The organism is Angustibacter luteus (assembly GCF_039541115.1).
GTDB lineage: Bacteria > Actinomycetota > Actinomycetes > Actinomycetales > Angustibacteraceae > Angustibacter > Angustibacter luteus.
Genome location: NZ_BAABFP010000005.1, coordinates 341,621 through 399,291 on the forward strand (window position 1 = coordinate 341,621; position 57,671 = coordinate 399,291).

55 protein-coding genes (1 of these 55 cut by a window edge) are annotated in these 57,671 nt (G+C 72.2%); 47 read left to right on the forward strand and 8 right to left on the reverse strand.

The window, feature by feature from the left end; all coding sequences use genetic code 11:
• The 3 genes in view from ABEB17_RS10745 to ABEB17_RS10755 are tightly spaced (at most 38 nt apart) and all read right to left on the reverse strand, a layout consistent with a single transcriptional unit that may run on beyond the window.
• Positions 1-1,533 carry the 5' portion of an MMPL family transporter gene (locus tag ABEB17_RS10745; protein ID WP_345716689.1) on the reverse strand. It extends 678 nt beyond the left edge of the window, so only the first 1,533 of its 2,211 coding nucleotides appear in the window; it begins with the start codon at positions 1,531-1,533; the stop codon falls past the left edge of the window.
• A 38-nt stretch (positions 1,534-1,571) separates the two neighbouring features.
• Positions 1,572-3,053: an ATP-binding protein gene (locus ABEB17_RS10750; RefSeq protein WP_345716690.1), complete on the reverse strand. Its 1,482-nt coding sequence runs from the start codon at positions 3,051-3,053 to the stop codon at positions 1,572-1,574.
• 1 nt (position 3,054) lies between these two features.
• A complete protein-coding gene (locus ABEB17_RS10755; protein ID WP_345716691.1) occupies positions 3,055-4,737 on the reverse strand; it encodes an NAD(P)/FAD-dependent oxidoreductase in 1,683 nt (560 codons plus the stop codon).
• 180 nt (positions 4,738-4,917) lie between these two features.
• Between ABEB17_RS10755 and ABEB17_RS10760 the strand changes: the two genes are divergently transcribed.
• The gene (locus tag ABEB17_RS10760) at positions 4,918-6,249 is read left to right on the forward strand and encodes a replication-associated recombination protein A (RefSeq protein ID WP_345716692.1); all 1,332 of its coding nucleotides are present in this window, start codon (positions 4,918-4,920) and stop codon (positions 6,247-6,249) included.
• Here ABEB17_RS10760 and ABEB17_RS10765 read toward each other — a convergent pair.
• A complete protein-coding gene (locus tag ABEB17_RS10765; RefSeq protein ID WP_345716693.1) occupies positions 6,208-7,059 on the reverse strand; it encodes a hypothetical protein in 852 nt (283 codons plus the stop codon). The two genes, ABEB17_RS10760 and ABEB17_RS10765, sit on opposite strands and share 42 nt — an antisense overlap.
• Positions 7,060-7,163: 104 nt before the next feature.
• Here ABEB17_RS10765 and rpsD point away from each other — a divergent pair, with 104 nt between their 5' ends.
• From rpsD to ABEB17_RS10900, 27 genes are all read left to right on the forward strand, one after another.
• A complete protein-coding gene (gene rpsD / locus ABEB17_RS10770; RefSeq protein ID WP_345716694.1) occupies positions 7,164-7,787 on the forward strand; it encodes a 30S ribosomal protein S4 in 624 nt (207 codons plus the stop codon).
• 122 nt (positions 7,788-7,909) lie between these two features.
• Complete coding sequence (locus tag ABEB17_RS10775) at positions 7,910-8,293, forward strand: DUF948 domain-containing protein (protein WP_345716695.1); 384 nt, start codon at positions 7,910-7,912, stop codon at positions 8,291-8,293.
• A 5-nt stretch (positions 8,294-8,298) separates the two neighbouring features.
• Complete coding sequence (locus tag ABEB17_RS10780) at positions 8,299-8,640, forward strand: hypothetical protein (protein ID WP_345716696.1); 342 nt, start codon at positions 8,299-8,301, stop codon at positions 8,638-8,640.
• A gap of 63 nt (positions 8,641-8,703) precedes the next feature.
• Positions 8,704-11,379, forward strand: coding sequence for an alanine--tRNA ligase (gene alaS, locus ABEB17_RS10785; RefSeq protein WP_345716697.1), 2,676 nt, complete (start codon positions 8,704-8,706; stop codon positions 11,377-11,379).
• A 28-nt stretch (positions 11,380-11,407) separates the two neighbouring features.
• Complete coding sequence (gene ruvX / locus ABEB17_RS10790; RefSeq protein WP_345716698.1) at positions 11,408-11,986, forward strand: Holliday junction resolvase RuvX; 579 nt, start codon at positions 11,408-11,410, stop codon at positions 11,984-11,986.
• Positions 11,986-13,170, forward strand: a complete 1,185-nt coding sequence (gene mltG, locus ABEB17_RS10795) for an endolytic transglycosylase MltG (RefSeq protein ID WP_345716699.1) — start codon at positions 11,986-11,988, stop codon at positions 13,168-13,170. The genes ruvX and mltG overlap by 1 nt, the downstream gene beginning before the upstream one ends.
• A gap of 10 nt (positions 13,171-13,180) precedes the next feature.
• Positions 13,181-14,047 carry a shikimate dehydrogenase gene (locus ABEB17_RS10800; RefSeq protein ID WP_345716700.1) on the forward strand — a complete coding sequence of 289 codons (867 nt, stop codon included), beginning with the start codon at positions 13,181-13,183 and terminating at the stop codon, positions 14,045-14,047.
• A 110-nt stretch (positions 14,048-14,157) separates the two neighbouring features.
• Entirely contained in the window at positions 14,158-15,822 is a 1,665-nt protein-coding gene (locus ABEB17_RS10805; protein WP_345716701.1) for a GspE/PulE family protein, read from the forward strand.
• 109 nt (positions 15,823-15,931) lie between these two features.
• Positions 15,932-17,236, forward strand: coding sequence for a type IV pilus twitching motility protein PilT (locus ABEB17_RS10810; protein WP_345716702.1), 1,305 nt, complete (start codon positions 15,932-15,934; stop codon positions 17,234-17,236).
• An 11-nt stretch (positions 17,237-17,247) separates the two neighbouring features.
• A complete protein-coding gene (locus ABEB17_RS10815) occupies positions 17,248-18,468 on the forward strand; it encodes a type II secretion system F family protein (RefSeq protein ID WP_345716703.1) in 1,221 nt (406 codons plus the stop codon).
• Positions 18,469-18,630: 162 nt separating this feature from the next.
• Positions 18,631-19,062, forward strand: a complete 432-nt coding sequence (locus ABEB17_RS10820; RefSeq protein ID WP_345716704.1) for a type II secretion system protein — start codon at positions 18,631-18,633, stop codon at positions 19,060-19,062.
• 177 nt (positions 19,063-19,239) lie between these two features.
• Positions 19,240-19,674, forward strand: a complete 435-nt coding sequence (locus tag ABEB17_RS10825) for a type II secretion system protein (RefSeq protein WP_345716705.1) — start codon at positions 19,240-19,242, stop codon at positions 19,672-19,674.
• A gap of 181 nt (positions 19,675-19,855) precedes the next feature.
• Positions 19,856-20,317 (forward strand): prepilin-type N-terminal cleavage/methylation domain-containing protein, encoded by a 462-nt coding sequence (locus ABEB17_RS10830; RefSeq protein ID WP_345716706.1) that lies wholly within the window; start codon positions 19,856-19,858, stop codon positions 20,315-20,317.
• Between the two features lie 188 nt (positions 20,318-20,505).
• Positions 20,506-21,828: a type IV pilus modification PilV family protein gene (locus tag ABEB17_RS10835; protein WP_345716707.1), complete on the forward strand. Its 1,323-nt coding sequence runs from the start codon at positions 20,506-20,508 to the stop codon at positions 21,826-21,828.
• Between the two features lies 1 nt (position 21,829).
• On the forward strand, positions 21,830-22,552 hold the full coding sequence (locus ABEB17_RS10840) for a PulJ/GspJ family protein (RefSeq protein ID WP_345716708.1): 723 nt from the start codon (positions 21,830-21,832) through the stop codon (positions 22,550-22,552).
• 14 nt (positions 22,553-22,566) lie between these two features.
• Positions 22,567-24,687: a hypothetical protein gene (locus tag ABEB17_RS10845; protein WP_345716709.1), complete on the forward strand. Its 2,121-nt coding sequence runs from the start codon at positions 22,567-22,569 to the stop codon at positions 24,685-24,687.
• A gap of 63 nt (positions 24,688-24,750) precedes the next feature.
• Positions 24,751-25,533, forward strand: a complete 783-nt coding sequence (locus tag ABEB17_RS10850; protein WP_345716710.1) for a prepilin peptidase — start codon at positions 24,751-24,753, stop codon at positions 25,531-25,533.
• Between the two features lie 95 nt (positions 25,534-25,628).
• Positions 25,629-26,687, forward strand: coding sequence for a type IV pilus assembly protein PilM (gene pilM, locus ABEB17_RS10855; RefSeq protein ID WP_345716711.1), 1,059 nt, complete (start codon positions 25,629-25,631; stop codon positions 26,685-26,687).
• Complete coding sequence (locus ABEB17_RS10860; RefSeq protein WP_345716712.1) at positions 26,684-27,403, forward strand: PilN domain-containing protein; 720 nt, start codon at positions 26,684-26,686, stop codon at positions 27,401-27,403. Before pilM ends, ABEB17_RS10860 begins: the two co-directional genes overlap by 4 nt.
• 1 nt (position 27,404) lies before the next feature.
• Positions 27,405-28,055, forward strand: coding sequence for a type 4a pilus biogenesis protein PilO (locus ABEB17_RS10865; RefSeq protein WP_345716713.1), 651 nt, complete (start codon positions 27,405-27,407; stop codon positions 28,053-28,055).
• Between the two features lie 11 nt (positions 28,056-28,066).
• On the forward strand, positions 28,067-28,672 hold the full coding sequence (locus ABEB17_RS10870) for a hypothetical protein (protein WP_345716714.1): 606 nt from the start codon (positions 28,067-28,069) through the stop codon (positions 28,670-28,672).
• Between the two features lie 94 nt (positions 28,673-28,766).
• On the forward strand, positions 28,767-29,990 hold the full coding sequence (gene aroC, locus ABEB17_RS10875; RefSeq protein WP_345716715.1) for a chorismate synthase: 1,224 nt from the start codon (positions 28,767-28,769) through the stop codon (positions 29,988-29,990).
• Positions 29,987-30,511, forward strand: a complete 525-nt coding sequence (locus ABEB17_RS10880; protein ID WP_345716716.1) for a shikimate kinase — start codon at positions 29,987-29,989, stop codon at positions 30,509-30,511. The genes aroC and ABEB17_RS10880 overlap by 4 nt, the downstream gene beginning before the upstream one ends.
• A complete protein-coding gene (gene aroB, locus ABEB17_RS10885; RefSeq protein WP_345716717.1) occupies positions 30,508-31,599 on the forward strand; it encodes a 3-dehydroquinate synthase in 1,092 nt (363 codons plus the stop codon). The genes ABEB17_RS10880 and aroB overlap by 4 nt, the downstream gene beginning before the upstream one ends.
• A gap of 81 nt (positions 31,600-31,680) precedes the next feature.
• Entirely contained in the window at positions 31,681-32,241 is a 561-nt protein-coding gene (efp, locus tag ABEB17_RS10890; protein WP_345716718.1) for an elongation factor P, read from the forward strand.
• Between the two features lie 6 nt (positions 32,242-32,247).
• Complete coding sequence (nusB, locus tag ABEB17_RS10895; RefSeq protein WP_345716719.1) at positions 32,248-32,658, forward strand: transcription antitermination factor NusB; 411 nt, start codon at positions 32,248-32,250, stop codon at positions 32,656-32,658.
• Positions 32,659-32,681: 23 nt separating this feature from the next.
• A complete protein-coding gene (locus ABEB17_RS10900; RefSeq protein ID WP_345716720.1) occupies positions 32,682-34,148 on the forward strand; it encodes a pyridoxal phosphate-dependent decarboxylase family protein in 1,467 nt (488 codons plus the stop codon).
• A gap of 116 nt (positions 34,149-34,264) precedes the next feature.
• On the opposite strand, the gene bldD is transcribed toward ABEB17_RS10900, so the two are convergent.
• Positions 34,265-34,771 (reverse strand): transcriptional regulator BldD, encoded by a 507-nt coding sequence (gene bldD / locus ABEB17_RS10905; RefSeq protein WP_345716721.1) that lies wholly within the window; start codon positions 34,769-34,771, stop codon positions 34,265-34,267.
• A 232-nt stretch (positions 34,772-35,003) separates the two neighbouring features.
• Here bldD and pyrR point away from each other — a divergent pair, with 232 nt between their 5' ends.
• The 14 genes from pyrR (at position 35,004) to metK (ending at position 49,369) form a co-directional block, all read left to right on the forward strand.
• Positions 35,004-35,579 carry a bifunctional pyr operon transcriptional regulator/uracil phosphoribosyltransferase PyrR gene (gene pyrR / locus ABEB17_RS10910; RefSeq protein WP_345716722.1) on the forward strand — a complete coding sequence of 192 codons (576 nt, stop codon included), beginning with the start codon at positions 35,004-35,006 and terminating at the stop codon, positions 35,577-35,579.
• Entirely contained in the window at positions 35,576-36,547 is a 972-nt protein-coding gene (locus tag ABEB17_RS10915; RefSeq protein WP_345716723.1) for an aspartate carbamoyltransferase catalytic subunit, read from the forward strand. Before pyrR ends, ABEB17_RS10915 begins: the two co-directional genes overlap by 4 nt.
• On the forward strand, positions 36,544-37,857 hold the full coding sequence (locus ABEB17_RS10920; RefSeq protein WP_345716724.1) for a dihydroorotase: 1,314 nt from the start codon (positions 36,544-36,546) through the stop codon (positions 37,855-37,857). Before ABEB17_RS10915 ends, ABEB17_RS10920 begins: the two co-directional genes overlap by 4 nt.
• Positions 37,854-38,369, forward strand: a complete 516-nt coding sequence (locus ABEB17_RS10925; protein ID WP_345716725.1) for a PH-like domain-containing protein — start codon at positions 37,854-37,856, stop codon at positions 38,367-38,369. Before ABEB17_RS10920 ends, ABEB17_RS10925 begins: the two co-directional genes overlap by 4 nt.
• Positions 38,366-39,499: a glutamine-hydrolyzing carbamoyl-phosphate synthase small subunit gene (gene carA, locus ABEB17_RS10930; protein ID WP_345716726.1), complete on the forward strand. Its 1,134-nt coding sequence runs from the start codon at positions 38,366-38,368 to the stop codon at positions 39,497-39,499. Before ABEB17_RS10925 ends, carA begins: the two co-directional genes overlap by 4 nt.
• Positions 39,499-42,786, forward strand: coding sequence for a carbamoyl-phosphate synthase large subunit (gene carB / locus ABEB17_RS10935; protein WP_345716727.1), 3,288 nt, complete (start codon positions 39,499-39,501; stop codon positions 42,784-42,786). The genes carA and carB overlap by 1 nt, the downstream gene beginning before the upstream one ends.
• A complete protein-coding gene (locus ABEB17_RS10940; RefSeq protein WP_345716728.1) occupies positions 42,783-43,679 on the forward strand; it encodes a dihydroorotate dehydrogenase electron transfer subunit in 897 nt (298 codons plus the stop codon). Before carB ends, ABEB17_RS10940 begins: the two co-directional genes overlap by 4 nt.
• Positions 43,679-44,659: a dihydroorotate dehydrogenase gene (locus ABEB17_RS10945; RefSeq protein WP_345716729.1), complete on the forward strand. Its 981-nt coding sequence runs from the start codon at positions 43,679-43,681 to the stop codon at positions 44,657-44,659. The genes ABEB17_RS10940 and ABEB17_RS10945 overlap by 1 nt, the downstream gene beginning before the upstream one ends.
• Positions 44,656-45,507 (forward strand): orotidine-5'-phosphate decarboxylase, encoded by an 852-nt coding sequence (pyrF, locus tag ABEB17_RS10950; protein ID WP_345716730.1) that lies wholly within the window; start codon positions 44,656-44,658, stop codon positions 45,505-45,507. The genes ABEB17_RS10945 and pyrF overlap by 4 nt, the downstream gene beginning before the upstream one ends.
• A gap of 130 nt (positions 45,508-45,637) precedes the next feature.
• On the forward strand, positions 45,638-45,958 hold the full coding sequence (gene mihF / locus ABEB17_RS10955) for an integration host factor, actinobacterial type (RefSeq protein ID WP_345716731.1): 321 nt from the start codon (positions 45,638-45,640) through the stop codon (positions 45,956-45,958).
• A complete protein-coding gene (gene gmk, locus ABEB17_RS10960; RefSeq protein WP_345716732.1) occupies positions 45,955-46,524 on the forward strand; it encodes a guanylate kinase in 570 nt (189 codons plus the stop codon). The genes mihF and gmk overlap by 4 nt, the downstream gene beginning before the upstream one ends.
• A 48-nt stretch (positions 46,525-46,572) precedes the next feature.
• Complete coding sequence (gene rpoZ / locus ABEB17_RS10965; protein WP_345716733.1) at positions 46,573-46,836, forward strand: DNA-directed RNA polymerase subunit omega; 264 nt, start codon at positions 46,573-46,575, stop codon at positions 46,834-46,836.
• Between the two features lie 31 nt (positions 46,837-46,867).
• A complete protein-coding gene (gene coaBC / locus ABEB17_RS10970) occupies positions 46,868-48,094 on the forward strand; it encodes a bifunctional phosphopantothenoylcysteine decarboxylase/phosphopantothenate--cysteine ligase CoaBC (protein WP_345716734.1) in 1,227 nt (408 codons plus the stop codon).
• A 24-nt stretch (positions 48,095-48,118) separates the two neighbouring features.
• Complete coding sequence (gene metK / locus ABEB17_RS10975) at positions 48,119-49,369, forward strand: methionine adenosyltransferase (protein ID WP_378226940.1); 1,251 nt, start codon at positions 48,119-48,121, stop codon at positions 49,367-49,369.
• 18 nt (positions 49,370-49,387) lie between these two features.
• Here the strand turns inward: metK and ABEB17_RS10980 are convergent, their stop codons facing one another.
• Positions 49,388-49,762 (reverse strand): VOC family protein, encoded by a 375-nt coding sequence (locus ABEB17_RS10980; protein WP_345717330.1) that lies wholly within the window; start codon positions 49,760-49,762, stop codon positions 49,388-49,390.
• 130 nt (positions 49,763-49,892) lie between these two features.
• Here ABEB17_RS10980 and ABEB17_RS10985 point away from each other — a divergent pair, with 130 nt between their 5' ends.
• Positions 49,893-50,846, forward strand: coding sequence for a helix-turn-helix transcriptional regulator (locus ABEB17_RS10985; protein WP_345716736.1), 954 nt, complete (start codon positions 49,893-49,895; stop codon positions 50,844-50,846).
• Between the two features lie 25 nt (positions 50,847-50,871).
• On the forward strand, positions 50,872-52,992 hold the full coding sequence (locus ABEB17_RS10990; protein ID WP_345716737.1) for a primosomal protein N': 2,121 nt from the start codon (positions 50,872-50,874) through the stop codon (positions 52,990-52,992).
• A 39-nt stretch (positions 52,993-53,031) separates the two neighbouring features.
• Here ABEB17_RS10990 and ABEB17_RS10995 read toward each other — a convergent pair whose 3' ends face one another.
• Positions 53,032-53,253 (reverse strand): recombinase zinc ribbon domain-containing protein, encoded by a 222-nt coding sequence (locus tag ABEB17_RS10995; protein WP_345716738.1) that lies wholly within the window; start codon positions 53,251-53,253, stop codon positions 53,032-53,034.
• 137 nt (positions 53,254-53,390) lie between these two features.
• Here ABEB17_RS10995 and def point away from each other — a divergent pair, with 137 nt between their 5' ends.
• From def to ABEB17_RS11010, 3 genes are read left to right on the forward strand one after another with little or no spacing between them, the layout of a single operon-like run.
• The gene (gene def / locus ABEB17_RS11000; protein WP_345716739.1) at positions 53,391-53,936 is read left to right on the forward strand and encodes a peptide deformylase; all 546 of its coding nucleotides are present in this window, start codon (positions 53,391-53,393) and stop codon (positions 53,934-53,936) included.
• A 4-nt stretch (positions 53,937-53,940) separates the two neighbouring features.
• Complete coding sequence (fmt, locus tag ABEB17_RS11005; protein WP_345716740.1) at positions 53,941-54,888, forward strand: methionyl-tRNA formyltransferase; 948 nt, start codon at positions 53,941-53,943, stop codon at positions 54,886-54,888.
• Complete coding sequence (locus ABEB17_RS11010; protein WP_345716741.1) at positions 54,885-56,312, forward strand: RsmB/NOP family class I SAM-dependent RNA methyltransferase; 1,428 nt, start codon at positions 54,885-54,887, stop codon at positions 56,310-56,312. Before fmt ends, ABEB17_RS11010 begins: the two co-directional genes overlap by 4 nt.
• Here the strand turns inward: ABEB17_RS11010 and ABEB17_RS11015 are convergent.
• Positions 56,223-57,575 carry an MFS transporter gene (locus ABEB17_RS11015; RefSeq protein ID WP_345716742.1) on the reverse strand — a complete coding sequence of 451 codons (1,353 nt, stop codon included), beginning with the start codon at positions 57,573-57,575 and terminating at the stop codon, positions 56,223-56,225. The genes ABEB17_RS11010 and ABEB17_RS11015 overlap by 90 nt on opposite strands.
• Positions 57,576-57,671 lie beyond the last annotated feature (96 nt).

Genomic DNA, 57,671 nt, shown 5'->3' on the forward strand with positions numbered 1-57,671 from the left:
GTCGCCGGCGGTCTGGCCGCCGGGGTCGTGCCCGTCCACCCGCACCCCCAGGGTGACGACGGCACCCTCCTGCTGCGGCGGGTCGACGGCCTGCACCCCGTCCACCGTGGCGACGTCCGTCGCCCAGGCCCGGACGTCGGCGATCGGCGCCCGCGCGACGACGGTGAGGTCGGGCCCGGCCAGGGCCGGGTAGCGCTCGGCGATCCGGTCGAACCCGTCGCGCTGGGACGAGCCGACGGGCATCAGCTCGGTGCCGGACGAGCGCAGGTGCAGCCCGAAGGCCGGGACGGCGAGCAGCACGAGCAGGGCGGTCACCCCGAGCGCGATGGGCCAGGGGTGCCGCTGCACCCGGCGGGCCAGCCGGGAGAACACGCCCTCGGCGGGGGCGACGTCCCCGAACCGTGCCAGCAGGCCGCGCAGCAACGGCACGCGGCTGAGCAGTCCGGGGCGCACCAGCCGCGGCCCGGCCAGCGACAGCAGGGCGGGCACGAAGGTCAGCGCCACCAGCAGCGCCACCACCACGACACTGACCCCGGCCGCGCCGAGCGCTCGCAGGATCTGCGCCTGGAAGAGCATCAGGCCGGACAGGCTGATGGCCACGATGAGCCCGGAGAACAGCACCGTGCGACCGGCGACGGCCACGGTGCGCCCGACGGCGGCTATGACCTGCTCGCGGTCCGGTTCGCCGTGCGGCCAGGGCACGGCGCGCAGCTCCTCGCGGAACCGGCTGACGACGAGCAACCCGTAGTCGATGCACAGGCCCAGGCCGAGGATCGTCACGACGTTGACGACGGTGGCGTCCAGGTCGATCACGCCGGAGAACACCCACAGCGAGGCCAGTCCACCCGCGATCGAGGCGATCGCCCCGGCCAGCGGGATCCCGGCGGCCAGGAAGCCGCCGAAGACCAGCACCATGACCAGCAGGCTCACGGGCAGCGCGATCCCCTCACCTCGGCGCAGGTCCAGCTCGACCTGGTGGGTGATCTCGTCGACCAGCTGGGGCAGGCTCGTCGTGCGCGCCTGGACGCCGGGCAGCTGACCGGCCGCCTCGTCGACCGCAGCCTCGATGGCGTCCGTGTGCTCGGTGGACACGTCCCGGGGCAGGTCGGCCGCCAGCCGCGCGGTGACCGCGATCCCCTGCCCGTCCGCGGCGAGCAGGGTCCGGCCGGCGGCACCGCTCAGCCCGCCCGGCACGTCGTACGGCGAGGTGACCTTCGAGACGTCGGGGATCTCGCCGAGGGTCCGGGTGAGGTCCTGGACCGTGCTGCGCGCCTGCGCGGACGACGGGTCGACGCCGTCCAGCGTGATGACCACGGCCGGGCCGTCGGCGTGCTGGTCGGCGAGCAGGTCGCGGCCGACCCGGGACTCGCCGGGCACCACGGGCTCGCCGCTGGTCAGCCGGTTGAACAGCGACGCGCTGCCGAAGACACCGAGCGCCAGGCCGAAGGCGACGACCACGGCCGCCAGCCAGCCCAGCGCCACCAGCCTCGCGTGACGGGCCTCGAAGCGGCCGAGTCGTTCGAGGAAGGTCACGCGGCCCAGGATCCCAGGCCATCCGCGGCGTCCCGACGTCAGGTCTGGTCGGCCTGCAGAACGTCCGTCAGGGTGGGCTCGACGAGCGGCAGCCGGACCTCGAACCGGGTGTCGCCCGGCTTCGAGACGACCTGGATGTCGCCGCCGTGCTTGCCGGTGACGACCCGGTAGGAGATGTCCAGGCCGAGGCCCGTGCCGGCGCCGACCGGCTTGGTGGTGAAGAACGGCTCGAAGATGCGGCTGCGCAGCTCCGGCGGCACCCCCGGACCGTCGTCCCCGACGCTCACCAGCACGTGGTCGTCCTGGACCTCGGTGTGCAGCCGGATCGTGCCGCCCGGCCCGGTGGCCTGGGCTGCGTTGTCGATGAGGTTGGTCCAGACCTGGTTGAGCTCGGCTGGGTATCCCGGCACCAGCGGCAGGTCGTCGCAGTAGTCCTTCACCACGGTGACCCCCTTCAGCTTGGCGCTCAGCATCACCAGGGTCGAGTCCAGCCCCTCGTGCAGGTCGGTCTGCTGGAACGGCGCCCGGTCGAGCTGGGAGTAGTTCTTGGCCGCCCCGACGAGCTGGCTGATCCGGTTCACCGAGTCGGTGATCTCGCGCATCAGGGAGTCGGTCTCCAGCGAGTAGGCCACCCACGCGAAGCCCGTCTGCCGGTCGTCCGCGTGCAACGTCCGGTAGACCTTCTCGGCCCAGGACACGTCGAGCCCGGCCGTGACGTAGATCCCGGCCAGGTCGAAGCCTCGCTGGATCTCGTGCTCCTCGAGCCAGTCGCCCAGCTCGTCCTCGGCGTCGCTGCGCTCCATGGCACTGCGCCGGGGTGCCGTCTCGGACAGGGCCAGCGCCTCGTTCTGCAGGTTCACCAGCTCGTGCAGGACGTCGGCCGGGATGTGCCCGTCGGCCAGGTAGTCCAGCTTGCTGCGCATGTGCTCGACTCGCGTGCGGAGCTGGTCGACCGCGCGCTCGGCCGCGGACGCCGGGTTGTTCAGCTCGTGGGTCAGGCCGGCCGACAGCGCACCGAGCGCCTGCAGCCGCTGCTGGTCGCCGACCCGCTCCTGGGTGCGGCGCATGCCGGCCGCGATGCCGTCCAGCAGGTGCACGGCGATCGGGAAGTGCTCGTGCATGAACGCGGCGAACTCCTCGGCCGGCACCGCCAGGAACGTGGCGTCGGTGCCGGCGCGCACGCTGGCGACGTACGTCGAGGGCCGGTCGGCCTGCTTGATCCACGAGGCGGTCGCACCGCCGTAGGCGCCGCGGAAGTCGGTGCGGGTGACCTCGACCTCGACCGCGCCGACCTGCCGGGTCATCACCATCGTGCCGGTCAACAGCTGGTAGAAGCACTCGGCCGGCTCACCTTCGTGGGTCAGGTACTCGCCGGCCCGGATGCTGGTGCGCCGTCCGTTCTCCACGAACCACGCGAGCTGCTCGTCCGTCAGGCTCTCCAGCAGGAAGAGCGTGCGCAGCTCCTCGGCGGAGACCCGGTCGTCGGGGGTGGTGGCGCTGGTGGCGTCGGTGGTGGTCATCTCACAACCTCTCCAGGTACTGGTGCACGAGCGTCACGGCGAGTGCACCCTCGCCCACGGCCGAGGCGACCCGCTTGACCGAGGTCGAGCGGACGTCGCCGGCCGCGAAGATCCCCGGGACCGACGTCTCCAGCGGCCAGGGGTCGCGCTTGGGCTCCCAGCCGTCCGGCCGTCGGCCCTCGTGCATCAGGTCGGCACCGGCCAGCACGAAGCCGCGCTCGTCCCGGCTCAGCACGCCGTCCATCCACTCGGTCAGCGGCTGCGCTCCGATGAACACGAACAGGTGCGAGGCCGGGGACTCGGTCAGCTCGCCCGAGTCCAGGTTGCGCAAGGTCACCCGCTCCAGGTGGCCGTCGCCGCCCGCGCCGCTGACCGCCGTCCGGGTGCGCACCTCGATGGTGTCGATCCCGGCGATCTGCTCGATCAGGTAGTGCGACATCGACGAGACCAGGGACTCGGCGCGCACGACCAGCACGACGCGGGCCGCGAAGCGCGAAAGGTAGACGGCGGCCTGGCCGGCGGAGTTGGCGCCGCCGACGACGTAGACGACCTCGCCGCTGCAGTCCGCGGCCTCGGTGAGCGCCGCGCCGTAGTACACGCCGTTGCCGACGAACTGCTCGACGCCGTCCGCGCCCAGCAGCCGGTACTGCACGCCGGTGGCCAGCACCAGGCAGTGCGCCTGCAGGCACGACCCGTCGGCGAACCGCACGCCGCGCCGGGCGCCCACCACCTCGAGGCCGACGACCTCGCGGGTCGTCACGATTTCGGCGCCGAACCGCACGGCCTGACGTCGGGCCCGGTCGGTGAGCGCGGCCCCGGACACGCCGTCCGGGAAGCCCAGGTAGTTCTCGATCCGCGAGCTCTGGCCGGCCTGACCGCCGGTGGCCTGCCGCTCGACGATGACCGTGCGCAGCCCCTCGGAGGCGGCGTAGACCGCCGCGCCCAGACCGGCGGGCCCACCGCCGACGATGACCACGTCGTAGAAGTCGGTCGCCGGGTTCGTCGGCAGGCCGACCCGGTCGGCCAGCTCGGTGACGGACGGCGAGACCATCGGCTCCCCACCCGGCGTCAGGACCACCGGGACGTCGGTCGCCGCCGCGCCGCAGGCCTCGAGCAGCCGCGCACCATCCGGGTCGTCCGCGCCGATCCACTGGTACGGCACGCCGTTGCGGGCCAGGAACTCGCGCACCTCGTGCGAGCGGGCGGACCACCGGTGCCCGATGACCCGGATGATGTCCACCGGTGCGTCACCGGAGGCGCGCCAGGTGGCGAGCAGCTCCTCCACCACCGGGTAGAGCAGCTCCTCGGGCGGGCTCCACGGCTTGAGCAGGTAGTGGTCGAGATCGACCGTGTTGATCGCGGTGATGGCGGCGTCGGTGTCCGCGTACGCGGTGAGCAGGACGCGGCGGGCGCGCGGGAACAGGTCCATGGCCTGCTCGAGGAACTCCACGCCGCTCATCCCCGGCATCCGCTGGTCCGCGAGCAGGACGGCCACGCTCTCGCCGCGGGAGGCCAGCTCCCGCAACGCCTCCAGCGCCTCCGACCCGGACTCGGCGCGCACCACCCGGTAGTCCTCGCCGTACTGCCGGCGCAGGTCGCGGGCGATCGCCCGGGAGACCCCGGGGTCGTCGTCCACGGTGAGGAGGACGGGTCGGCGGGGTGCGTCGGACGGCGCGCTCGTCATGTGCGTACTCAACCACCCGGGACCGTCGATCCATACCCCGTTCCCCCGCGCACCCCCGCCCGACCCCGCGGTGATCATGCACGTTCACCCCGGCGTCCCGAGGGTGAACGTGCATGATCACCGCGGGGTGGGGGGAGTGGGCGGGAGTCGAGGTCGGCGCTCGCGGGTAGGTTCGGCGGCGTGGACGACCTGTTCAGCGTGGACGACGCTCCCGACCGCCCGTCGGCTCCGCTGGCGGTGCGGATGCGGCCACGCACCCTGGACGACGTCGTCGGGCAGGGGCACCTGCTCGAGCCGGGCTCCCCGCTGCGCCGGCTGGTGGACCCGACGGCGGGGCCGGCGGGTCCGGCGTCCGTGGTTCTGTGGGGTCCACCGGGCACCGGCAAGACGACGCTGGCGCACGTGGTCGCGGGTGGCACGGGCGGGGCGTTCGTCGAGCTCTCGGCCATCACCGCCGGGGTCAAGGACGTGCGGGCGGTGATGGACCGGGCCCGTGACGAGCTCGCGCTGCACCGGCGCGGCACGGTCCTGTTCCTGGACGAGATCCACCGCTTCACGAAGGCCCAGCAGGACGCCCTGCTGCCCGGTGTCGAGAACCGCTGGGTGGTGCTGGTCGCGGCGACCACCGAGAACCCGTCCTTCTCGGTGGTCGCGCCGCTGCTGTCCCGATCGCTGGTGCTGACGCTGCGGCCGCTGGACGACGAGGCGGTGCGGGTGCTCATCGAGCGGGCCGTGCTGGAGCCCCGCGGCCTGGCCGGGCAGGTCGAGCTGCAGCCGGACGCCCTGGAGCACCTGGTGCGGCTCGCCTCCGGCGACGCCCGCCGGGCGCTCACCGCACTGGAGGCGGCGGCCGGCGCCACGCTGTCCGCGGGGGAGCGCGAGGTCACCACCGAGCACGCCGAGCGCGCCATCGACGCGGCCGTGCTGCGCTACGACCGCGAGGGCGACCAGCACTACGACGTGGCCAGCGCCTTCATCAAGTCGATGCGCGGCTCGGACGTCGACGCGTCGCTGCACTACCTGGCCAGGATGCTGGAGGCGGGGGAGGACGCCCGGTTCATCGCCCGGCGGATCGTCATCGCGGCGTCCGAGGACGTCGGGATGGCCGATCCCACGGCGCTGCAGACCGCGGTCGCCGCAGCCCAGGCCGTCCAGCTGATCGGCATGCCCGAGGCGCGGATCGTGCTGGCCCAGGCGGTCGTGCACCTGGCGACGGCACCCAAGTCCAACGCGTCCTACCTCGGCATCGACGCCGCGATCGCCGACGTCCGGGCGGGCCGGGCCGGCACCGTGCCGGCGCACCTGCGCGACGCGCACTACCCCGGCGCCGCCAAGCTGGGCCACGGCCAGGGGTACCGGTACGCGCACGACGAGCCGCACGGGGTGGCCGAGCAGCAGTACCTGCCGGACTCGCTGGTCGGCCGGGAGTACTACACCCCGACCGACCGCGGGGCCGAGCGCGAGATCACCTCACGGCTCAATCGGCTGCGGCGCATCCTGCGCGGTCGCTGAGCCACGGCACGACGTGCGGCAGCCGGCCTGCGAGACGATCTCGGTGCTGATGGCCGCCCAGGCGTCCTCGTCGGCGTCGATCGGCCGGCCGAACGGCAGCCGCAGCAGGTGCCGGCGCTCCTGGTTGTCCCGGCACTGCACGGTGAGGCCGTACCGGTCGACGCCGACCGGCCGAGCCTCCACGGTCCGCTCGAGCGGCACCCCGCGGCCGTCCGGCAGCGGCAGCCGACCCAGCCCGTGCACCAGCTCGAGCAGCCGGGGCGAGAGCAGCGCACGGACCCGGTCGAGCAGATCGGCCTCGTCCAGCCAGAGCGGGTCGGGCTCCGCCGCCCGGACGTCGTCGCCTTCGATCGTCACGCACCCACCGACCCAGTGCAGCTCGCCCTCGGCGACCTCGACCAGCAGCAGGTCGTAACCGTCCACCCCGTCCAACGGCCAGGCCCGGCGCAGCGCCTCGAGCGCCCCGGCCCCGTCCGCGGGACCCGCCAGCCGGGCCCAGCCGAGCAGCTCGAGGTGGGCGCGCGGGACCGTCAGGTCAGCCAGCGCGGCCTCGGCCCGGATGCACACCGAGATCGCCCAGTCGTCGCCGGCGGACGGCGCGCCGGGCACGGGGGTGGACAGAGCCGACCGCGAGCGCGGGTCGTGCGGCACGGCCAGTACCAGCTCGCCGCCGGGAAGCGCGGCGTGCAGCGCGGGCACGGCGTTGGCGTCGCCGAGCGGACCCGACACGGTCGCCGCGCCGATGCCCTCCAGCAGGGTGCGGGCGACCTCGGCGGAGGAGGGGAGCTGTCGCGGGTGGACCATCGTCACGGGTTCCTCCGGGGGGCGGCTGGGTGCTGCGGCGTGGTGCCGCGGGGGTGTTCGGTGAGATAAGGTTAGCCTTACCTTACATCGATCACCACCGAAGGAGCACGATGGTTGCCCACGCCTCGCGACGCGTCGTCCGGCGCTCGCGCGCCCTCGGCCTCGCGCTGACCCCGAAGGCCGTGAAGTACTTCGAGAAGCGGCCGTACCCGCCGGGCGAGCACGGGCGGGCCCGCCGTCCCAACAAGAGCGACTACTCGTCCCAGCTGCTCGAGAAGCAGCGGCTGCGGGCGCAGTACGGGATCCGTGAGGCGCAGCTGCGTCGGGCGTTCGAGGAGGCGCACCGCCGGTCCGGACGGACGGGCGAGGTGCTGGTCGAGCTGCTCGAGACGCGGCTGGACGCCGTGGTGCTGCGAGCCGGGATCGCGCGCACTATCGCGCAGGCCCGCCAGTCGGTCGTGCACCGGCACATCGAGGTCGACGGCCGGCTGGTCGACAAGCCGTCGTACCGGGTGCGCCCGGGCCAGGTCGTCGCGGTACGTGAGCGCAGCCGGCCCATGACGCCCTTCGTGGTGGCCGCCGCGAACGGTCACCGCGACGTCCTGCCCACCGTGCCCGGCTACCTGGCGCTCGGCTCGGACGGCCTGTCCGTCCGGTTGGAGCGCGAGCCCCGCCGGGCTGAGGTCCCGGTGACCTGCGACGTCGCCCTGGTCGTGGAGTTCTACGCGCGCTGACCTCCAGCCGGATTCGGCTGGGACGGGCCGGACCGGCTCGGGTAGGGTCGGTGCGCTGCCGTCGCCCCGGTCAGCGCCCGGCGCCGCCGGGTGGTCACGGGGCCCGGGGAGGGATGCGTCGGATGTCGGCTGGAGACATCGCGGGACTCATCGCCGCCGTCGCCTTCGTGGCGCTGGTGGCGTTCTTGGCCGTGCCGATCCTGAAGCTCGGCAAGCTGATCGATGACACCCGCGGCACCGTGCAGGGCGTCACGCAGGAGACGATCCCGCTGCTGCACGAGGTCACCACGACGGTGACCACCACCAACGGCGAGCTCGAGCGCGTCTCGGCCATCACCACCAACGTCCAGCAGGTGACGACGAACGTGTCGGCGCTGACCGCGCTCTTCGCGGCCACCCTGGGCTCGCCGGTGATCAAGGTCGCCGCGTTCACCTACGGCGTGCGGCAGGCACTGAGTGGTCGGGAGCCGTCGTCCGGTGGGCGCCGGCGTCGGCGGAAGGGCTGATCGGCGTGCGACGGATCTTCTGGGCGGTGCTCGGCGCCGTCGTCGGTGTGCTCGTCGTCCGCAAGGTGACGAAGACAGCGCAGGCGTACACCCCCGAGGGGGTGGCCCGTGGCCTGTCCGGGGTAGGCGAGGGGCTCCGCGAGATGGCCCAGGTCGTCCGCGAGTCCATGGCGGAGCGGGACGCGGAGCTGCGGCTCGCGCTGGGCGTGGACGAGGGGGTCATCGACCCGCGCCAGGCCTCCGCGCTGATCGAGCGACCCATGGCCGACCACTCCGCCGACCGGGCGGCTGAGGCCGACTTCGACCGCCCGACGAACCCGGCACACCGGCGCACGCGAGCTTCCTAGGGGCCCTGTGCCCCCGCTCCGCGCCCCGTACCTTCTTCCTAGCCCCACGACAGGATGATCCCCATGGAGACGGCCGAGATCCGGCGTCGGTGGTTGACGTACTTCGGGGACAACGGTCACACCGTCGTCCCGAGCAGCCCGCTTCCCTTCGAGGACCCGAACCTGCTGTTCGTGGCCGCGGGCATGGTGCCGTTCGTGAAGTACTTCGTCGGCCAGGAGTCGGCGCCCTACCAGCGGGCGACGAGCGTGCAGAAGTGCGTGCGCACCCTCGACATCGAGGAGGTGGGGCGCACCACCCGGCACGGCACGTTCTTCCAGATGAACGGCAACTTCAGCTTCGGCGACTACTTCAAGGAAGGCGCGATCCAGCTCGCGTGGGAGCTCGTCACGCGTCCGCAGTCCGATGGCGGCTTCGGCCTTCCTGAGAAGGACCTGCTCGTCACGATCTACCAGGACGACGACGAGAGCTACCGGCTCTGGCAGCGGATCGCCGGCCTGCCCGACGAGAAGATCGTCCGGCTCGGCAAGAAGGACAACTACTGGCACATGGGAATCCCCGGCCCGGCCGGCCCGTGCTCGGAGATCCTGATCGACCGTGGCCCCGAGTTCGGCCCCGAGGGCGACGTCGAGAAGGCCGGCGATCGCTACCTGGAGTTCTGGAACCTGGTCTTCATGCAGGAGGAGCTCAGCGCGGTCCGCAGCAAGGCGGACTTCGACATCCGCGGCCCGCTGCCGAAGAAGAACATCGACACCGGCATGGGCCTGGAGCGGATGGCGTTCCTGCTGCAGGGGGTCGACAACATCTACGAGATCGACGAGGTCTACCCGGTCATCGAGGTGGCCGCCGACCTGGCCGGCAAGCGGTACGGCGCGAACCACGAGGACGACGTGCGGCTCCGGGTGGTCGCCGACCACGTGCGCAGCGCGCTGATGATCATCTCGGACGGCGTGCTGCCCGGTAACGAGGGACGCGGCTACGTCCTGCGCCGGCTCATCCGGCGCGCGGTGCGCTCGATGCGGCTGCTCGGCGTCGACGCGCCCACGATGCCCGAGCTGCTGCCAGCCAGCCGGGACCGGATGAAGACCAGCTACCCCGAGGTCGAGCGCGACTTCGGCCGGATCAGCTCCGCCGCGTACGGCGAGGAGGAGGCGTTCCGCCGCACCCTGGCCGCCGGCACCACGATCCTGGACACCGCCGTGCGGGACGTGAAGTCCAGCGGCCGCACCACCCTCGGCGGCGACAAGGCCTTCCAGCTGCACGACACCTTCGGCTTCCCGATCGACCTGACGCTGGAGATGGCGGCCGAGCAGGGCGTGGACGTCGACGAGGTCGGCTTCCGCCAGCTGATGACGGCGCAGCGCGACCGCGCCAAGGCCGACGCCCGGGCGAAGAAGACCGGTCTCGTGGACACCTCCGCGTACCGCTCCCTGGCCGACGGACTGGGCCGCGACGTCGAGTTCACCGGCTACGACGAGGTCACCAGCGAGGCGCGGGTCAGCGGCCTGCTGGTCGACGGCCACCCGGCGAGCTCGGCGCGCGAGGGCGACGAGATCGAGCTGGTGCTGGACCGCACCCCGTTCTACGCCGAGGGCGGTGGGCAGCTGGCCGACGCCGGCCGGATCGAGCTGGACGGCGCGGTCATCGAGGTCTCCGACGTGCAGAAGCCACTCGGCTCGCTCATCGTGCACCGCGCGAAGGTGCTCAGCGGCGAGGTCGAGGTCGGCGCGTCCGGTCAGGCGCTGGTGGACGTGCAGCGCCGCCGCGCCATCAGCCGCGCGCACACGGCGACGCACATGGTGCACAAGGCGATCCGCGAGGCGCTCGGTGAGACCGCCACCCAGGCGGGCTCGGAGAACGCGCCGGGCCGGTTCCGGTTCGACTTCAGTGCCAACGCCGCGCTCCCGCCATCCGTGCTGCACGACGTCGAGGCGCGGGTGAACTCGCTGCTCGCCGAGGACCTCGAGGTGCACGCCGAGGTGATGACCCAGGCGCAGGCCGTCGAGGTCGGCGCCATGGCGCTGTTCGGTGAGAAGTACGGCGACGAGGTACGCGTCGTCTCGGTCGGGGAGTGGGCCCGCGAGCTGTGCGGCGGCACCCACGCGCAGCGCTCCGGCCAGCTCGGCCTGGTGTCCCTGCTCGGCGAGGCGTCGATCGGCTCCGGGGTCCGGCGGGTCGAGGCCCTGGTCGGCACCGACGCCTACGAGTACCTGGCCCGCGAGCACGCGCTGGTCGGCCAGCTGACCGAGGCACTCAAGGTGCGACCGGAGGAGCTGCCCGACCGGGTCGGGTCGATCCTGACCCGGCTGCGCGAGGCCGAGAAGCAGATCGCCGCGATGCGCCAGCAGCAGGTGCTGGCCGCGGCGGCGGGCCTCGCCTCGTCTGCCCGGGACGTCTACGGGGTGTCCTTCGTCGGGCACGACGCGGGGGAGGACGTCGACGCCGACGGCCTGCGCACGCTGCTGCTCGACGTGCGCGGCCGGATCACCGGCCGGCCCGTCGTGGTCGCCGGCACCGCCGTGGCCAAGGGTCGTCCGGTCGTCGTCGTGGCGACCAACGACGAGGCGCGCCGGTGGGGCGTCAAGGCCGGCGAGCTCGTCCGCGAGGCCGCCAAGATCCTCGGGGGCGGTGGCGGCGGCAAGGACGACGTCGCGCAGGGCGGCGGTACCGACGCCGCTCGCACCGGCGAGGCGCTCGCCCGGATCGAGCACGTCGTCGGCGAGCGGGTGACCGCCCGCTGATGGACGGGCTGCCGATGACGGTGCTGCGATGGCCGGCCTGACCCGGCGCGGGGTGCGGCTCGGTGTCGACGTCGGCGCCGTGCGGGTCGGCCTGGCGGTCAGCGACCTGCACGGGATGCTGGCGACGCCGGTCGAGACCCTGCGGCGGGACCAGGGAGCGGGCTCGGACCTGCAGCGGATCGTGGCCGAGGTCGTGGAGCGCGAGGCGATCGAGGTGGTCGTCGGGCTGCCCCGGTCGCTGTCCGGCCGCGAGGGACCGGCCGCGGCCGCCGCGCGGGCCTACGCGGTCGACCTGGCGGGGCGGCTGGGCGCCGCCGCACTGCCCGTCGGCGTGCGGCTGATCGACGAGCGCCTGTCCACGGTGGCGGCGCACCGCTCGCTGCGCGAGTCGGGGGTCGCCGGGCGCAAGCAGCGGGCCGTGGTCGACCAGGTGGCCGCCGTCGTGCTCCTGCAGCAGGCGCTGGACGGTGAACGCGCCAGCGGCGTTGCCCCGGGGGAGCTGCTGGAACCTGTATCCTTGTCTGCTGGCGGGGGCACGACGGCCGACCCGGCCGCCGAAGACGACCCGAAGGCTGTCCCACCTGATGAGCGAGCCGAACGAGCCTGATGCCTGACCGCCACGAGGACCACCCCCTGGGTGCCGTGATCGCCGACGCGCACGAGCACCCGGCCGACGACGCCTACGCCAGCCGCTCCGCGCGGCGGCAGGCGCACGCCCACCACGCCCGCCGACGCCGCCGCAAGGGCCGCCGCAGCGTGGTCATCCTGGTGGCGTTGCTGGTGGTCGCCCTCGGTGGGTACGGCGCGTTCGCCGCGCTGAAGCCGCTGGTCACCCAGTTCACGGCGAGCGACGACTACGCGGGGCAGGGCAGCGGCGAGGTCACCATCACCGTCCCCGAGGGAGCCAGCGGCCGGGCCATCGGACGGGTGCTGCAGGAGGCCGGTGTCGTCAAGACGTCGAAGGCCTTCGTCGAAGCCGCCCAGGACAACGAGAAGTCCGGGTCGATCCAGCCGGGCCAGTACACGCTGCACCGGCAGATGTCGGGGGCGAGTGCCGTCACCATGCTGCTCGACCCGTCGGCCCGCAGCGCCGACAAGGTGACCGTCCGCGAGGGGCTGCGGGTCAACGAGATCCTGCCGCTGCTCGCCAAGGCCACCGGCCAGCCGCTCGCCGACTACAAGGCCGCGCTGAAGGACCCCGAGTCCCTCGGCATCCCGGCCTCCGCGAAGGGCAAGGCGGAGGGCTGGCTGTTCCCGGACACGTACGAGTTCGGCAGCGAGCTGACCGCCGAGCAGCAACTGTCCACGATGGTCGCCCGCACCCACGAGGTGCTCGACGGGCTGGGCGTCAGTGACCAGGAGGCGCAGCGCCTCCTGACGGTGGCCAGCATCGCCGAGGTCGAGGCCGGGTCGAAGACCGACTACGCCAAGGTCGCCCAGGTCATCGACAACCGGCTCGCGAACAAGCTCGGCAACGGCGGCAAGCTGCAGCTCGACTCCACGGTCAGCTACGCGGTGGGCAAGCGGACCCTGACCACCACTGCGGCCGAGCGCGCCGTCGACTCGCCCTACAACACCTACCGGTACCCCGGGCTGCCGGCCGGTCCGATCTCGAACCCCGGCAAGGCCTCGATCCAGGGTGCGCTCAAACCGACCCCGGGCCCGTGGCTGTACTGGACGACGGTCAACCCCTCGACGGGTGAGACCCGGTTCGCGGTGACCTGGGCCGAGCACCAGCAGAACGTGAAGCTGTTCCAGGCCTGGTGCCAAGCACATCCGGGCAAGTGCTGACCGTGCGGTCATGAGCGGCGCGCACCGGGCGGCCGTGCTCGGCTCACCGGTCGCGCACTCGCTGTCCCCGGTGCTGCACCGCGCCGCCTACCTCAGCCTCGGCCTGCCGGACTGGCAGTACGACGCCATCGAGATCGACGCGCCCGACGACCTGCGCCGCTTCGTGACGACCCGGGACGTCTCCTGGGCCGGGCTGTCGCTGACCATGCCGCTGAAGCGCTGGGTGCAGCCGGTGCTGGGCCAGGTGTCCGAGCTGGCTGCGGCGACCGGCTCGGTGAACACGGTCCTGTTCCACGCCGGACGGGCCCCCAGCGGCCACAACACGGACGTCCACGGGGTCCGGGCCGCGCTGCTGGAGGGCGGCCTGACCTCGTGCGCGCGCGGCGTCGTGCTCGGCGGCGGTGCCACCGCCGCCTCGGCCGTGGCCGCGCTGGGCCGGCTGGGCTGCGCCCGCCCGCAGGTCGTCGTCCGGTCGCCGGAACGGGCCGTGGACGTCGTCGCCGCGGGTCGGGCGCTCGGTGTGGGCGTCGACCTGGTGGCCTGGTCGCACGCGCCGGCGCTGCTCGAGCGGGCCGACGTGGTGGTCAGCTCGGTGCCGTCGGACGCCCACGAGGAGGTCCGGGCGGTCCTGCCGGCCGCCGTGCACGGACTGCTGCTCGACGTCAGCTACCACCCGTGGCCGAGCGAGGTCGCGACGGCCTGGCGGGAGCGGGGCGGTCAGGCGGTCAGCGGCTTCGCCATGCTGCTGCACCAGGCGGTCGCTCAGGTCGCCCTGATGACGGGCAGCGACCCCGACGTCGCCGCGATGCGCGCCGCGGGGGAGGCGGCGCTGCGTTCGGTCACCGAGCGCGACGCAAACGACCCCAACCGGGGCTGAACGGGTTCCTTCCCCTCAACCGGGCGGCGTCGTCGCTCAAGGTGACCACCGTCACGGTCGATGTCACGTCTTGTCACCGGACCACGGCCACAGGGGAGCGTGCTCGACTCATGCAGCTTGCCGAGATCCTGCTCGCGGACGGGCTCGTCAGCGAGGGGCAGCTCTCTGCTGCCTTCGAGGAGCACCAGCGGGCCGGTCGCAGCCTCGGCCGCGTGCTGGTCGAGCAGGGCGTGCTGTCCGAGACGCAGCTGGTCAGCGCGCTCGCGCAGCAGATCGGCCTGCCCTTCGTCGACCTGACCGAGTACCCCGTGGACGCCGCCGCCACCGCGCGCATCTCCGGTGCCGTCGTCCGCCGGCACAACGCGCTGCCCATCGGCTACACCGACGACGGCAAGCTGCTGGTCGCGATGGCCGACCCCGGCAACGTCTTCGCGCTCGACGACATCCGTTCGATGACCGGGCTGGACGTGCGTCCCGCGGTCGCGACCCGGGCGGACGTCCTCGGGGCGATCGATCGCTACTACCGCGCGGACGCCGACCTCGACGACATCACCAACGCCCTGGACCTCGTCGAGGACGACGAGGACCTGTCCAAGGTGAAGGAGATCACCGAGGACGCGCCGATCGTCAAGTACGTCAACCTGTTGATCACCCAGGCGATCCAGGACCGGGCCTCCGACATCCACCTCGAGCCGGGGGAGCACGACCTGCGGGTGCGGTACCGCATCGACGGCGTGCTGCACGAGATCATGCGTTCGCCCAAGGCGATCCAGAGCGGCGTCATCTCGCGGCTGAAGATCATGGCGGACATCAACATCGCCGAGCGCCGCATCCCGCAGGACGGTCGCCTCTCCGTCACCACCAACGGCAAGAAGATCGACCTCCGCGTCGCCACCCTGCCGACGGTGTGGGGCGAGAAGGTCGTCATGCGCATCCTGGACAACTCCACCGCGCGGCTGACCCTGAACGACCTCGGCTTCTCCTCGGGCAACTACGAGCGGTACAGCGAGAGCTTCGTCAAGCCGTACGGCATGATCCTGGTGACCGGCCCGACGGGTTCGGGCAAGTCGACCACCCTGTACGCGACGTTGAACATCGTGAGCAAGCCCGAGGTCAACGTGATCACCGTCGAGGACCCGGTCGAGTACCGGCTCCCCGGGATCAACCAGGTGCAGGTCAACGCCAAGGCCGGCCTGACCTTCGCCGCGGCGCTCCGCTCCATCCTGCGCTCGGACCCTGACGTCGTCCTGATCGGTGAGGTCCGCGACCACGAGACGGCGCAGATCGCCGTCGAGGCCGCCCTCACCGGCCACCTCGTGCTGACCACGCTGCACACCAACGACGCGCCGTCCGCCATCACCCGCTTGACCGAGATGGGCATCGAGCCGTTCCTGGTCGGTTCGGCATTGGACTGCGTGCTGGCCCAACGTCTGACCCGCCGGCTGTGCAGCAAGTGCAAGGAGCCGTTCCAGCCGGAGCCGGCCGACCTCGAGCGGGTGGGCTTCCCGTGGACGCCGGGGGAGGAGCTGCCGGTGCTCTACCGTCCGGTGGGCTGCTCGACCTGCGCGAAGACCGGCTACAAGGGCCGGGTCGCGCTGCACGAGGTCATGAAGGTGTCCGAGACCATCGAGCGGCACACCGTCGAGCGGGTCTCGGCCGCGGTGATCGGGGAGACCGCGCGGGCCGAGGGCATGACCACGCTCCGCATGGACGGCTGGCTGAAGGTGCTGGACGGCGTCACGTCCATCGAAGAGGTCCTGCGCGTCGTCGTGTGACCGGTGTCGCCCTCACGGCTCAAGACCGTGCCGGGGTGTGCCGATAGCGGCTGTGAAGCATCCAGCTCGACCGCCATGCAGGCGACGAGCCTGCCATGAGGGGAGTGCCGTGAGCACTGTCGGAGAGCCGTACGTGCCGGAGTTCGCTCCAGCTGGGACGCCGGCCGGTTACGCGCCTGTGACGGCGTCTGTTCCTGCCCAGCAGGCACCCGTCGCCGCGGCGCCCGTGCCGGTGGCCGCGCCCGCGCACGCTGCCCCGCCCGCGCACGCTGCGGCCCCGGCGGTGGCACCCACCCAGGCGGCCCCGCAGGCCTACGCGCGCACCAGCACCGAGCAGGTGTTCGAGCACGACCTGGCCATCAACGACCTGCTCATCGAGATGATCGAGACGGGCGCCAGCGACCTGCACATCACCTCGGGTGCGGCGCCGATGATCCGGCTGCGCGGCGAGCTGCGCACGATGGGCGAGCACGCCGTGCTGACCCCGCCGGTGCTGCAGCGCGCGATCTACGCGATGCTCTCGCAGCGTCAGCGCGAGCGCTTCGAGACCGACCTCGAGCTGGACTTCGCCTACTCCGTCCCGGGCCGGGCCCGGTTCCGCGTCAACGTCTACCGGCAGCGCGAGGCGCTGGGTGCGGCCTTCCGCCTGATCCCCTACGAGATCAAGCCGCTCGAGGCCCTCGGTATCCCGCCGGCCGTGAACAACTTTGCCGGCCTGCCGCGTGGCCTCGTGCTGGTCACCGGGCCGACCGGTTCGGGCAAGTCGACCACCCTCGCGGGTGTCGTCGACCTGGCCAACCGCACCCGGCACGAGCACATCATGACGGTCGAGGACCCGATCGAGTTCCTGCACCGCCACAAGGGCTGCATCGTCAACCAGCGTGAGGTCGGCGAGGACACCAAGTCCTTCGGCAACGCGCTGAAGCACGCGCTGCGACAGGACCCCGACATCATCCTGGTCGGTGAGATGCGTGACCTCGAGACGATCTCGGTGGCGCTGACCGCCGCCGAGACCGGTCACCTGGTCTTCGCCACGCTGCACACCCAGGACGCCGCGCAGACGATGGACCGCGTCATCGACGTGTTCCCGTCCGAGCAGCAGCAGCAGGTCCGGGTGCAGCTCGCCGGCGCCATCCAGGGCGTCGTCTGCCAGACCCTCTGCAAGACCCGGGACGCCAAGGGCCGCGTCGTGGCCACCGAGGTCATGGTCGCCACCCCCGCGATCCGCAACCTGATCCGCGAGGGCAAGACCCACCAGATCTACTCGGCCATGCAGGCCGGGGCGAAGCACGGAATGCACACGATGGACCAGCACCTCGCAGAGCTGGTGCGCACCAACCAGATCACGTACGAACACGGTCTGGAGAAGTGCCACCACGTCGAGGACTTCAACCGCCTGCTCGGCCGGATCTGAGGACAACACACATGGCGACACTGACGTTCGAGTACGCCGTCCGCGACCGCGACGGCAAGCTGGTCAAGGGCACCCTGGACGCTGAGAACCAGGGCCAGGTGGTGCAGAAGCTCAAGACCCTCGGGTACGCGCCGGTCAGCATCACGCAGGCCAACGCGGGGATGAACAAAGAGCTGAAGATCCCCGGCCTCGGCGGCAAGGTCAAGACCAAGGACCTTGCGATCATGGCGCGCCAGTTCGCGACCATGATCAACTCGGGGCTCTCGCTGCTCCGCGCCCTGACGATCCTGGCCGAGCAGACCGAGAACAAGACCCTGGCGAGCGTGCTGGGCGAGGTTCGCGGCGAGGTCGAGACCGGGCAGTCGCTGTCGTCCGCGCTGGCCAAGCACCCCCGGATCTTCCCGCCCATCATGATCAACATGACCCGGGCCGGCGAGGTCGGTGGCTTCCTGGACGCGGTGCTCATCCAGGTCGCGGAGAACTTCGAGGCCGAGGTCAAGCTGCGCGGCAAGATCAAGTCCGCCATGACCTACCCGGTCGTCGTGTTCGTGATGGCGATCCTCGCGGTCATCGGCATGCTGCTGTTCATCGTCCCGATCTTCGCGAAGATGTTCTCGGACATGGGCGCCCAGCTGCCGGCCCCGACCCGGGCCCTGGTGTTCCTGTCGTCGGTGCTCAAGGTCGGCGGCATCCCGATCCTGATCAGCCTGATCGCGCTCAGCGTCGGCTGGGGGCGCATCAAGCACCAGCAGCGGGTCCGCGAGATCGTCGACCCGATGATGCTGAAGATGCCGGTGTTCGGCTCGCTGGTGCAGCGCATCGCGCTGTCCCGCTTCACCCGCAACCTGGGCACCATGCTCAAGTCCGGTGTACCGATCCTGCAGGCGCTCGACATCGTGGCCGACACCAGCGGCAACGAGGTCGTCGCGAAGGCCGTGCGCGCCGTCCAGCAGTCCGTGCGTCAGGGTGACTCGCTCGCCCGGCCGCTGACCGAGCACGCGGTCTTCCCGCCCATGGTCGTGCAGATGATGGCCGTCGGTGAGGACACCGGTGCGCTGGACGACATGCTGGTGAAGATCAGCGACTTCTACGACCAGGAGGTCGAGGCCACCACGGAGGCCCTCACCTCGCTCATCGAGCCGCTGATGATCGCGTTCCTCGGTGCCGTCGTCGGCTCCATGATCGTCGCGCTCTACATGCCGATCTTCGGGGTCTTCAACCTGATCAGCTGATCCGGACCAACCGCACTGCAGGGCCCCGGCGAGTTGCCGGGGCCCTGCCGCGTTCAGCCAGATGGGTGCTCAAGTGGATCTTGGAGTTGTCGACACATTGCTTGTCAATGCGTGGTGGACCCGCTCGACCCTCCCGTCAACATCGTCAAGAAGAGGCGACACATGCTCACACGAATTCGCAAGGCGGCGGAGGAGAAGGACAGCGGCTTCACGCTGATCGAGCTCCTGGTCGTCATGATCATCATCGGCATCCTCGCCGCCATCGCCATCCCGGTGTTCCTGAACCAGCGCAAGAAGGCCGTCGACACCTCGATGAAGTCGGACCTGCGCACGGTCGCCAACGAGATGGAGACCTACTACACCGACAACCAGAACTACCCGGCGGCCAACGCCTCGGGCACCGACACGGTCAACGTGGGCACCACTGCCGTCAAGCTGACCAAGGGCAACACCGTGGACATCACGGTCGTCGTCGGCGCCGGCGTGGTCGACGGCAGCTACTGCCTGAAGGCGTCCAACGCCAAGGGCACGAGCGACTGGTACTACGACAGCGACCAGGGCGGCCTCCAGGCCAAGGGCACCGCCTGCAGCTGACGGACGAGCACACACCCGCGTGGGGGTCCCGGAGGAACCGGGGCCCCCACTGCCGTCGGCGGGTGTCAGCCATTCGGCCGCTCAAGTCCTGGCCATGGCCGTCGATGCTTCTCTCGTCATCGGAGGTGGCCTACGGGCTCGTCCCTCCACACCTATCGTCTCGAAGGGACGAATCAGATGCTCGCTCGCATTCGCAAGGCGGCGGAGGAGAAGGACAGCGGCTTCACGCTGATCGAGCTCCTGGTCGTCATGATCATCATCGGCATCCTCGCGGCCATCGCCATCCCGGTGTTCCTGAACCAGCGCAAGAAGGCCGTCGACACCTCGATGAAGTCGGACCTGCGCACGGTCGCCAACGAGATGGAGACCTACTACACCGACAACCAGAACTACCCGGCGGACGCCTCTGGCACCGACGCGGTCCTGGTCGGCACGGGCAACTCCATCAAGCTGACCAAGGGCAACAAGATCACCGTCACGACGACCGTCGGCACGGGCATCCTCGCCGGCACCTTCTGCCTGAAGGCGGAGAACGCCAAGGGCACCGGCGACTGGTACTACGACAGCGACCAGGGCGGCCTGCAGCCCAAGGGCACCGCTGCCTGCAGCTGATCACTCGCTCTGCTGAAGCGGGGCTCCCGGACACGTCCGGGGGCCCCGCTTTCGTCGTCCCGCAGATTCCTCCATTTGGATGCTCAAGTCGTTGTGCCCGTGGCCGATGCATCAATTGTCATCGGAGGTGGCCCGCCCGGGTTCGTCCCTCCACATCGATCGTCTCGAAGGGACGAATCACATGCTCGCTCGCATTCGCAAGGCGGCGGAGGACAAGGACAGCGGCTTCACGCTGATCGAGCTCCTGGTCGTCATGATCATCATCGGCATCCTCGCGGCCATCGCCATCCCGGTGTTCCTGAACCAGCGCAAGAAGGCCGTCGACACCTCGATCAAGTCCGACCTGCGCACGGTCGCCAACGAGCTCGAGACCTACTACACCGACAACCAGGCCTACGTCGCTGTCGCCACCAACACGGCCGGCACCAACAAGGTCACCGTTGGTTCCACCGACGTCAAGCTGAGCTCCAACAACGTCGTGGCCCTCAAGCTCGTCAAGCAGGGCACCGGCGGCGCGGTCGTCGCGGCGACCGACGCCACCGACGCGCAGGGCTTCTGCCTGACCGGCACGAACGCCAAGTCCTCGGGCAACGTCATCACGTACAACAGCCTCGCGGGCGGCCTCGGCAACACCGCTTGCTGATCTGACGCTTCATCGGCGGGGTCGGCCCTTCGGGGCCGGCCCCGCTTCGCATGTCCCGAGAAAGCACCCGTTCGGTCGTCTCAAGGTCCTCCAGCAGAGCGCCGACAGTGTCAACAGCGACCGGTGGCGACCCGCCCCGGCTGGGTGAGTGGGTGGTGGGCATGGACCTGCGTCGACGGTGGCGCCTGGTGCGGACTGGTTCCGACACCGGCTTCGGCCTGGTCGAGCTGTTGTTCGCGATGGTGATCTTCACGATCATCGCGACGGCGGTCGCCTACGGCCTGCAGAGCGCGTTGAACACCACCGGCCAGAACCGGATGCGCGTGCAGGGGGCGAACCTCGCGTCACGCGAGATGGAGATCGTGCGCCACGAGTTCAGCTCCTCGCCCACCGGGCCGCAGGACCTGTCGGCCACCGCCACCGCAGTCAACCCGCACCCGCTCAGCGGCGCCTCGGCTCCGATGAAGATCGACGGCGTCCCCTTCACGGTCACCCGCACGGTGGAGTGGCTGCCGGCCGGTCCCGGCTCCAGCCCCTGCGACGGTGGCTCCGCGGTGACCTACCCCGTCCTGGCGGTGAACGTGAAGGTCACCTGGGACCGCATGGGCTCGACCCAGCCGGTCGAGTCGAACACCATCCTGACGCCGCCCAAGGGCAACGTGTCGGGGACCATCTCGTTCGTCGCCGTCAAGGTGATCGACGCTGGCGGCATCGGTGAGGGCAACATGCCCGTCACGCTGGCCGGCGGGTCCTTCACGGCTACCCGCCCGACGGCGGACGACGGCTGCGCCGTTTTCCCGGTCTCCCCGGCCAGCTACCCGTTCAGCTACACCGCGACGGTGACCAAGTCCGGGTACAGCGACCCGAACGGCAACGCCTCGGCGACCCGCTCGGTCGCGGTGGCTTCAGGTGGCAGCTTCGTCATCCCGGCCCCGATCTCCTACGACCTCGCCGGTTCCCTGTCCCTGACCATGGCGCTCAACGCGTCCGACGTGACCGCGGGGTACAAGCCGCCGACCACGCTGCCGCCGCTGACGATCTACAACCCGGGGATCACCGGGAGCGCGCAGACCCGGACCATCGCGTCCACGGGCGCGACGACCACCATCCCCGGCCTGTGGCCGTACAGCAGCGGCTACGAGTCCTGGCCGGGGACGTGCAACACCGCCTCGACCAGCCACCCGGCCGGCGTGGTGGTGCCGCCCGGCGGTTCGGCCTCCGCGACCCACCGGCTCGTGCCGGTCACCGTCCGGGTGACGCTCCTGGGCGTCAACCAGGTCAACGCCTCCGTCGTCGCCTACCCGCTCACGGCGACGGGGTGCTCCGCCGCGGAGAACCCGCTGGTGCTGGGAGTGACCAACACCTCGGGCCAGCTCAAGACGTCGGTGCTCACCGGCTCCTGGCGCTTCCAGGTCGTCGGCGGCACGGCACCGTCCGCCGGCTGGCCCGTGCTTACCGGCGTGACCCGCACCACGACCGCGCAGACCGTCAACGTGCAGATGGGGACCTGACATGACCGTGCTCCGCTTGCGGCTGCCGCGTCGGCGGCTCGACGAGGGCTTCACGCTGGTCGAGATGCTGACCACGATGCTCCTGCTCTCGGTCATCTCGGCGCTGGCCTTCGGCGCGCTGATCGGGACGCAGAAGACCGTCCGCGGCAACATCGGCCGCCTGGACCAGACGCAGCAGGCCAAGGTCGCTGGCGACACGATCACCAAGAACCTGCGCACCGCGGTGCTTCCGTCGCAGATCCTCGGCACCTGCACCGACTGCCAGGACGCCGCGTTCCTCAGCGGTGACTGGAACAAGGTGTCGTTCTTCGCCAACATCAACAACCCGGCCAACACGGTGGGCCCGAGCAAGGTCACGTACGCCCTCGCGGCCAACGGTTCGCTGACCGAGACCGTGCAGCCGCCGAACGCGCACGCCGCGGACGACTACAACTACACCTACTGCGCACCGATCTCGGCGACCTGCAAGGCGTACTCGCGAACCGTCGCGCGCAACGTCGTCGCCTCCGCGACCGCCCCGATCTTCACCTACTACGACTACTCGGGCGGGCAGCTGAGCGTGCCCATCACCGGCACCACCCTGGCCGACGTCAACAGCATCAACATCGTGCTGACGATCAAGTCCAGCAAGGAAGTCAAGGGCGGCACCATCGTCACCCACGTGACGATGCCGAACGCGGACTCCCTCGAACAGTCCACCGCAACCGCCACGGCAACGCCATGACCGAAGGACCCGAGATGCTCTCTCAGCTGCGCTTCCGCCTGGGCACCCCAGCCCGGGGCTCCGGTGACGACTCCGGCTTCGCGATGGTCACCGTCCTCGCCATCGGGTTCGTCATGAGCACCCTGATGCTGGCGACGCTCGCCTACGCGGCCCAGGTCGCCCCCCAGGCGAGGCACTCGCAGGACTGGAACGCCGCCCTGGCGGCCGCCCAGGCCGGCGTGGACGACTACGTGTCGCGGCTGAACAAGGCGGACAGCTACGCACTCTCCGTGGACTGCACCAACATCGCCATGCAGGGCCCGGACGCCCCGACCAACTCCTGTCCCTGGAACACCGGGAGCACGACGGTCGTCGGGTGGCAGAACGTCAAGCCCGGCGACGCCGCCGCGGGCCAGTTCCACTACACGCCCTCCTACGAGGCCGGTAGCGTCCGGCTGACCGCGACGGGGAAGGTGCGCAGCGAGTACCGGACCCTGGACGTGCGCGTCGCGCGCGGTGGGTCCACCGACTTCCTGTACTACACCGACTTCGAGGACGCGGACCCCGCGAACCAGGTCTCCTACACCAGCACGCCCACCACCGCCTGCGGCAAGGACGGCAGCGACACCGCGCTGTACTGGTACGAGAAGACCAAGAACCCCAGCACGCTGGTCACCGACCCGACCACCACGAGCGGGCGTCGAGGCTGCTCGGAGATCCAGTTCGCCCCTGGTGACGTCCTGAACGGCCGGGTGCACTTCAACGACACGCCGCTGATCGGGTCGGGCAGTCCCGCTCCGCAGTTCCTGCAGGGCTACGAGACCAGCGACCCGAACTGCGTGCCGGCCAAGGCCACGACCAAGGGCTACTGCTACCGCAGCAGCAGCGGAGGAGCGCCCAACGTGGGCAGCAAGGGCTCCGTGTTCGCCCCGATCAAGCAGCTGCCGGACAACAGCGACCAGTTCGCCAGCTACCCCGGCTGCGTCTACTACGGCGACACCCGGATCCGGTTCAAGAGCGACGGCACGATGGACATCTGGAACACCTCGAGCTCGGGCAAGACGCTCACCGGGCCGAACACGCCGGCGGGGACGAACTGCGGCGACGCCACGAAGATGGTGCCGACCAACGGCAGCGACCCCCGACCGTCCACGGCCAACAAGCAGAACGTGCCCATCCCGACGGACAAGGTGATCTACGTCCGCAACACCGGGGCGAGCAACACCTGCGCCGCCGGTGAGGTCGTGAACGGCACGTCGTCGGGCAGCACCAGCAACGACGTCATCCCGCAGGGCACCGGCACCACCGAGCAGGGCGTCACCGACGTCAACTACTGGTGGCCGGGCAAGCAGGCGACGAAGTCGGTGGAGCAGTTCACCGTCAAGTCGACGACGAGCGGCGGCAAGACGACGTACTCCTGGAACCAGGGCACCCAGGCGGACACGGTGTCGACGTCCGACTCCTCGCACTACGTGACCTTCAACTGCGGACAGGGCAACGTCTACGTCGAGGGCACCGTCAAGGGCCGGGTGACCATCGCCGCGGAGAACAACATCGTCGTCACCGGCGACCTGCTGGTGGACGGGACGACGGCTCCGGCCGACCCGACCGGCACCAACATCGTCGGCCTGGTCGCCGCCAACTCGGTGGTCGTCTACCACCCGGTCGTGCGTACCGGTACCACGCTGAGCACCGGCACCACCGCGGTGAACAGCAACCGGAGCGGCATCACCTGCAGCGGCACGGTGGGCAGCACGCCGTCCACCACGCCCACCTCTGCCGCACAGACCACGACGTGCACCTGGACCAAGGACCAGGACATCAGTGGCGGCAGCCTCGATGACCTCGCCTACCCGAACCAGACCAGCTCCACCGGCAACCGGTTCGTGTACGCGTCCATCCAGACCCTGCAGCACAGCTTCTGGGTGCAGACGTACAACCAGGGCGACAAGCTGGGCAAGCTCTCCGTCCGCGGCTCGATCGCCCAGCGGTGGCGCGGTGCGGTCGGTACCTCCGGCAACACCGGCTACACCAAGGACTACAAGTACGACCCGCGGCTGAAGTTCTCGTCACCGCCGTACTTCCCGCAGTGGACGAACGCCACGTGGTCCGCGGCGACCACCGGCGAGCTGAAGCCCAAGTACGTCGGCCAGTGACGTGAAACGGTGGCCCCGGCGACTCGCCGGGGCCACCGTCGTCCCATCGATAGGGTTTTGTCCGTGACCGCATTCGTCGTGATCGTGTCAGCCGCCTTCGGCCTGGCGATCGGCTCCTTCCTCAACGTCGTGATCTGGCGCGTGCCGCGGGGCGAGTCGGTGGTCAGCCCGCCGAGCCACTGCCCGCGATGCGACCACCCGATCCGGCAGCGGGACAACATCCCGGTGCTCTCGTGGCTGCTGCTGCGCGGCCGCTGCCGCGACTGCAGCAACCCGATCAGCCCGCGCTACCCGCTGGTGGAGCTGGCGACCGCGGTCCTGTTCGCGGTGGTGGCGCTGAGGTTCGGCGCGGACTGGCAGCTGCCGGCCTACCTCTACCTGGCCGCGATCACGGTGGCGCTCACGATGATCGACATCGACGTTCGCCGGCTGCCGGATGCCATCGTGCTGCCGTCGTACGCGGTGGCCCTGGTGCTGCTGCTCCTGCCGGCTGTCCTCGACAACCGTTGGGACGACCTGCTTCGCGCCGTCCTCGGGGGCGCGGCCCTGTTCGCCGGATACTTCCTGCTGATCTTCATCAAGCCCGGTGCCATGGGTTTCGGGGACGTCAAGCTGGCGGGTGTCCTCGGCATCTACCTGGGCTGGCTGAGCTGGGGCGTGCTCCTGCTCGGTGCCTTCGCCGGCTTCCTGCTGGGCGGCGTGTACGGCATCGTCCTCATGCTCGCCGGCCGAGCCGGGCGCAAGAGCAAGATCCCCTATGGACCCTTCATGCTGGCCGGTGCGATGGTCGCCGTCCTCGTGGGGGAGCGCCTCGTTGAGGCCTATCGAGGAATGATCGGAATCTAGGCTCAAGTTCCGCCCACCCCAGCCCGATTCTCCCTTTGACACGGCCCCACGTAGAGGGCCGCCAGGCGGCTGTGCCGCATGGAAGGGGTATCGAGGTGGCTGGACGGTCCGCGATCGGTCTCGACATCGGGACGTCGGGCGTGCGCGCAGCTGAGCTCTCGTTCGGCAAGCATGGCGTGACGCTCGAGAAGTTCGGGCAGGTCGCCCTGCCCGAGGGCGCTGTGCGCGACGGCGAGGTGGTCGACGCCAACGCGGTCGCCCACGCGCTCAAGCAGCTCTGGGCCCACACGGGCTTCTCGCACAAGGAAGTTGTGCTGGGGGTGGCCAACCAGCGCGTCATCGTGCGTCAGGTCGACCTGCCGGCCCTTCCTGAGAAGGAGCTCAAGGCGTCCCTCGCCTTCCAGGTGCAGGACTTCCTGCCCATGCCCGTCGAGCAGGCCGTGCTCGACTTCCACCCCGTCGAGGAGTACGGCGAGCCGGGTCAGCAGCGCATGCTGCGCGGACTCCTGGTCGCCGCCGTCCGCGACATGGTGCTGGCCAACGTGCAGGCGGTCCAGCGGGCCGGGCTGCGGGTGGCCTCGGTCGACCTCACGCCGTTCGCGGTGCTGCGTTCGCTCAGCAACAACGGTGCGGCCGAGGCCGACACCGTGGCGCTGGTCGACATCGGCTCGCGGGTCACCAACATCGTCGTCCACCAGGCCGGTGCGCCGCTGTTCGTGCGCATCCTGCTCATGGGTGGCCAGGACGTGACGGACGCCGTGTCCGACACCCTGGGCATGACCCGCAGCCAGGCCGAGGCGCTCAAGCAGTCGCCGGGTCTGAGCGGCATCGACCACGAGCAGCAGCTCGAGGCCGGCCGCGCACTCGAGAGCACTGCCGCGTCCTTCGTGGACGAGGTGCGCAGCTCGCTGGACTACTTCGCGTCGTCCGCCCCGGTCGGCACGCGGCTGCAGCGGCTCGTGCTGAGTGGCGGCGGCTCGCGGCTCAACGGCCTGGCCGAGCGGCTCGAGGCCGCCACGCGCCTGCCCGTCACTGTGGGCAACCCGCTGAGCAACCTGCAGATCGGCCGCACCGGCCTTTCCGACGACCAGATCGACTTCGTCCAGCCCCTGGTCGCCGTACCAGTGGGCCTCGCGTTGGGAGCTGACCGATGAGCCTGCTCGACCAGACCCAGACCCAGGGTCTCGGCACCACCAGCACGGCCGGGCTGCGCCTGGCCCGGGTGAACCTGCTGCCGCCGGAGATCGAGGAGGCGCGCACGCTGCGTCGCGTGCAGGCCGGCCTCGGAGCCGGGCTGGCCGTCGTGGCCGTCGTGGCTGCGGGGGCGTACTTCGTGCAGGTGCAGGACAAGCACCACGCCGCGGACGAGCTTGCCGTGACCAAGGCCGAGACCGTTCGGCTGCAGGCGGAGCAGGCGAAGTACCAGGACGTCCCGCGCACCATCGCGGCGATCGACGCCGCGGCGACCGCGAGGTCCACGGCGATGGCCAACGACGTGCTCTGGTACCGCACCATGAACAACTTCGCGGTCACCATCCCCAGCAACACCTGGATGACCAGCCTCACCCTCGCTCTCGGGAACTCGGCACCGACTCCCGCTGCCACTGCAGCAACTGGTGCTGGGACTGCCGCGGCCGGCGCCACGCCGGCCACGGTGCTGGGCACGGTGTCGGTCAACGGCACCGCACTGGACCACCCCAACGTCGCGACGTGGCTGGACTCGCTGGGCCGTCAGCCGGGTCTGAGCGACGCGTACTTCACGAGCTCGACGCGGGCCAAGATCGGCACCACGCCGGTCGTCAACTTCGTGTCGACGGCCTCGATCACCGACGCGGCGCTCTCGCACCGCTACGACCGGAACGGTGAATGACATGACGAAGACCCGCGCGTGGAGTGCAGGAGCTGCGGTGGTGGGCGTGCTGCTCATCGTTGCCGCCTGGTTCTTGCTCATCTCCCCTCAGCGCTCGGAGGCCGCCTCGCTGCGTGACGAGGCGACACAGCAGTCCGCTGCGAACGCCCAGATCAAGCTGAAGACGCAGCAGCTCAAGGCGCAGTTCGCCTCGCTGCCGGCGCGTCAGGCCCAGCTGGCCGAGATCAAGCAGCAGATGCCGGAGAACCCGGCGCTGCCGTCGCTGGTCCGCGACCTGTCGAAGTACGCCGACCAGGCGGAGGTGGTGCTGCAGAGCGTGGCGCCGTCCACGCCAGCGCCGTTGACCGCTGCGGCCAACACGACCACGGCCGGGGCGACGTCGACGACCGGCATCGAGCAGATCCAGACCACGGTCGTGGCGACCGGCTCGTACGCGGAGCTGACGCTCTACCTGCAGAAGCTGCAGTCCAAGATGCGTCGGGCGGTGCTGGTCGACAACGTCGCGCTGGTGCCGGCCACGAGCGACGGTGCTGCCAAGAGTGACCTGCAGATGACGCTGCTGACCCACGTCTTCGTGCTCGACTCGTCGAAGATCGCCGCGTCCGTGGGCGCCGTCGGCACCACCACCCCGTCGACCTCCAACGCGAGCTGAGCGAGGACATCATGAACCTGCGAAAGAAGAGCCCCGCCGACGGCGTGGTCGACGAGTCCGCGCCGGGCGGCCGCAAGGGCCTGGTCGTCGCGGCGGGCGTGGCCGCTGGGCTGGCCGTCGTCGTCGGCATGGGCTACGTGCTCGTGTCCGGCGGGGACGACGCACCGGAGTCGGGTGTGGTCGCCTCGGCGAACCACACGCCGGCAGCCAAGGCGACTGCCGCCCCGACCAAGGCCGCCAAGGCCAAGGCGGCCCCGGCGATCAAGAAGTACACGAGCAAGACCGCGCGTGACCCGTTCAAGGCGCTGGTCGTGGAGCCGGTGGCATCCACTGGTGGAGCGGCTGGGACGTCCGCGACCGGTGGCGCCACCGCTCCGGCGACGCAGCCGACCGCGGCGCCGTCCGGTGCCACCACGATCACGCTGGTCTCGGTGACCTCCACCAACTCCAGCGCGAACTTCAAGGTGAACTCGGCGGCCGCGAACGGCATCAAGAAGGGCCAGACGTTCGGCGAGCACTTCAAGCTGATCGACATGTCCGGCGGCAAGTGCGCCACCGTCCAGTTCGGCGACATCTCGGTGAACATGTGCGAGGGCAAGTCGCTGTCCGTCAGCTGACCCTGCACGTCCGCGAAGGCCCGCACCGTCTCACGGTGCGGGCCTTCGTCGTGCCTGTGGCCGGGCCGGGCACGGCACCTGACAGACTGCCTGCATGCTGCGTTGGTTGACGGCCGGGGAGTCGCACGGCCCGGCGCTGGTCGCCGTGATGGAGGGACTGCCGGCCGGTGTGCAGGTGAGCACGGCGGACGTCGCGGCGGCCCTGGCCCGGCGCCGGCTGGGGTTCGGTCGCGGGGCCCGGATGAAGTTCGAGCAGGACGAGGTCGAGCTGCTGGGCGGGGTCCGGCACGGGCTGACGCTCGGCTCCCCGCTGGCCATCCGGATCGGCAACTCGGAGTGGCCCAAGTGGCGGACCGTGATGAGCCCGGACCCGGTGGCGGCGTCCGACCTCGCCGCCGCGGACGACGTCGGCTCCCCGCAGGAGCTCGCGCGCAACCGACCCCTGACCCGGCCGCGACCCGGCCACGCCGACCTGGTCGGCATGCAGAAGTACGGGTTCGACGAGGCTCGGCCGGTGCTGGAGCGCGCCAGCGCGCGCGAGACCGCCGCGCGGGTGGCCCTGGGGGCGGTGGCGGCGGCGCTGCTCGAGCAGGCCTACGGCGTCCGGCTCGTCTCGCACACCGTGTCGATCGGTTCCGCCGAGGTCGGCGACGACGCACCGCTGCCGCACCCGGACGACGTCGCGCGGCTCGACGACGACCCGGTGCGCACGTTGGACGCTCCCGGGTCGGCCGCGATGGTCGCCGAGGTGGACGCTGCCCGCAAGGACGGCGACACGCTCGGTGGCGTGGTCGAGGTGCTGGCCTACGGTCTGCCGCCCGGCCTCGGCTCGCACGTGCACTGGGACCGCCGGCTGGACTCCCGGCTGGCCGGTGCGCTGATGGGGATCCAAGCCATCAAGGGCGTCGAGGTCGGTGACGGGTTCCGTACCGCCGCCCGCCGCGGGTCGGCGGCCCACGACGAGATGGAGCTGGACGGCGAGGGCATCGTGCGGCGGCGCACGGGGCGGGCCGGCGGCACCGAGGGCGGCATGTCCACCGGGGACGTGTTGCGCGTCCGGGCCGCGATGAAGCCCATCTCGACCGTGCCCCGCTCGCTGGACACCGTGGACGTGGCGACCGGCGAGGCGGCCAAGGCGGTGCACCAGCGCTCCGACGTGTGCGCCGTCCCGGCGGCGGGTGTCGTTGCGGAGGCGATGGTGGCGCTGGTGCTGGCCGAGGCGTGCCTGGAGAAGTTCGGCGGTGACTCCCTGACGGAGACCGCGCGCAACCACCGGGGCTACCTGGACGCCGTCCCGCCGGGCCTGCGGACGTGGTGAGCGCGTCGCGTCCCCGGCTCGTCCTGGTCGGCCCGCCAGGCTCGGGCAAGACGACCGTGGGACTGCTGGTGGCCCAGCGCCTGGAGGAGCCGTTCGCGGACGTCGACGACGTCGTCGAGCAGCGGGCCGGCAAGTCGATCTACGACCTGTTCATCGATGACGGCGAGGCGGCCTTCCGCGAGCTCGAGCGTGAGGTGTGCGCGCTGATGCTCGCCGAGGAGCCCGGCGTGGTCTCGCTCGGTGGCGGGTCGGTGCTGGACCCGCGCACCGAGGCGGACCTGGCCGGCCTCACGGTGGTGTTCCTGGACGTGGCGATCTCGGACGCGGCCAAGCGGATCGGCTTCGCGCAGAGCCGTCCGCTGCTCGCCGTGAACCCGCGGGCGCAGTGGACGCAGCTGATGAACCAGCGCCGTCCGGTGTACGAGCGCGTCGCGACGTTCACGGTGGACACCGCGGGTCGGGACAGCGTCGACGTCGCGGACGACGTGGTGGCCGGCCTGCGCTCGGCGGAGTCGGCATGAGCGCGGCGACCCGGATCACGGTGTCGGGGGAGCAGCCCTACGACGTCGTCGTGGGCGAGGGGCTGCTCGGTGAGCTGCCCGCGCTGGTCGGCGACGGCGTCCAGCGCGTCCTGGTCGTCCACCCGAAGGCGTTGCGCGCCACCGGCGAGGCCGTCCGGGACGACCTGGCGGGGCAGGGGTTCGAGGCCTACGTCGCGGAGGTCCCGGACGCCGAGGAGGCGAAGACCGCACAGGTGGCGGCGTTCCTGTGGGGCGTGCTCGGGCAGGCTGGGTTCACTCGCAGCGACGCGCTGGTCGGCGTCGGCGGGGGAGCGGTCACCGACCTCACCGGGTTCGTCGCGGCGACGTGGCTGCGTGGCGTGCGGGTCGTGCACGTGCCCACCACCTTGGCCGCGATGGTGGACGCGGCGGTCGGCGGCAAGACCGGCATCAACACCAGCGACGGGAAGAACCTGGTCGGGTCGTTCCACCCGCCGGCCGGGGTGCTGTGCGACCTGACGACCTTGGAGACGTTGCCACGCAACGACTTCGTGGCCGGTCTGGCCGAGGTCGTCAAGTGCGGCTTCATCGCCGACCCGGTGATCCTGGACGTCGTCGAGGCGGACCCCGCCCGCGCGACGGACTGGCGATCGGCGTCGACCCGCGACCTGGTGGAGCGCAGCGTGCGGGTCAAGGCGGACGTCGTCGGGCAGGACCTGCGCGAAGCGGGTCTGCGCGAGGTGCTGAACTACGGGCACACTTTCGGGCACGCGGTCGAGCACGTCGAGCGGTTCGGCTGGCGGCACGGCGCCGCGGTCAGCGTGGGACTGGTCTATGCCGCGGAGCTGGCCCGGCTGGCCGGCCGCCTGGACGACGCCACCACGCAGCGGCACGTCGACGTGCTCCGCTCGCTGGGACTGCCCACGACGTACCGGCAGGACCGCTGGGAGCAGCTGCTGAGCGCGATGAGACGCGACAAGAAGGCCCGCGGCGACCTGCTGCGGTTCGTCGTCCTGGAGGGCGTGGGGCGTCCGGTGCGACTCGAGGGTCCCGACCCGTCGCTGCTGCACGCGGCGTACGCGGAGCTCGGCGCGGAGGAGGACCGGTAGGATGGTCGGCGGCCCGCGAGGGCCGGACCTCGCCTGGCTCGCCCAGGCCACCGGGTACCCCATCGATAGAGAGCGGCTGCAGTGGCATCGACGAACGACCTCAAGAACGGCATGGTGCTCAACCTGGAGGGCCAGCTCTGGTCCGTGGTGGAGTTCCAGCACGTCAAGCCCGGCAAGGGCCCGGCGTTCGTCCGCACCAAGCTGAAGGCCGTGCTCTCCGGCAAGGTGGTCGACAAGACCTTCAACGCCGGCACGAAGGTCGAGACGGCCAACGTCGACAAGCGGGACATGCAGTACCTGTACAAGGACGGCGACGACTTCGTCTTCATGGACGGCGACACCTATGACCAGATCCACATCAGCGCCGCCACCGTGGGCTCCGCCGCCGACTTCATGCTCGAGAACCAGTCGGCCGTGGTGGCCCTGCACGACGGCACCCCGCTGTACGTCGAGCTGCCGACGTCCGTCGTCCTGGTGATCACCTACACCGAGCCGGGCCTGCAGGGCGACCGCTCGACCGGAGGCACCAAGCCGGCCACCCTCGAGACCGGCGCGCAGATCGCCGTCCCGCTGTTCCTCGAGACCGGCACCAGGGTCAAGGTCGACACCCGCTCGGGTGACTACCTCGGCCGGGTGAACTGAGCCCAGGTGGCAGCGCGCACGAAGGCACGCAAGCGCGCGGTCGACGTCCTGTTCGAGGCCGACCAGCGGCGTCGCGACGCGGTGTCCCTGCTGGCGGACCGCATCGCGCAGGCTGACCCGCCGGTGCACGAGTACACGGTCACCCTCGTCGAGGGCGTCGTCGCCCAGCGCGAGCGGCTGGACGAGCTGATCTCGACGTACTCGCAGGGCTGGACGATCGACCGCATGCCGGCGGTCGACCGGGCCCTGCTGCGGTTGGGGATCTGGGAGATCCTGTTCAACGACGACGTCCCGGACGCGGTGGCCGTCTCCGAGGCGGTCAACCTCGCCACGTCGCTGTCGACCGACGACTCACCCTCGTTCGTCAACGGACTGCTGAGCCGGGTGCTCGAGCTCAAGCCGACCATCGCCCTCTGAGGGGCCGCAGCCAGGGAGTCACCGTGCCGCAACCGCACGTCCGGTTCGAGCGGGACCCCGCCGACGTGCTGCGGCAGCTGCACGAGCTGCGCGCGCAGGACGTGCCGACCCACGGCGGTCGGGTGCTGGCGTACGTCTACGACCCCGGGGTGCCGGCCGTCGACGAGCTGGCGGCCGAGGCGAGCCGGATCGCCTTGCACGTCAACGGTCTGGACCCGACGGCCTTCCCGTCCGTCGCGCGGATGGAGGCGGACCTGGTGCGCCGGGCGCGCGACCTGCTCGGCGGGGACGACGAGGTCGTCGGCAGCGTCACCAGCGGGGGCACCGAGAGCTGCCTGCTCGCGGTCAAGACGGCCCGCGACGCCTGGCGGGCCGCCGGTGGTGAGGGCCGGGCGCAGCTGGTGCTGCCGGTCACGGCGCACCCGGCCTTCCACAAGGCGGCGCACTACCTGGACCTCGAGGTGGTGCGGGTGCCGGTCGACGGGCCCACCGGCGCCGTGACCGCGGCGGCCGTCGACTCGGTGCTGGGACCCCGGGTCGCCCTGGTCGTGGTGTCGGCACCGTCCTACCCCTACGGCGTGCTGGATCCGGTCGCGGAGGTCGCCGGACTCGCTGCGGCGCAGGGGATCGCCTGCCACGTCGACGCCTGCATCGGCGGCTGGGTGCTGCCGTACACCGACGTCGAGCAGCCGTGGGACCTGTCCCTGCCCGGCGTGACCAGCCTGTCCGTGGACCTGCACAAGTATGGCTACGTGCCGAAAGGCGCCTCGCTGCTGCTGCACCGCGGGCGCGACCGGGCGCGGTTGCAGTCGTTCGCGCTGGCCTCCTGGCCGGGGTACGCCGTGGTGAACCCGTCGATGCTCGGCTCGAAGCCTGCCGCCCCGCTGGCGGCGGCATGGGCCGTCGCAGAGGCGTTGGGGGACAGCGGTTACCGGGCTCTGGCCGGGCGGGCGCTGGCCGCGACGGCGCGGCTGGTGGAGGTCGCCCGGTCGATCCCGGGACTGCGGGTCGTCGGGGAACCGGCGGCCACCCTGTTCGCCGTCACCGCGGACCAGACGGTGCCCGTGGCTGAACGAGTCGACCCGCACCACCTGGCCGACGCGGCTCGGGCGCGGGGTTGGGTCATCCAGCCGCAGCCCGCCCTGCAGACGTCCGAGGGTTTGCTGCCGCGCACCGCCCACCTGACCGTCACCGCCGTGACGCTCGACGTGGTCGACGAGCTGGCCGGCGCCCTCGTCGCCGCCGCGGACGACGTCCGAGGTCGCGTTCCGGCGTCCGCAGATCCCGGTCTGATGGCCGCCGCGGCCCAGCTCGACCCGGCGACCCTGGACGCCGCGACCGCGCAGGCGCTGCTGGGGGTGGCGGGACTCGAGTCCGGCGGCGCGCTACCGGCTGAGCTGGCTCCGCTGATGGCCCTGATCGAGCAGCTGCCGCCCGGCGTGACGGAGCGCCTGCTCACGGAGTACCTCGCCCGGCTCATCGAACCCTGAGCCCACCCCGGTTGGTGTCGCGGCGCAACGCCACTACGCAAGGAATGGAGTAACGGCACGCAGTCCCAGGTAGGCGTACTTGGGACTGCGTGCCAACGGGCGCGGCGGTTCGGCGGTCAGAGGCGGTCGGTGCCACCCTCGACGGCACGACGAGCATCGGGGTCGAGCACGCCCCAGGAGATGAGCTCCTCGGCGAGCATGGCCGGCGGCATGTCGTAGATGACGGCCAGCGTGCGCAGGTCGTCCTGTCGGATCGACAGCACCTTGCCGTTGTAGTCGCCGCGCTGGGACTGGATCGTCGAGGCGTACCGGGCCAGCGGTCCGGCGCGCTCGGCGGGCACGTTGCTCAGCCGCTCGAGGTCGATGACCAGCCGCGGCGGGGCCTCGACGACGGACGAGCTGCCGGCGTCCGGCAGCAGCGCGGAGACGGGTACCCCGTAGAAGTCGGCGAGCTCAGCCAGGCGCTGGACGGTTACGGCGCGGTCCCCGCGCTCGTAGGACCCGACGACGACGGCCTTCCACTTGCCCTCGGACCGCTCCTCCACCCCGTGCAGGGACAGGCCCTGCTGGGTGCGGATCGCCCGCAGACGCGACCCGAGAGATCGGGCGTAGTCCGTCGACATCGGTACTCCTCGCTCTGACCCGGCCGGTCCACGGGCCGCTGACGCCGGGTCGTCAGCTGCCTCCATATGGTCACGGAGCGTAACGGATCGCGTCAAGTCTGAACACGCGAACCGACCCGATTAGGCCCCGAATGGGTGCTAGGGGCGCCCGGTCAGCCGCGAACGGGGTGCGATACGGTGGCCCGAGCCATCCTTTAACGACCCGTCCTGTGAGGCGGGGAAGGAGACCGCGATGACCCATGCCGAGGAATCGGCCACGACGCTGGAAGCCACCGTGCTCGAGGCGCCGGAGATCCGCAGGGTGCTGACCCGGATCGCCCACGAGGTGCTCGAGCAGAACAAGGGCGCCGACGGCCTGGTGCTGCTGGGCATCCCCACCCGTGGTGTCGCCCTGGCCCACCGGCTGGCGGAGCGCATCGCCGAGGTCGAGGGCAGCGACGTGCCGGTCGGCGCTCTCGACGTGACGATGTACCGCGACGACCTGCGCCACCACCCGGTCCGCAGCCTCGAGCGCACGGACCTGCCGCCGGACGGCATCGACGGTCGCACCGTGGTGCTGGTGGACGACGTGCTCTACTCCGGCCGCACCGTCCGCGCCGCGCTGGACGCGCTGGCCAACCTGGGCCGCCCCAAGGCCGTGCGCCTGGCCGTCCTGGTGGACCGCGGCCACCGCGAGCTGCCGATCCGTGCCGACCACGTCGGCAAGAACCTGCCCACCTCGCTCGCCGAGCGCGTCAGCGTCCGGCTCGTCGAGCACGACGGTCACGACGAGGTGCGGATCAGCCGCCCGGTCGGAGGAGCCCGATGATGCGCCACCTGCTGTCCGCCGCCGACCTCGACCGCGACGAGGCCGTCCTGGTGCTCGACACGGCCGAGCAGATGGCCCAGACCCAGCACCGCGAGATCAAGAAGCTGCCCACCCTGCGCGGGCGCACGGTCATCAACCTGTTCTTCGAGGACTCCACCCGCACCCGGGTCTCGTTCGAGGCCGCCGCCAAGCGGCTCTCCGCGGACGTCATCAACTTCTCCGCCAAGGGTTCCAGCGTCTCCAAGGGCGAGAGCCTGAAGGACACCGCGCTCACCCTGCAGGCGATGGGCGCGGACGCGGTGGTGATCAGGCACGGCGCCAGCGGTGCCCCGCACCGGCTGGCGACGTCCGGCTGGATCGACTCCAGCGTCGTGAACGCCGGCGACGGCACCCACGAGCACCCCACCCAGGCCCTGCTGGACGCCTTCACGATGCGGCACCACCTGGTCGGCAACCGCGAGCACGGCGCCGCGGCGGGCCAGGACCTCAAGGGCAAGCGCGTCACCATCGTCGGCGACGTGCTGCACAGCCGGGTGGCGCGCAGCAACGTCCTGCTGCTGCACTCGCTCGGCGCCGAGGTCACCCTCGTCGCGCCGCCGACCCTGCTGCCGCAGCGGGTCGACGCGTGGCCGTGCGCGACGTCGTACGACCTGGACGCGTCCCTGCCCGAGGCCGACGCCGTGATGATGCTGCGCGTGCAGCGCGAGCGGATGAACGCCGCGTACTTCCCCAGCGCCCGCGAGTACTCGCGCCGCTACGGCCTGGACGCCCGACGCCTGCGACTGCTGCAGGACCACACCATCGTCATGCACCCCGGTCCGATGAACCGCGGGCTGGAGATCTCGGCGGACGCCGCCGACTGCGAGCGCTCGACCATCGTCGAGCAGGTCGGCAACGGGGTCTCGGTCCGGATGGCGGTGCTCTACCTGTTGCTCGCCGGTGGCGAGCGCGAGGAGGTCTCCCGATGAGCTCGTACCTGCTGCGCGGCGTCCGGCCGCTCGGTGGTGACCCGACCGACCTGCTGCTGCGGGACGGCGTGATCGCGGCCATCGGCCCGGACCTCGGCTCCGACGCGGACGACGAGACCACGGTCGTGGACGGCGCCGGCCTGGTCGTGCTGCCCGGCCTGGTCGACCTGCACACCCACCTCCGCGAACCGGGACGCGAGGACGCGGAGACCGTCGAGTCCGGCACCCGGGCCGCGGCCGCTGGCGGCTTCACCGCCGTGCACGCCATGGCCAACACGGACCCGGTGGCCGACACCGCCGGGGTCGTGGAGCAGGTGTGGCGGCTCGGCCGCGAGGCCGGCTGGGTCGACGTGCGGCCCGTCGGTGCGGTCACGGTCGGGCTGGCCGGCGAGCGGCTGGCCGAGCTCGGTGCGATGGCGGACTCGGCCGCCCAGGTCCGGGTGTTCAGCGACGACGGGCACTGCGTGGACGACGCGGTCCTCATGCGCCGCGCCCTGGAGTACGTCAAGGCGTTCGACGGCGTCGTGGCCCAGCACGCCCAGGAGCCCCGGCTCACCGTGGGCGCGCAGATGCACGAGGGCGACGTGTCCGGGGTCCTCGGCCTGACCGGCTGGCCGGCGGTCGCGGAGGAGGCGATCATCGCCCGGGACGTGCTGCTGGCCGAGCACGTCGGCTCCCGGCTGCACGTCTGCCACGTGTCCACCGCGGGCTCGGTCGAGATCGTCCGGTGGGCGAAGTCGCGCGGGGTCGACGTCACGGCTGAGGTCACCCCGCACCACCTGGTGCTCACCGACGAGCTGGTCCGCACCTACGACCCCCGCTTCAAGGTCAACCCGCCGCTGCGGTCGTCGTCCGACGTCGAGGCGCTGCGCGCGGCGCTGGCCGACGGCACCATCGACGCCGTCGCCACCGACCACGCCCCGCACCCCAGCGAGGACAAGGACTGCGAGTGGCTCGCCGCGGCCATGGGGATGACCGGGCTCGAGACGGCGCTCTCCGTGGTCATCGAGACCATGGTCGAGACCGGCCTGCTGGACTGGGCCGGGGTCGCGGACCGCATGTCCGTCCGTCCCTCCGCGATCGGCCGGGTCAGCGGCCACGGCCGCGCGATCGAGGTCGGCGAGCCGGCGAACCTGACGCTGGTGGACCCGCAGGCCCGCTGGACGGTCGACCCCGCGCGGCAGCAGACGGCCAGCCGCAACACCCCGTTCGCCGGGCGCGAGATGCACGGCCGGGTGGTCGCGACCTTCCTGCGTGGTCGCGCCACCGTGCTGGAAGGCCAGCCGATCGAGCACCGGGAGCTCGTGTGAGCCGGGGGCCGGCGGTCGCCATCGTCGCCGTCCTGGTGCTGCTCGCCTGGGCCGGGATGTGGTGGGGCTGGCGTTCCCGTACCCGCCGCCAGCGCGACGTCCCCGCGCCGCCGGCGCCGTCGCAGGCGCTGGCCGACCGCACGGCGAACGAGGGCGTCGAGGCGACCTACGTGTCGACGACGGCGGCGAACGACTGGCTCGACCGGATCGCCGTGCACGGGCTCGGCGTCCGCAGCGACGCGCGGGTGCTGGCCACGGACGACGGCATCGCGGTCGTCCGCGAGGGCGCACCGGACCTGCTCGTCCCCGCCGTCGACCTGCGAGAGGTCCGGCGCGAGAGCGTGCGGGCCGGCAAGGCCGTGACCGGGCAGGGACTCCTGGTCTGGGACTGGGACCTGGGCGGCGCCACGGTGAGCACGGCGGTGGCGGCGCGGCACGACGGCGACCGGGACGCGCTCGAGCAGCAGATCAAGGCCCTCATCGACCAGCACCACCAGCAGGAGGCGAAGTGACGCAGGCGCTGCTCGTCCTGGAGGACGGCCGCACGTTCCGCGGCGAACCGTTCGGGGCCACCGGCCGGTGCGTCGGTGAGGCGGTGTTCTCCACCGGGATGACCGGCTACCAGGAGACGCTGACCGACCCGAGCTACCACCGCCAGGTCGTCGTGCAGACCGCGCCGCACATCGGCAACACCGGCGTGAACGACGAGGACGGCGAGTCGTCGCGCATCTGGGTGTCCGGCTACGTCGTCCGCGACCCCTCCCCGCGCCCGTCCAGCTGGCGCTCTCGCCGCTCGCTCGGCGACGAGCTGGCCGCGCAGGGCGTCGTCGGCATCGCCGGCGTCGACACCCGGGCGCTGACCCGGCACCTGCGCGAGCGCGGGGCGATGCGCGCCGGGGTGTTCTCCGGCCCGGACGCCGAGCTGGCTGTCGCGGACCTGCTGGACGTCGTCCGGTCGGCTCCGCAGATGGCCGGGGCGGCGCTCGCCCAGGAGGTCTCCACCGACCAGCCCTACGTGGTGGAGCCGGTGGGGGACAAGCGGTTCACGGTGGTCGCGCTGGACCTCGGCATCAAGTCGATGACCCCGCAGCGGATGGCCGAGCACGGGATGCGCGTGCACGTGCTGCCGGCCGATGCCGGCATCGACGACGTGATCGCGCTCGAGCCGGACGGCGTGTTCTTCAGCAACGGCCCGGGGGACCCGGCCACCGCCGACCCGCAGGTGACGCTGCTGCGGGACGTGCTCGAACGGCGGATCCCGTTCTTCGGGATCTGCTTCGGCAACCAGCTGCTGGGTCGGGCCCTCGGGTTCGGCACCTACAAGCTGGGCTACGGCCACCGCGGCATCAACCAGCCGGTGATGGACCGCACGACGGGCAAGGTCGAGGTCACCGCGCACAACCACGGGTTCGCCGTGGACGCCCCCCGGGACGGCGAGTCGCAGACCCCGTTCGGCCGGGCCCGGGTGAGCCACGTGTGCCTGAACGACGACGTCGTCGAGGGCCTCGAGTGCCTGGACGTGCCGGCCTTCTCGGTGCAGTACCACCCGGAGGCTGCGGCCGGACCGCACGACGCGGCGTACCTGTTCGACCGGTTCGCCGACCTGATGACGCACGCCAGCGACGAAGGGAAGGGCGCCTGATGCCCCGCCGCACGGATCTGACGTCGGTGCTCGTCATCGGCTCCGGACCGATCGTGATCGGTCAGGCCTGCGAGTTCGACTACTCCGGCACCCAGGCCTGTCGGGTGCTCCGCGAGGAGGGCCTGCGGGTCATCCTGGTGAACTCCAACCCCGCGACGATCATGACCGACCCGGAGTTCGCGGACGCGACGTACGTCGAGCCGATCACACCCGAGGTGGTCGAGGCGATCATCGCCAAGGAGCGGCCGGACGCCGTGCTGGCCACCCTGGGTGGGCAGACCGCGCTGAACACCGCGATCGCGTTGCACGAGAACGGTGTCCTGGAGAAGTACAACTGCCCGCTGATCGGCGCGAACGTCGAGGCGATCCAGCTCGGCGAGGACCGCGAGGCATTCAAGGGCGTGGTGGAGCGCTGCGGTGCCGAGTCGGCGCGCAGCGCGGTGGCGCACAGCATCGACGAGTGCCTGCGCATCGCCGAGGACCTGGGCTACCCGGTGGTCGTGCGGCCCTCGTTCACGATGGGCGGACTGGGCTCGGGCTTCGCGTACGACGAGAACGACCTGCGACGCATCGCCGGCGCGGGGCTGCACGCCTCCCCGACGACCGAGGTGCTGCTCGAGGAGTCGATCCTGGGCTGGAAGGAGTACGAGCTCGAGCTGATGCGGGACACCGCGGACAACGTGGTCGTGGTCTGCTCGATCGAGAACCTGGACCCGATGGGCGTGCACACCGGCGACTCGATCACGGTGGCGCCGGCGATGACCCTGACGGACCGCGAGTACCAGCGGCTGCGCGACATCGGCATCGCGGTGATCCGCGAGGTGGGCGTGGACACCGGCGGCTGCAACATCCAGTTCGCGGTGGACCCGGTCGACGGCCGGGTGATCGTGATCGAGATGAACCCGCGGGTGTCCCGCTCGTCGGCGCTGGCCAGCAAGGCCACCGGCTTCCCGATCGCGAAGATCGCGGCCAAGCTCGCCGTCGGCTACACCCTGGACGAGGTGCCGAACGACATCACCCACGAGACCCCGGCGTCCTTCGAGCCGGCGCTGGACTACGTGGTGGTCAAGGTGCCGCGGTTCGCGTTCGAGAAGTTCCCCGCGGCCGACCCGACGCTGACCACGACCATGAAGTCCGTCGGCGAGGCCATGGCGATCGGCCGCAACTTCACCGAGGCGCTGCAGAAGGCGCTGCGGTCGGCCGAGCGCAAGGGGTCGACGTTCCACTGGGACGGCCAGCCGGGCGACGCGGCGGCGCTGCTGGAGACGTCCAAGGTGCCGACGGACGGGCGCCTGCTGACCGTCCAGCAGGCCATGCGCGCCGGGGCCACCGTCGAGCAGCTGCACGACGCGACCGGCATCGACCCGTGGTTCCTGGACCAGCTGGCGCTGATCGAGGACCTCGCCGCCGACCTCCGTGCCGCGCCCGAGCTCACCCCCACGTTGCTGCGCAAGGCGAAGCGGCACGGCTTCAGCGACGCCCAGCTCGGCGGCCTGCGCTCGATGCCCGAGGCGGTCGTGCGCGGCGTCCGGCACGCCCTGGGTATCCGGCCGGTCTACAAGACCGTCGACACCTGCGCGGCGGAGTTCGCCGCGCACACGCCCTACCACTACTCCAGCTACGACGAGGAGACCGAGGTCCAGCCGCGCGAGCGGCCGGCCGTGCTGATCCTCGGCTCCGGCCCGAACCGGATCGGGCAGGGCGTGGAGTTCGACTACTCCTGCGTGCACGCCAGCTTCGCGCTGCGGGACGCCGGCTACGAGACCGTGATGGTCAACTGCAACCCCGAGACCGTGTCCACCGACTACGACACCTCCGACCGGCTGTACTTCGAGCCGCTCACCCTGGAGGACGTCCTCGAGGTGGTGCACGCCGAGCAGCAGGCCGGACCCGTTGCGGGAGTGGTGGTCCAGCTCGGTGGTCAGACCCCGCTCGGGCTGGCGCAGTCGCTGGCGGACGCCGGGGTGCCGATCGTCGGCACCAGCCCGGCAGCGATCCACCTCGCCGAGGACCGGGGCGCATTCGGCCGGGTGCTCGCGGAGGCGGACCTGCCCGCCCCGCGGCACGGCACGGCGTACTCCGCGGCCGAGGCGGTCGAGGTCGCCCGCGAGATCGGCTACCCGGTCCTGGTACGTCCGTCGTACGTGCTGGGCGGGCGCGGCATGGAGATCGTGTACGACGACGAGACGCTGTCCGGCTACGTGACCCGGGCCACCGAGGCCTCGCCCGAGCACCCGGTGCTGGTCGACCGGTTCCTGGACGACGCCATCGAGATCGACGTGGACGCCCTGTTCGACGGTGAGGAGATGTACCTCGGCGCCGTGATGGAGCACATCGAGGAGGCCGGCATCCACTCCGGCGACTCGGCCTGCGTGCTGCCGCCGGTCACGTTGGGGCACAGCGAGATCGAGCGGGTGCGAGCCTCCACCGAGGCAATCGCCCGCGGTGTCGGGGTGCGCGGGCTGCTCAACGTGCAGTTCGCGCTGGCGTCCGACGTCCTCTACGTCCTGGAGGCCAACCCGCGGGCCAGCCGCACGGTGCCGTTCGTGAGCAAGGCGACGGCGGTCCCGCTGGCCAAGGCGGCGGCCCGGGTGATGCTCGGCACGACGATCGCCGAGCTGCGCGCCGAGGGCCTGCTGCCGGCCGAGGGTGACGGCACGCACCTGCCGGCGCACGCGCCGGTCTCGGTCAAGGAGGCGGTGCTGCCGTTCAAGCGGTTCCTGACCCGCGAGGGCCTGGTCGTGGACTCGGTGCTGGGGCCGGAGATGCGCTCCACCGGTGAGGTGATGGGCATCGATGAGGACTTCGGCACCGCGTTCGCCAAGAGCCAGGCCGCGGCGTACGGCGGGCTGCCCGATCACGGCACCGTCTTCGTCTCCGTCGCCAACCGCGACAAGCGCGCCATGATCTTCCCGGTCAAGCGGCTCGTGGACCTGGGCTTCACCGTGCTGGCCACCGAGGGGACCGCGGAGGTGCTGCGGCGCAACGGGGTGGAGAGCACCGTGGTGCGCAAGTACAGCCAGGGCGACGGCGCGGACGGCGAGCCCACCGTGGTCGCGCGGATCCTGGCCGGTGAGGTGGACATGGTGGTCAACACCCCCTCGGGCCGGGACGCCCGCGCGGACGGCTACGAGATCCGCGCCGCCACCACCAGCATGGACCGGCCGATCATCACGACCGTCCAGCAGCTGGCCGCCGCGGTGCAGGGCATCGAGTCCGCACGGACCCGGCCGATCAGCGTGCGGTCGCTGCAGGAGCACGCGGCGGCCCTGGCGGCCGGCCGATGAGCGTGCCGTCCTCCCGCCGACCCGGGGGACCGGTCCAGGTCGCCGGGCGGATCATCTCCGTCCGTCGCGTGGGCGCCTACCAGCACCTGACGATCCTGGCGCCGGGGGTGGCCGAGACGGCCCGGCCGGGCCAGTTCGTCGCCCTCGCGGTCGGCGGCGAGCGGACCGGCATGCTGCTGCGCCGCTCGTTCTCGATCCACAAGGTCACGCCCACCGGGGTGTACGGCGGCACGGTCGACGTCGTGGTGGCCGACGCCGGTCGCGGCACGCACTGGCTGACCACCCGCGGGGTGGGTGAGCCGGTCGACGTCGTCGGCCCGCTGGGCCGGGCGTTCCCGCTGCCGAAGACGCCCGAGGCGTGCGTGCTGGTCGGCGGTGGCTACGGCACGGCGCCGCTGTTCTGGCTGGCGGACGTCCTGCGCGAGCGCGGCTGCCGGGTGGACATCATCCTGGGCGCGGCCAGCGAGGACCGGCTGTTCGGGGTGCTGGAGGCGCGGCGGTCGTCGACCACGTCGACCGTCACCACGGACGACGGCTCCGCCGGCACGAAGGGGCGGGTGACCAACGTCCTCGGCGAGGTGATCGACCGCGCCGACGCGTCCGTCGTGTATGCCTGCGGCCCGATGGCCATGCTGCGCGCCGTGACCGACGTCGCCACCGCGCACGGCGCCGTCGCGCAGGTAGCGGTCGAGGAGTCGATGGCTTGCGGCATCGGCATCTGCATGACCTGCGTGATGCCGGTCGAGGGCCCGGACGGGCAGACCCGGATGCTGCGCTCCTGCGTCGAGGGACCGGTCTTCCGCGGTGACACGGTGCGCTGGGAGTCCTGGCAGGACGGCATCGGCCGGGTGCCCGACGACTGCGTCGGCGCGGCCGCGATGAGGAGCCACTGATGACGCTGGACGTCGCCACGGTCGACATGACGGCCCGGATCGGTTCGCTGACCCTGCCGAACCCGCTGATGACGGCCTCCGGCTGCGCCGCGGCGGGTCGCGAGCTGCACCAGTTCTTCGACGTGGGCGAGCTGGGGGCCGTGGTCACCAAGTCGGTGATGACGGCGCCGCGGTCCGGCCGGGACACCCCGCGGATGGCCGAGACGGACAGCGGCATGCTCAACTCGATCGGCCTGCAGGGCCCGGGGATCGACGCGTTCGTCGAGAAGGACCTGGCCTGGCTGCGCGAGGTCGGCGCCCGGGCGGTGGTGTCGATCGCCGGCAGCAGCGTGCAGGAGTTCCGCGACCTCGCCGCCCGGCTGGCGGACGAGCCCGGGGTAGCGGCCATCGAGGTCAACATCTCGTGCCCCAACGTCGCGAACCGCGGTCTGGTGTTCGCCTGCGAGCCGACGTCCGCGGCCTCCGTGGTCGCGGCCGTGCGCGCGGTGCTCCCGCCGACCATCCCGCTGCTGGCCAAGCTCTCGCCGGACGTCACGGACATCGTGGAGATCGCCGCGGCCTGCGTGTCCGCCGGCGCGGACGGGCTGACGATGATCAACACGTTGCTGGGCATCAGCATCGACGTCGACCGGATGCGCCCGCGGCTGGCCGGGCTCACCGGTGGGCTGAGCGGCCCGGCGGTCCGGCCGGTGGCAGTGCGGTGCATCTGGCAGGTGCAGGCCGCCATGCTCGCCGGGCGGCTGCCCACGGTTCCGATCGTGGGGGTCGGGGGAGTCCGGACCGGCCTCGACGCCCTGGAGCTGGTGCTGGCGGGGGCCTGCGCGGTCCAGGTCGGCACCGTCGCCTTCCACGACCCGAGCGCGCCCCTGCGGGTGCGGGACGAGCTCGCGAAGGCTGTGCAGGAGCGCGGTTTCAGCAGCTTCATGGATGCCGTCGGTCACGCCCATCGGGTGCTGGCCACAGCGGAGGGAACGCGATGATCGCACCGTTCGGGATCCGGTTGAGGTCCTTGATGAACAAGCGTGGGGCGCTCTGCGTCGGGATCGACCCGCACGCGTCGCTGCTGTCCGCCTGGGGCCTGGACGACGACGCCCGTGGTCTCGAGCGGTTCGCGATGACCTGCGTCGAGGCACTGGCCGGGCAGGTCGCCGTGCTGAAGCCGCAGTCCGCGTTCTTCGAGCGGCACGGCTCGGCCGGGGTCGCCGTGCTGGAGCGGGTCGTGCGCGAGGCCCGCGAGGCCGGCGCGCTGGTCATCACCGACGCCAAGCGCGGGGACATCGGCTCGACGATGACCGCCTACGCGCAGGCCTACCTCGACCAGTCCAGCCCTCTGGCGACGGACGCGCTCACGGTGAACCCGTACCTGGGCTACGAGTCACTGCGGCCGGCACTGGACCTGGCTGCGGCGCAACGGTGCGGCATCTTCGTGCTCGGCCTCACCTCGAACCCGGAGGCCGGCCAGGTACAGCACGCGGTCGGGCCGCAGGGGGGTTCGGTGGCGGCGGCGATCGTGGCCGGGGTGAGCGCCGACAACGCGGGCTGCCCCGACCTCGGCGACGTCGGGCTCGTCGTCGGCGCGACCATCGGCTCGGCGGTTACGGACCTCGGGATCGACCTGGCCGCCAGCCACGCGCCACTGCTGGCGCCCGGGATCGGCGCGCAGGGTGCCGGTGCGGGCGAGCTCGCGAAGGTGTTCGGCGCGGCGGTCCGCAACGTGCTGCCCTCCTCGTCGCGCGAGGTGCTCGGTGCGGGGCCCTCGGTGACGGCGCTGCAGGACGCGGCCGACCGGACGCTGGACGCCTGCCGGGCCGTGCTGGGTGAGCCCTGACGAACCGCCAGACGTCGTCCGCCGGCCGAACTGCCGGGTCTCGTTGCCGCAGTGGGCGATGAGTCGCTAGGTTCTGACCCTGCCCGCAGCAAACCCTGGGGGCTCCGACCGACCCTCGAGGTGACGCATCGTGGCCCTGCCGCCCCTGACCCCGGAGCAGCGTCAGGCTGCGCTCGAGAAGGCTGCCGCGGCGCGCCGTGAGCGCGCGGAGGTCAAGAGCCGGCTGAAGCACGCGCAGGGCTCCCTGGAGGACGTGATCGTCGAGGGCCAGCGCAACGACGTGATCGGCAAGATGAAGGTCTCGGCGCTGCTCGAGGCCATGCCTGGGGTCGGCAAGGTGCGGGCCCGCCAGATCATGGACGAGCTGGCCATCTCGGAGAGCCGCCGGGTGCGCGGGCTGGGCTCCAAGCAGGCGTCCGCGCTCGTCGCGCGGTTCTCGACCGGATCGTGAGCGACGTCGCTCGACGTCGGCTCACGGTCCTCGCCGGCCCGACCGCGGTCGGCAAGGGCACGGTCTCGGCCTTCGTGCGCGACCAGTACCCGCAGGTCTGGCTCTCGGTGTCGGCGACGACCCGGTCGCCCCGCCCCGGCGAGGTGGACGGCGTGCACTACCACTTCGTGGACGACGCCCGGTTCGACGCGATGGTGGCCGGCGGCGAGCTGCTGGAGTGGGCAGTCGTGCACGGGAGGAACCGCTACGGCACGCCGCGCGGCCCGGTCGAGGCCGCCCTGGCGGCGGGCCAGGCCGCCCTGCTCGAGATCGACCTGCAGGGCGCTCGACAGGTCCGCGAGACGATGCCGCAGGCCCGCTTCGTCTTCCTCGCCCCGCCCAGCTGGGACGAGCTCGTGCGCCGGTTGGTGGGCCGTGGCACGGAGTCGGAGGAGGAGCGCGAGCGGCGGCTGCGCACGGCGCGCGAGGAGCTCGCGGCGGAGCCGGAGTTCGACGTGACGATCGTCAACGACGACGTGCAGCGGGCCAGCGCGGCGCTCGTGCAGCAGATGGGTCTCGCGATCTGACACAATGGACGGTGGATCCGCCTGTACGTCGACGAAACGAGACTCTCCGTGTCCGGCACCATCGCTGTTCCCGAAGGCATCACGAACCCCCCGATCGACGACCTGCTGAAGGTCGCCGACTCGAAGTACGCCCTGGTCATCTACGGCGCCAAGCGCGCCCGTCAGATCAACGCCTACTACTCCCAGCTCGGCGAGGGCCTGCTCGAGTACGTCGGCCCGCTGGTCGAGACGCACGTGCACGAGAAGCCGCTGAGCATCGCACTGCGCGAGATCAACGAGGGTCTGCTGACCTCCGAGCCTGCCGAGGCGTGAGCTGAACCAGGCTGGCGAACGCCCCCACGTCGTGCTCGGCGTCGGGGGTGGCATCGCCGCCTATAAGGTCGCCCACCTGCTGCGCCTGCTCACCGAGAGCGGTCACGACGTCCGGGTGGTCCCGACCCGGGCCGCGCTGGAGTTCGTGGGGGAGCCGACCTGGGCCGCGCTGTCCGGCCAACCCGTGCACACCGACGTCTGGCAGGACGTGCACGAGGTGCCGCACGTCCGGCTCGGCCGCGACGCTGACCTCGTGGTCGTCGCGCCGGCCACGGCCGACCTGCTGGCTCGTGCGGCGCACGGGCTGGCGGACGACCTGCTGACCAACACCCTGCTGACGGCCCGGTGCCCCGTCCTGATGGCCCCGGCGATGCACACCGAGATGTGGGAGCACCCGGCCACGCAGGCCAACGTCCTGACGCTGCGCGACCGTGGCGTCGTCGTGCTTGACCCGGCGTCCGGCCGCTTGACCGGCGCCGACACCGGGCCGGGTCGGCTGCCCGAGCCCGAGCAGATCTTCGCGGCCTGCCGGGCGCTGCTGGGGTCCAGCCCCGCCGTCGCCACCCCGCAGGACCTGGCCGGGCGCACCGTGCTGGTGAGCGCCGGTGGGACGCGTGAGCCGCTGGACCCGGTGCGGTTCCTGGGCAACCGGTCGTCCGGCAAGCAGGGTTACGCGCTCGCCGCCGTCGCGGCGTCCCGCGGCGCCGACGTCGTCCTGGTCAGCTCGTCGTCGTTGCCCGACCCGGCCGGCGTCCGGGTGGTCCGGGTCGAGACGGCTGAGCAGCTGCGCACGGCGGTGCTGGCCGAGGCGCCCTCGGCGGACGTGGTCGTGATGGCCGCCGCCGTGGCCGACTTCCGACCGGCCCGGTTCACCGACCACAAGATCAAGAAGTCCGACGACGGCGGGTCGCCCGTGATCGAGCTGGTCCGCAACCCGGACATCCTGGCCGAGCTGGCGGCGCACCGGACCCGCCCGGGCCAGGTCGTGGTCGGTTTCGCGGCCGAGACCGGGGACGCGCAGGGCAGCGTGCTGGACCACGCGCGGGCCAAGCTGGCGCGCAAGGGCTGCGACCTCCTGGTGGTCAACGAGGTCGGCGTCGACAAGACCTTCGGGTCGGACGACAACACGGTCGTGGTGCTGGACGCAGCCGGCGGCGAGCGGCCCGTCGAGCACGCGCTCGACCCCGGAACCAAGACCGAGGTCGCGGCCGGTGTCTGGAATGTGGTCACCCGCCGTCTCGCTGCGCGGGCGGGCTAGACTCATCGATCGCGGCCTCGACCGATGAGCCGCGCCAGCCAGCAGCCGCTGCATCCGAGGAGATTGCCTGTGTCGTCCTTGCGCTTGTTCACGTCCGAGTCCGTCACCGAGGGCCACCCGGACAAGATCTGTGACCAGATCAGCGACGCGATCCTGGACGCCATGCTCGCTGACGACCCGCGCAGCCGGGTCGCGGTCGAGACGATGGTCACGACGGGCCTCGTGCACGTCGCCGGGGAGGTGACGACGTCGTCCTACGTGGACATCCCCCGGATCGTGCGCGACACCGTGCTGCGGATCGGCTACGACTCCTCCACCAAGGGCTTCGACGGCAACTCCTGCGGCGTCGAGGTCTCGATCGGCGCGCAGTCCCCGGACATCGCCCAGGGCGTCGACGACGCGTACGAGCGCCGCGCGGAGGGCACCATCGACCCGCTGGACGCCCAGGGCGCCGGCGACCAGGGCCTGATGTTCGGTTACGCCTGCACCGACACCCCCGAGCTGATGCCGCTGCCGATCTTCCTGGCGCACCGGCTGGCCGAGCGGCTGACCGAGGTCCGCGTGTCCGGTGAGCTCGCCTACCTGCGCCCGGACGGCAAGACCCAGGTGACCATCGGCTACGAAGGCGACCGCGCGGTGCGGCTCGACACGGTCGTGCTGTCCACGCAGCACGCCGCGGACATCTCGCTGGAGGGCATGCTCACGCCCGACATCGAGGCCGACGTCGTCAAGCCGGTGCTGTCCCAGATCGACTTCGACCTGGACACCTCCTCGACCCGCCTGCTGGTCAATCCGACGGGCCGGTTCGAGATCGGCGGCCCGATGGGCGACGCGGGCCTGACCGGCCGCAAGATCATCGTCGACACCTACGGCGGCATGGCCCGGCACGGCGGCGGCGCGTTCAGCGGCAAGGACCCGTCGAAGGTCGACCGCTCGGCCGCCTACGCGATGCGCTGGGTCGCCAAGAACGTGGTCGCGGCCGGCCTGGCGTCCCGCTGCGAGGCGCAGGTCGCCTACGCGATCGGCAAGGCGCACCCGGTGGGCCTGTACGTCGAGACGTTCGGCACCGAGCAGGTCGACCCGGCCGCGATCGGCAAGGCGATCAGCGAGGTCTTCGACCTGCGCCCCGCCGCGATCATCCGCGACCTCGACCTGCTGCGGCCGATCTACGCCCGCACCGCGGCCTACGGCCACTTCGGTCGTACGGACGCCGACGGCTTCACCTGGGAGCGCACCGACCGGGTCGACGCGCTCAAGGCCGCCGTCGGCGCCTGAGCCCCGCTGGCCGCTGGGTCAGCCCTGCCCGGGGATCACGATCTCCTGGATCGCCCACGAGTTGCCGTCGGGGTCGCTGAAGTAGAGGAAGCGACCCCACGGCTGCTCGTCGACGTCACCGACCTCGATGCCCCGGGCGAGCAGCACCTCCCGCGCGGCGTCGGCGTCCCCGACGACCATCTGCAGACCCTGCTGGCTGCCCGGCTCCATCTGGGTGATGCCGATCCCGAGGCAGATCGAGCAGGCCGACCCCGGCGGGGTGAGCTGCACGAAACGCAGCCCCTCGTGCACGGTCTGGTCGTGGTCGGCGTTGAACCCGGCGCGCACGTAGAACTCCTTGGCGCGGTCCACGTCGGTGACCGGGACGGGGATCAGCTCGAGCCTCATCTGCAGCGCGCTCGTCGGGCCCGTCGTGGTGCTCGTGGTCGTCATGGTGCCTCCTCGGTCGTCGTTCTCGGCTGCTCTCCACGCTACGAGCCATAGCGGTCAGGTTCTGTCCGCTAGCGGATCTAGTCTGGTCCGCATGTCGACGAGCGCGCGGATGCTCGAGCTGCTGTCGCTGCTGCAGACGCACCGCTACTGGCCGGGTGCCGAGCTGGCGGGCCGGCTCGAGGTGAGCCCGCGCACCCTGCGCCGGGACGTCGAGCGGCTGCGCGACCTCGGCTACCCGGTTGATGCCGGGCGCGGCGTGGGCGGCGGCTACCAGCTCAGAGCGGGCGCGACGCTGCCCCCGATGCTGCTGGATGCCGACGAGGCCGTCGCCGTCGCCGTCGCGCTGCGCACCGCAGCAGCGGGTTCGGTGGCGGGCATCGACCAGGCCGCGCTCGGCGCACTGGCCAAGATCGTCCAGGTCATGCCCCCGCCGCTGCGCCGCCGGGTGGACGCGATCCAGGAGTACACCGTGCCGGCGGCCACGTCCGGCCCGGCCGTGCAGGCCGGGGACCTGACGGTGCTGGCCCAGGCCTGCCGGGACGGCGAGCGGGTCTCCTTCCAGTACCGGGCGCGCGAGCGTGAACCCGGCCCGAGGTCCGTCGACCCGCACCGCCTGGTGGCAGTGGGCCGGCGCTGGTACCTGCTCGGGTGGGACGTCGACCGGGCCGACTGGCGCACGTTCCGGCTGGACCGGCTCTCACGCAGTGCCCCGTCGGGCGCTCGCTTCCGTCCGCGGGCGATCCCGGGCGGCGACGCCGCCGAGTTCGTCCGGACCGCCATCGCGTCGCGGCCCCGGCTGGACGTGCTGGTCGAGCTCGCCGCGCCGGCCGACCAGGTGCGGGCGGCGGTCGGTGGCTGGGGGACCCTCGAGCCGGTGGACGACCAGACGTGCCGGCTGCACGTGCAGGCGGACTCCTTCGACTGGGTGGTGCTGCTGCTCGCCGTCACGGGTGCGGAGTTCACGGTGGTTCGTCCCGCCGAGCTCGTCGGGCACCTCGAGCACACGGCGCGGCGCCTGCTGCGGGGGACCGGCGGGGCGCGCTGACGGCGGTGTCGGGTAGGAATACCCCGTGACCACGGCGGAGCAGAGCGAGGGGGACGACCAGCTCGCCCTCGTTCCGGCTCCGCGGGCCGCGGCCAGGGCGGCCGCTCGCAAGCGGGCCGCCAAGCCACCACCCGGCCTGGCGGAGGTCGACCCGGTGGCGGAGGTCGTGGTCGACGTCCCGCTGGCGCACCTGGACCGGCGGTTCGAGTACTCCGTCCCGGCGCCGCTCGCCGACACGGCCGTGCCCGGTGCGCGGGTCAAGGTCCGCTTCGCCGGGCAGGACCTGGACGGCTTCGTCGTGGTGCGCAAGCCGGCTGCGGAGCACGCGGGACGGCTCAGCCCCCTGCGGCGCGTCGTCTCACCCGAGCCGGTGCTCGGCGAGCAGCTGCTGTGGCTGTGCCGGGCGGTCGCGGACCGCTGGGCCGGCACGCTCGGCGACGTCCTGAGACTGGCCGTCCCGCCGCGGCACGCGCAGGCGGAGGCCGAGGAGTCGGCGCCGGCCGTTCGCGCCGCTCCGGCTCCGGTGCCGGACCCGACCGTGTGGTCCCGCTACGCCGGTGGCAGCGCGTTCCTCGACCGGGTCGCGTCGGGCGCCGCGCCGCGGGCGGCGTGGACCGCCACCCCGTCGGCCGGCGAGGACGCGCTGGACTGGCCGCACGCGATCGCGGTCGCCGCGGCGACCGCCGCGGCCGCGGGCCGTGGTGCCCTGGTCGTGCTCCCGGACACCCGCGACGTCGCGCGGGTGGACCATGCCCTGCGGGCCGTGGACCCTGCCAGCGACCACGTCGTGCTGACCGCCGACCTCGGGCCGAAGGTTCGCTACCGGGCCTGGCTGCGCGCCGCTCGTGGGCACGCCCGGGTCGTGGTCGGGACGCGCGCGGCGATGTTCGCGCCGGTGCAGGACCTCGGACTGGTGGTCTGCTGGGACGACGGTGACGACCTGCACGCTGAGCCGCACGCGCCGTACCCGCACGTGCGCGAGGTGCTCGCGCTGCGGGCCGGCCAGGACTCCGCCGCCGCGCTGTTCGGGGGGTTCGTCCGGACCGCCGAGGTCGAGCGGATGGTGCGGGCCGGCTGGGCCCGACCGATCGAGGTGGGCGCGACCGAGCTGCGCCGGGCGGCCCCGCGGGTGCTGCTGGCCGGCGAGGGCCACGAACCCGAGCGCGACCCCGGCGCCGCGTCGGCCCGCCTGCCGTCCATCGCCTGGCGGACGGCGTCCGCGGCCCTGGCGACCTCCCCGGTGCTGGTCCAGGTGCCGCGCCGCGGCTACGTGCCGGCACTGGCCTGCCAGAGCTGTCGGACGCCGGCGCACTGCCGTTCCTGCCACGGGCCGTTGGCGTTGCCCGACGGCCAGGGCGCGCCACGCTGCCGGTGGTGCGGCGTCAGCGACCCGAGCTGGACCTGCCCGGAGTGCGGCGAGCGGCGGCTGCGCTCAGTCGTGGTCGGTGCCCGACGGACTGCGGAGGAGCTGGGGCGCGCCTTCCCGGGGGTCCCGGTGGTCACCAGCGGCGGGGGTGCCGTGGTCGCCCAGGTGCCGGACCGCCCGGCCCTGGTCATCGCCACCCCGGGCGCCGAGCCGGTCGCCCACGGCGGCTACGGCGCGGCGCTGCTGCTCGACCCGTGGGCGCTGCTGGGCCGCAGCGACCTGCGCGCGTCGGAGGAGGCGCTGCGGCGCTGGGTGAACGCCGCTGCGCTGGTCCGCAGCAGCGACCGGGGTGGGGTCGTCGTCCTGGGTGGGCCGGGTGGGCTGCCCCCGGTCGAGGCGCTGGTCCGCTGGGCGCCGACCTGGCACAGCGCGCGCGAGCTGGAGGCGCGGCAGTCCCTCGGCTTCCCGCCGGCCCGCACGGTGGCCACGCTCACCGGTCCGGCGTCCGCCGTCGAGGACCTGGTCGTCTCGGCCCAGCTGGGTCCGGACGTCGAGGTGCTGGGCCCCGTCGCGATCCCGGCCCAGGTGGGAGGCCGCCCCGGTCGGGCCGCCGGCCGGGTCTCGGACGTCGACGAACCGGTGGTGCGCATCCTCTTGCGGACCACGCCGTCGCAGCGCGAGGCGCTGAGCTCGGCGCTGCGCGCCTCCGCGGCGGTCCGCAGCGCCGCCAAGCGGGCCGGCAGCGTCCGGGTCCAGGTCGACCCGCTGGACCTGGTGTAGGCGGCCTCGCTACGGCTACGGCTACGGCAACGGCTGTGGCTACGGTTGCGGCACGGGCGGGGTCGGGCAGACCATCCGGCGCCGCCCGGCGTCCTGGGTCCAGGTGTGGGCCGACATCGGCGAGCCGCACACCGGGCAGGCGAACTCGGGGTCGGCGGCTGCCGTCGGCTCCTGGCTGGCCGGTCCCAGCTCCGCGGGGCCGAGGAACCGGAACAGGAAGGCGTACACCCGGGCCCCGAACCACGGTCGCTCCTGCGTCACCTGTCGCTCCTCGACCTGGGCGGGTCCGCGACCCGCGTCGGGTTCGAGTCTGTCACCGCCGCGCCCGTACACTGCCGGGTGGCGGAACGCAGGGTCCGCCGATGCCGACGTCGCCGACCAGACGAGGACCGCCAGCCGTGTCGATCCAGGACATCCGCCTGTTCGGGGACCCCGTGCTGCGCACGCCCGCGCTCGAGGTCATCGACTTCGACAAGGAGCTGCGCCAGCTCGTCAAGGACCTCACCGACACCATGTGCGACGCCCCCGGCGTCGGCCTGGCCGCCCCGCAGATCGGCGTCGGGCTGCGCGTCTTCACGTACTGGGTGGACGACGAGCTCGGCCACCTGGTCAACCCCAGCCTGGACCTGTCCTCGGAGCAGCAGGACGGCGACGAGGGCTGCCTGTCCTTGCCCGGCCTGGCGTTCGACACCCCCCGGGCGCTGCGCGTCGTGGCCAAGGGCCAGAACATGCACGGCGAGCCGGTGGTGATCGAGGGCTCCGAGCTGCTCGCCCGGTGCATCCAGCACGAGACCGACCACCTGGACGGCATCCTGTTCATCGACCGGCTCGACCGCGAGCAGCGCAAGATGGCCATGAAGGCGATCCGGGACGCCGACTGGGCCGGTCTGTCCGCGCCCGTGCTCAAGGTGAGCCCGCACGCCACCTTCGGCAAGGCGCTGTAGGCGCGTGCGCCTCGTCTTCGCGGGCACCCCGGACGCCGCCGTCCCGGCCCTGCGCGCCGTGCTGGCGTCGTCCCACGAGGTGGTCGCCGTGGTCACTCGGCCCGACGCCCCCGCCGGTCGCGGTCGCCGGCTCGCCGCGTCCCCGGTGGGCGAGCTCGCCGCCGAGGCCGGCCTCGAGGTGCTCAAGCCGCAGCGGCCGCGCGAGCCCGAGTTCCTGGCCCGGCTCACCGAGCTCGCGCCCGACTGCTGCCCGGTCGTCGCCTACGGCGCCCTGCTGCCGCAGCCGGTGCTGGACGTCCCGCGGCACGGCTGGGTGAACCTGCACTTCTCGCTGCTACCGGCGTGGCGAGGCGCGGCACCGGTGCAGCGGGCGCTGATGGCCGGCGACCAGGTGACCGGCGCCAGCACCTTCCGGCTCGAGGCCGGGATGGACACCGGGCCGGTATTCGGCGTGATGACCGAGACGGTGCGCCCCCGCGACACCAGCGGTGACCTGCTCGCCCGACTCGCCGAGGCCGGCGCGGGTCTGCTGGTCGCCACCCTGGACGCCATCGAGGAGGGGACCGTCAACCCGCAGCCGCAGCCGGCCGAGGGCGTCAGCCTCGCCCCCAAGGTCGAGGTCGCCGACGCCCAGGTGGACTGGACGGCCCCGGCGAGCCGCGTGGACCGGCTGGTCCGGGCGTGCACCCCGGCCCCCGGCGCCTGGACGACGTTCGGCGGCGAGCGCCTCAAGCTCGGCCCGGTCGAGCCGGTGAGCGTCGCCGACGACGGCCCGCTGGCCGCGGGAGTGCTTCAGGTCACCCGCCGTGACGTCCTGGTGGGTACCGGCTCGACGCCGGTCCGGCTGGGCAGCGTGCAACCCCCGGGCAAGCGCCCCATGGCGGCCGCGGACTGGGCGCGCGGCGCCCGGCTGGAGTCCGGCCGGCAGCTCGGGCCCGAGGCCGACCGGTGACGCCGCCGCCGCGCCGCCGCTCGGCCCAGCGGCCCGCCGAACGCGCTCGGCGCGCCGACCCGGCCCGCCAGGCCGCGTTCGACACGCTGCGGGCCGTGGCCACCGAGGACGCCTACGCCAACCTGGTGCTGCCGGGCCTGCTGCGGGAGCGCCGGATCACCGGACGGGACGCCGGCTTCGCCACCGAGCTCGCCTACGGCACCCTGCGGATGCAGGGCCTGTACGACGCCGTGCTGGCCGAGTGCTGCACCCGCCCGCTGGACGAGCTGGACGACGGGCTGCTGGACGCTCTGCGGCTCGGCGCGCACCAGCTGCTGGGCATGCGCGTCCCCCCGCACGCCGCCGTCAGCGAGACGGTCGCACTGGTCCGCCACCAGGTCGGTCACGGTCCCGGCGGCCTGGCCAACGCCGTCCTGCGCAGGGTCGGCGAGCGCGACGTCGACGCCTGGGTCGCGCAGCTCGCGCCCGACGCGGCGACGGACCCGCAGGGGCACCTGGCGCTCGCGCACAGCCACCCGCTGTGGGTGGTCCGGGCCTTCCGTGAGGCACTGGCCGGGCGCGGGGTGCCGGCCGAGCGGCTGGACGACGAGCTCGCCGACCTGCTCGCCGCGGACAACGCCGCGCCCGAGGTCACCCTGGTGGCCCGGCCCGGCCTGACTGAGCCGGAGGAGCTGCTGGCCGCCGGCGGCACGGCGGGTCGCTGGTCGCCGTACGCCGTGCGCTGGCCGGCCGGGGACCCCGGGCAGCTCGCTGCGGTCCGCGAGGGCCGGGCCGGCGTGCAGGACGAGGGCAGCCAGCTGGTCGCGCTCGCCTTGGCCGATGCCCCGCTCGACGGACGCGATGAGCGCTGGCTCGACCTGTGCGCGGGGCCGGGCGGCAAGGCCGCGCTGCTCGGGGCGCTCGGTGCCCGTCGGGGTGCGTCGTTGACCGCGGTCGAGCTGGCCCCGCACCGAGCGGACCTGGTCCGGCACGCGGTGGCCGCGTTGGGAGACGCCGTCGACGTGCGGGCCGCCGACGGGCGCGCCCTCGGTGAGCAGGAGCCGGCGGCGTACGACCGGGTGCTGGTCGACGTCCCGTGCAGCGGGCTCGGTGCGCTGCGCCGCCGGGCCGAGGCGCGCTGGCGCCGGACCCCGGCCGACCTGGCCACGCTCGCGCCGCTGCAGCGAGCCTTGCTGGCGAGCGCGCTGGACGCCGTTCGGCCCGGTGGCGTCGTCGCCTACGTCACCTGCTCGCCGCACGTCGCGGAGACCCGCCTCGTGGTCGACGACGTCCTGCGCACGCGTCCCGACGTCGAGCTGCTGGACGCGGTGCCGCTGGTCGACGCACCGGACACCTCAACGCTCGAGGGCTCCGGGACCGTCCAGCTGTGGCCGCACCGGCACGGCACCGACGCGATGTTCCTCGCGCTGCTCCGCCGCCGCTGAGGCCTCGTCGTCCGGCCGGGGCTGGTCGTCCGGCACCCAGACGGTGCTGGCCAGGACGCCGAACAGCAGGTACCCGACGCCCTGCCAGGCGATCACGGCGATGATGCCGGCCGTCCCGCCGACCAGCGTCGGGAGCAGGCCGGCCGCGGCCGCGCCGACCAGCATGCCCGCCGACTGCAGGGCCAGCACGGTGCCCAGGACCCGCCCGCGGTGGGCGTCCAGGGTCGCGTGCTGCAGCAGCGTCGTGGCGCCGGCGACGACCGCGGCGCCGGGCAGGCCCACCACGATCATCAGCACCACGGCGGGTCCGACGTGCGCCCAGGCGATCGGGTACAGGAAGAGCGAGAGGTCGACCAGGCCGAACACCGCCGCGCCCCAGCCGAAGAGCCTCGCCGGGCGCAGCCGGTCGCCGTACCCGGCGACGAGCAGCCCACCCGCGATGCCCCCGATCGCCTGGACGCCGACGACGAGTCCGTAGCCCTGCGGCCCGCCGTGCAGGACGTCGAGCACGAAGGGGGCGAACAATGTGCCCATGATCCCCTCGCCTACCGCGGTCACGACGGTGAAGGCGAGCAGGATGCGCAGGGTCCGGCTGCCGGCGGCGATCCGCAGACCGGCCCGCCACTCGTGCCACCACGGGACGCCGCCGACGACCTCCTCCGTGAGGGCCACCGGGTTGCCGCGCCCAGCGCCGCGCACCAGCACGACCAGCGTGGCGGCGGCCACGAAGCTCGCCACGTCCACCAGGGTCACTGCGACGATGCCGCCCCAGGCGGCGGCCACGCCGCCGAGCCCGGCGCCGACCAGCCGCGCGACGGACCCGGCCTGCGCGTTCAACGCGTTCGCGGACACGAGCCGCTCGGGGGGCACCAGCAGGGGCACCAGCGCCTGCTCGGCGGGCACACTCAGCAGCTCGAGGACGGCCTGGACGCCGGCCACGGCGTACAGCAGCCACAGGGTGCCGCCGCCGTGCACCGCCAGCAGGGGGAGCAGGGTCACGGCGTGGGCCACGAGGGTCACGACCAGCACGCGCCGCCGGTCCCAGCGGTCCACCAGCACGCCAGCGGGGGAGGCCAGCAACATCTGCGGCACCACCGAGACGACGAGCATGCCGGCGGTCGCCACGGTGGACCCGGTCAGGTCGTAGACCAGGTACATGAGGCCGACGGTGAGCACGTAGTCACCCGTCCGGGACACGAGTCCGGCCGCGAGCAGCGCCCGGTAGTCCCGGTGCTCCACCAGCAGCCGCCAGATCGCTCTCACCGTCGCTCCTTCGAGATATATCGCGAGTCGGAGAACAAGATATATCGCGAGTTGCCAGGACTGGCAAGGACTCGTGCCCAGGGATCGCTAGGCTCG

Bases quoted from the DNA above. Each gene is read 5' to 3' on its own strand.
- ruvX (WP_345716698.1), top strand. From the start codon at position 11,408: ATGGCCGGCCTGACCCGGCGCGGGGTGCGGCTCGGTGTCGACGTCGGC.
- ABEB17_RS10845 (WP_345716709.1), top strand. From the start codon at position 22,567: ATGCTCTCTCAGCTGCGCTTCCGCCTGGGCACCCCAGCCCGGGGCTCC.
- bldD (WP_345716721.1), bottom strand. From the start codon at position 34,771: ATGTCGACGGACTACGCCCGATCTCTCGGGTCGCGTCTGCGGGCGATC.
- metK (WP_378226940.1), top strand. From the start codon at position 48,119: ATGAGCCGCGCCAGCCAGCAGCCGCTGCATCCGAGGAGATTGCCTGTG.
- ABEB17_RS10820 (WP_345716704.1), top strand. From the start codon at position 18,631: ATGCTCACACGAATTCGCAAGGCGGCGGAGGAGAAGGACAGCGGCTTC.
- ABEB17_RS10825 (WP_345716705.1), top strand. From the start codon at position 19,240: ATGCTCGCTCGCATTCGCAAGGCGGCGGAGGAGAAGGACAGCGGCTTC.
- ABEB17_RS10945 (WP_345716729.1), top strand. From the start codon at position 43,679: ATGACGCTGGACGTCGCCACGGTCGACATGACGGCCCGGATCGGTTCG.
- pyrR (WP_345716722.1), top strand. From the start codon at position 35,004: ATGACCCATGCCGAGGAATCGGCCACGACGCTGGAAGCCACCGTGCTC.
- ABEB17_RS10915 (WP_345716723.1), top strand. From the start codon at position 35,576: ATGATGCGCCACCTGCTGTCCGCCGCCGACCTCGACCGCGACGAGGCC.
- ABEB17_RS10870 (WP_345716714.1), top strand. From the start codon at position 28,067: ATGAACCTGCGAAAGAAGAGCCCCGCCGACGGCGTGGTCGACGAGTCC.
- ABEB17_RS10815 (WP_345716703.1), top strand. From the start codon at position 17,248: ATGGCGACACTGACGTTCGAGTACGCCGTCCGCGACCGCGACGGCAAG.
- ABEB17_RS10860 (WP_345716712.1), top strand. From the start codon at position 26,684: ATGAGCCTGCTCGACCAGACCCAGACCCAGGGTCTCGGCACCACCAGC.
- aroC (WP_345716715.1), top strand. From the start codon at position 28,767: ATGCTGCGTTGGTTGACGGCCGGGGAGTCGCACGGCCCGGCGCTGGTC.
- ABEB17_RS10775 (WP_345716695.1), top strand. From the start codon at position 7,910: ATGTCGGCTGGAGACATCGCGGGACTCATCGCCGCCGTCGCCTTCGTG.
- rpsD (WP_345716694.1), top strand. From the start codon at position 7,164: ATGGTTGCCCACGCCTCGCGACGCGTCGTCCGGCGCTCGCGCGCCCTC.
- mltG (WP_345716699.1), top strand. From the start codon at position 11,986: ATGCCTGACCGCCACGAGGACCACCCCCTGGGTGCCGTGATCGCCGAC.
- ABEB17_RS10750 (WP_345716690.1), bottom strand. From the start codon at position 3,053: ATGACCACCACCGACGCCACCAGCGCCACCACCCCCGACGACCGGGTC.
- aroB (WP_345716717.1), top strand. From the start codon at position 30,508: ATGAGCGCGGCGACCCGGATCACGGTGTCGGGGGAGCAGCCCTACGAC.
- carB (WP_345716727.1), top strand. From the start codon at position 39,499: ATGCCCCGCCGCACGGATCTGACGTCGGTGCTCGTCATCGGCTCCGGA.
- ABEB17_RS10865 (WP_345716713.1), top strand. From the start codon at position 27,405: ATGACGAAGACCCGCGCGTGGAGTGCAGGAGCTGCGGTGGTGGGCGTG.
- ABEB17_RS10755 (WP_345716691.1), bottom strand. From the start codon at position 4,737: ATGACGAGCGCGCCGTCCGACGCACCCCGCCGACCCGTCCTCCTCACC.
- ABEB17_RS10840 (WP_345716708.1), top strand. From the start codon at position 21,830: ATGACCGTGCTCCGCTTGCGGCTGCCGCGTCGGCGGCTCGACGAGGGC.
- ABEB17_RS10805 (WP_345716701.1), top strand. From the start codon at position 14,158: ATGCAGCTTGCCGAGATCCTGCTCGCGGACGGGCTCGTCAGCGAGGGG.
- pyrF (WP_345716730.1), top strand. From the start codon at position 44,656: ATGATCGCACCGTTCGGGATCCGGTTGAGGTCCTTGATGAACAAGCGT.
- ABEB17_RS10940 (WP_345716728.1), top strand. From the start codon at position 42,783: ATGAGCGTGCCGTCCTCCCGCCGACCCGGGGGACCGGTCCAGGTCGCC.
- ABEB17_RS10800 (WP_345716700.1), top strand. From the start codon at position 13,181: ATGAGCGGCGCGCACCGGGCGGCCGTGCTCGGCTCACCGGTCGCGCAC.
- ABEB17_RS10830 (WP_345716706.1), top strand. From the start codon at position 19,856: ATGCTCGCTCGCATTCGCAAGGCGGCGGAGGACAAGGACAGCGGCTTC.
- ABEB17_RS10920 (WP_345716724.1), top strand. From the start codon at position 36,544: ATGAGCTCGTACCTGCTGCGCGGCGTCCGGCCGCTCGGTGGTGACCCG.
- ABEB17_RS10985 (WP_345716736.1), top strand. From the start codon at position 49,893: ATGTCGACGAGCGCGCGGATGCTCGAGCTGCTGTCGCTGCTGCAGACG.
- alaS (WP_345716697.1), top strand. From the start codon at position 8,704: ATGGAGACGGCCGAGATCCGGCGTCGGTGGTTGACGTACTTCGGGGAC.